67 protein-coding genes and 1 pseudogene (1 of these 68 cut by a window edge) are annotated in these 55423 nt (G+C 51.1%); 21 read left to right on the top strand and 47 right to left on the bottom strand.

Annotated features, from left to right (window positions below; genetic code table 11):
* The 4 genes from UC15_RS02205 to UC15_RS02190 all read right to left on the bottom strand — a co-directional run.
* A protein-coding gene (locus UC15_RS02205) for a hypothetical protein (RefSeq protein WP_232829794.1) crosses the window boundary here: on the bottom strand, window positions 1–600 show its 5' portion. 270 nt of this gene lie to the left of the window's left edge; the window shows 600 of its 870 coding nt (coding positions 1–600); it begins with the start codon at window positions 598–600; its stop codon lies off the left edge, out of view.
* A 436-nt stretch (window positions 601–1036) separates the two neighbouring features.
* Window positions 1037–1831: an adenosylmethionine decarboxylase gene (gene speD / locus UC15_RS02200; protein ID WP_112286906.1), complete on the bottom strand. Its 795-nt coding sequence runs from the start codon at window positions 1829–1831 to the stop codon at window positions 1037–1039.
* A gap of 28 nt (window positions 1832–1859) precedes the next feature.
* The gene (speE, locus tag UC15_RS02195; RefSeq protein ID WP_112286905.1) at window positions 1860–2735 is read right to left on the bottom strand and encodes a polyamine aminopropyltransferase; all 876 of its coding nucleotides are present in this window, start codon (window positions 2733–2735) and stop codon (window positions 1860–1862) included.
* A gap of 199 nt (window positions 2736–2934) precedes the next feature.
* Window positions 2935–3282 carry a YacC family pilotin-like protein gene (locus tag UC15_RS02190; protein ID WP_095924682.1) on the bottom strand — a complete coding sequence of 116 codons (348 nt, stop codon included), beginning with the start codon at window positions 3280–3282 and terminating at the stop codon, window positions 2935–2937.
* A gap of 209 nt (window positions 3283–3491) precedes the next feature.
* Between UC15_RS02190 and cueO the strand changes: the two genes are divergently transcribed.
* The 12 genes from cueO (at window position 3492) to UC15_RS02130 (ending at window position 13012) form a co-directional block, all read left to right on the top strand.
* On the top strand, window positions 3492–5096 hold the full coding sequence (gene cueO / locus UC15_RS02185; RefSeq protein ID WP_112286904.1) for a multicopper oxidase CueO: 1605 nt from the start codon (window positions 3492–3494) through the stop codon (window positions 5094–5096).
* A 261-nt stretch (window positions 5097–5357) separates the two neighbouring features.
* Complete coding sequence (locus UC15_RS02180; RefSeq protein ID WP_112286903.1) at window positions 5358–5906, top strand: PTS glucitol/sorbitol transporter subunit IIC; 549 nt, start codon at window positions 5358–5360, stop codon at window positions 5904–5906.
* Between the two features lie 48 nt (window positions 5907–5954).
* Window positions 5955–6944, top strand: a complete 990-nt coding sequence (locus UC15_RS02175; RefSeq protein WP_112286902.1) for a PTS glucitol/sorbitol transporter subunit IIB — start codon at window positions 5955–5957, stop codon at window positions 6942–6944.
* 9 nt (window positions 6945–6953) lie between these two features.
* Window positions 6954–7316, top strand: coding sequence for a PTS glucitol/sorbitol transporter subunit IIA (gene srlB, locus UC15_RS02170; protein WP_112286901.1), 363 nt, complete (start codon window positions 6954–6956; stop codon window positions 7314–7316).
* Between the two features lie 22 nt (window positions 7317–7338).
* On the top strand, window positions 7339–8118 hold the full coding sequence (gene srlD, locus UC15_RS02165; RefSeq protein WP_112286900.1) for a sorbitol-6-phosphate dehydrogenase: 780 nt from the start codon (window positions 7339–7341) through the stop codon (window positions 8116–8118).
* Window positions 8119–8204: 86 nt separating this feature from the next.
* On the top strand, window positions 8205–8567 hold the full coding sequence (gutM, locus tag UC15_RS02160; protein ID WP_112286899.1) for a transcriptional regulator GutM: 363 nt from the start codon (window positions 8205–8207) through the stop codon (window positions 8565–8567).
* A gap of 79 nt (window positions 8568–8646) precedes the next feature.
* Complete coding sequence (locus UC15_RS02155; RefSeq protein ID WP_112286898.1) at window positions 8647–9420, top strand: DNA-binding transcriptional repressor; 774 nt, start codon at window positions 8647–8649, stop codon at window positions 9418–9420.
* Window positions 9413–10378 (top strand): arabinose-5-phosphate isomerase GutQ, encoded by a 966-nt coding sequence (gene gutQ / locus UC15_RS02150; protein ID WP_112286897.1) that lies wholly within the window; start codon window positions 9413–9415, stop codon window positions 10376–10378. Before UC15_RS02155 ends, gutQ begins: the two co-directional genes overlap by 8 nt.
* Window positions 10379–10487: 109 nt before the next feature.
* A complete protein-coding gene (gene hpt / locus UC15_RS02145; protein ID WP_101075215.1) occupies window positions 10488–11024 on the top strand; it encodes a hypoxanthine phosphoribosyltransferase in 537 nt (178 codons plus the stop codon).
* Window positions 11025–11364: 340 nt separating this feature from the next.
* Complete coding sequence (locus tag UC15_RS02140) at window positions 11365–11862, top strand: hypothetical protein (RefSeq protein WP_232829793.1); 498 nt, start codon at window positions 11365–11367, stop codon at window positions 11860–11862.
* Between the two features lie 169 nt (window positions 11863–12031).
* Window positions 12032–12523: an Hcp family type VI secretion system effector gene (locus UC15_RS02135; protein ID WP_047607110.1), complete on the top strand. Its 492-nt coding sequence runs from the start codon at window positions 12032–12034 to the stop codon at window positions 12521–12523.
* A gap of 21 nt (window positions 12524–12544) precedes the next feature.
* Window positions 12545–13012, top strand: coding sequence for a DUF2778 domain-containing protein (locus UC15_RS02130; RefSeq protein ID WP_369964166.1), 468 nt, complete (start codon window positions 12545–12547; stop codon window positions 13010–13012).
* 303 nt (window positions 13013–13315) lie between these two features.
* Here UC15_RS02130 and UC15_RS25850 read toward each other — a convergent pair whose 3' ends face one another.
* The 32 genes from UC15_RS25850 to UC15_RS01965 form a co-directional block, all read right to left on the bottom strand.
* Complete coding sequence (locus UC15_RS25850; RefSeq protein ID WP_232829792.1) at window positions 13316–13579, bottom strand: hypothetical protein; 264 nt, start codon at window positions 13577–13579, stop codon at window positions 13316–13318.
* Window positions 13580–13587: 8 nt separating this feature from the next.
* On the bottom strand, window positions 13588–13980 hold the full coding sequence (locus UC15_RS25845; protein WP_232829791.1) for a hypothetical protein: 393 nt from the start codon (window positions 13978–13980) through the stop codon (window positions 13588–13590).
* 311 nt (window positions 13981–14291) lie between these two features.
* Window positions 14292–16577 (bottom strand): autotransporter domain-containing protein, encoded by a 2286-nt coding sequence (locus UC15_RS02115; RefSeq protein ID WP_157960953.1) that lies wholly within the window; start codon window positions 16575–16577, stop codon window positions 14292–14294.
* 725 nt (window positions 16578–17302) lie between these two features.
* Window positions 17303–17524 carry a DNA-binding transcriptional regulator gene (locus UC15_RS02110; protein ID WP_112286893.1) on the bottom strand — a complete coding sequence of 74 codons (222 nt, stop codon included), beginning with the start codon at window positions 17522–17524 and terminating at the stop codon, window positions 17303–17305.
* A gap of 97 nt (window positions 17525–17621) precedes the next feature.
* Complete coding sequence (locus tag UC15_RS02105; protein ID WP_112286892.1) at window positions 17622–17978, bottom strand: DUF4440 domain-containing protein; 357 nt, start codon at window positions 17976–17978, stop codon at window positions 17622–17624.
* Between the two features lie 56 nt (window positions 17979–18034).
* A complete protein-coding gene (locus UC15_RS02100; RefSeq protein ID WP_112286891.1) occupies window positions 18035–19195 on the bottom strand; it encodes a phage late control D family protein in 1161 nt (386 codons plus the stop codon).
* Window positions 19192–19662, bottom strand: coding sequence for a phage tail protein (locus UC15_RS02095; protein WP_112286890.1), 471 nt, complete (start codon window positions 19660–19662; stop codon window positions 19192–19194). The genes UC15_RS02100 and UC15_RS02095 overlap by 4 nt, the downstream gene beginning before the upstream one ends.
* Window positions 19663–19674: 12 nt before the next feature.
* The gene (locus UC15_RS02090) at window positions 19675–22149 is read right to left on the bottom strand and encodes a phage tail tape measure protein (RefSeq protein WP_112286889.1); all 2475 of its coding nucleotides are present in this window, start codon (window positions 22147–22149) and stop codon (window positions 19675–19677) included.
* On the bottom strand, window positions 22142–22261 hold the full coding sequence (locus tag UC15_RS02085) for a GpE family phage tail protein (RefSeq protein ID WP_112286888.1): 120 nt from the start codon (window positions 22259–22261) through the stop codon (window positions 22142–22144). The genes UC15_RS02090 and UC15_RS02085 overlap by 8 nt, the downstream gene beginning before the upstream one ends.
* A gap of 32 nt (window positions 22262–22293) precedes the next feature.
* On the bottom strand, window positions 22294–22575 hold the full coding sequence (locus tag UC15_RS02080) for a phage tail assembly protein (protein WP_112286887.1): 282 nt from the start codon (window positions 22573–22575) through the stop codon (window positions 22294–22296).
* 58 nt (window positions 22576–22633) lie between these two features.
* A complete protein-coding gene (locus UC15_RS02075; protein WP_112286886.1) occupies window positions 22634–23143 on the bottom strand; it encodes a phage major tail tube protein in 510 nt (169 codons plus the stop codon).
* Between the two features lie 13 nt (window positions 23144–23156).
* Entirely contained in the window at window positions 23157–24326 is a 1170-nt protein-coding gene (locus UC15_RS02070) for a phage tail sheath protein (protein ID WP_112286885.1), read from the bottom strand.
* 149 nt (window positions 24327–24475) lie between these two features.
* Complete coding sequence (locus tag UC15_RS02065; RefSeq protein WP_112286884.1) at window positions 24476–24802, bottom strand: hypothetical protein; 327 nt, start codon at window positions 24800–24802, stop codon at window positions 24476–24478.
* A 49-nt stretch (window positions 24803–24851) separates the two neighbouring features.
* Window positions 24852–25307, bottom strand: a complete 456-nt coding sequence (locus tag UC15_RS02060) for a tail fiber assembly protein (protein ID WP_112286883.1) — start codon at window positions 25305–25307, stop codon at window positions 24852–24854.
* Window positions 25308–25316: 9 nt separating this feature from the next.
* Window positions 25317–28202, bottom strand: coding sequence for a phage tail protein (locus tag UC15_RS25840; RefSeq protein WP_232829790.1), 2886 nt, complete (start codon window positions 28200–28202; stop codon window positions 25317–25319).
* Window positions 28203–28211: 9 nt separating this feature from the next.
* Window positions 28212–28739: a phage tail protein I gene (locus UC15_RS02040; RefSeq protein WP_112286882.1), complete on the bottom strand. Its 528-nt coding sequence runs from the start codon at window positions 28737–28739 to the stop codon at window positions 28212–28214.
* The gene (locus UC15_RS02035) at window positions 28732–29640 is read right to left on the bottom strand and encodes a baseplate J/gp47 family protein (protein ID WP_112286881.1); all 909 of its coding nucleotides are present in this window, start codon (window positions 29638–29640) and stop codon (window positions 28732–28734) included. Before UC15_RS02035 ends, UC15_RS02040 begins: the two co-directional genes overlap by 8 nt.
* 3 nt (window positions 29641–29643) lie before the next feature.
* A complete protein-coding gene (locus UC15_RS02030) occupies window positions 29644–29994 on the bottom strand; it encodes a GPW/gp25 family protein (RefSeq protein ID WP_112286880.1) in 351 nt (116 codons plus the stop codon).
* Window positions 29987–30118, bottom strand: coding sequence for a hypothetical protein (locus UC15_RS26140; protein WP_255563890.1), 132 nt, complete (start codon window positions 30116–30118; stop codon window positions 29987–29989). The genes UC15_RS02030 and UC15_RS26140 overlap by 8 nt, the downstream gene beginning before the upstream one ends.
* Before the next feature lie 10 nt (window positions 30119–30128).
* A complete protein-coding gene (locus UC15_RS02025; RefSeq protein WP_112286879.1) occupies window positions 30129–30773 on the bottom strand; it encodes a phage baseplate assembly protein V in 645 nt (214 codons plus the stop codon).
* A 72-nt stretch (window positions 30774–30845) separates the two neighbouring features.
* Window positions 30846–31595: a hypothetical protein gene (locus tag UC15_RS02020; protein WP_112286878.1), complete on the bottom strand. Its 750-nt coding sequence runs from the start codon at window positions 31593–31595 to the stop codon at window positions 30846–30848.
* 50 nt (window positions 31596–31645) lie between these two features.
* On the bottom strand, window positions 31646–32095 hold the full coding sequence (locus UC15_RS02015; protein ID WP_112286877.1) for a phage virion morphogenesis protein: 450 nt from the start codon (window positions 32093–32095) through the stop codon (window positions 31646–31648).
* Window positions 32088–32555: a phage tail protein gene (locus tag UC15_RS02010; RefSeq protein WP_112286876.1), complete on the bottom strand. Its 468-nt coding sequence runs from the start codon at window positions 32553–32555 to the stop codon at window positions 32088–32090. Before UC15_RS02010 ends, UC15_RS02015 begins: the two co-directional genes overlap by 8 nt.
* Entirely contained in the window at window positions 32518–32763 is a 246-nt protein-coding gene (gene lysC / locus UC15_RS25835; protein WP_232829789.1) for an Rz1-like lysis system protein LysC, read from the bottom strand. Before lysC ends, UC15_RS02010 begins: the two co-directional genes overlap by 38 nt.
* Entirely contained in the window at window positions 32651–33076 is a 426-nt protein-coding gene (gene lysB / locus UC15_RS02000) for an Rz-like lysis system protein LysB (protein ID WP_112286875.1), read from the bottom strand. Before lysB ends, lysC begins: the two co-directional genes overlap by 113 nt.
* Window positions 33076–33585 (bottom strand): lysozyme, encoded by a 510-nt coding sequence (locus tag UC15_RS01995; RefSeq protein WP_112286874.1) that lies wholly within the window; start codon window positions 33583–33585, stop codon window positions 33076–33078. Before UC15_RS01995 ends, lysB begins: the two co-directional genes overlap by 1 nt.
* The gene (locus UC15_RS01990) at window positions 33566–33775 is read right to left on the bottom strand and encodes a holin (protein WP_112287005.1); all 210 of its coding nucleotides are present in this window, start codon (window positions 33773–33775) and stop codon (window positions 33566–33568) included. The genes UC15_RS01995 and UC15_RS01990 overlap by 20 nt, the downstream gene beginning before the upstream one ends.
* Before the next feature lie 5 nt (window positions 33776–33780).
* A complete protein-coding gene (locus UC15_RS01985; protein ID WP_112286873.1) occupies window positions 33781–33984 on the bottom strand; it encodes a tail protein X in 204 nt (67 codons plus the stop codon).
* A complete protein-coding gene (locus UC15_RS01980; protein WP_112286872.1) occupies window positions 33984–34454 on the bottom strand; it encodes a head completion/stabilization protein in 471 nt (156 codons plus the stop codon). The genes UC15_RS01985 and UC15_RS01980 overlap by 1 nt, the downstream gene beginning before the upstream one ends.
* A 95-nt stretch (window positions 34455–34549) precedes the next feature.
* Window positions 34550–35206, bottom strand: a complete 657-nt coding sequence (gene gpM / locus UC15_RS01975) for a phage terminase small subunit (RefSeq protein WP_112286871.1) — start codon at window positions 35204–35206, stop codon at window positions 34550–34552.
* Between the two features lie 11 nt (window positions 35207–35217).
* Entirely contained in the window at window positions 35218–36282 is a 1065-nt protein-coding gene (locus UC15_RS01970) for a phage major capsid protein, P2 family (protein WP_112286870.1), read from the bottom strand.
* Between the two features lie 46 nt (window positions 36283–36328).
* Window positions 36329–37180 carry a GPO family capsid scaffolding protein gene (locus UC15_RS01965; protein ID WP_112287004.1) on the bottom strand — a complete coding sequence of 284 codons (852 nt, stop codon included), beginning with the start codon at window positions 37178–37180 and terminating at the stop codon, window positions 36329–36331.
* Window positions 37181–37329: 149 nt separating this feature from the next.
* Here UC15_RS01965 and UC15_RS01960 point away from each other — a divergent pair, with 149 nt between their 5' ends.
* The gene (locus UC15_RS01960) at window positions 37330–39096 is read left to right on the top strand and encodes a terminase ATPase subunit family protein (protein WP_112286869.1); all 1767 of its coding nucleotides are present in this window, start codon (window positions 37330–37332) and stop codon (window positions 39094–39096) included.
* A gap of 2 nt (window positions 39097–39098) precedes the next feature.
* Window positions 39099–40136, top strand: a complete 1038-nt coding sequence (locus tag UC15_RS01955; protein ID WP_112286868.1) for a phage portal protein — start codon at window positions 39099–39101, stop codon at window positions 40134–40136.
* A 43-nt stretch (window positions 40137–40179) separates the two neighbouring features.
* On the opposite strand, the gene UC15_RS01950 is transcribed toward UC15_RS01955, so the two are convergent.
* The gene (locus tag UC15_RS01950; RefSeq protein ID WP_112286867.1) at window positions 40180–41973 is read right to left on the bottom strand and encodes an ATP-dependent endonuclease; all 1794 of its coding nucleotides are present in this window, start codon (window positions 41971–41973) and stop codon (window positions 40180–40182) included.
* A gap of 556 nt (window positions 41974–42529) precedes the next feature.
* Here UC15_RS01950 and UC15_RS01945 point away from each other — a divergent pair.
* Together UC15_RS01945 and UC15_RS01940 are read left to right on the top strand one after the other, a co-directional pair.
* Window positions 42530–43177: a hypothetical protein gene (locus UC15_RS01945; protein ID WP_112286866.1), complete on the top strand. Its 648-nt coding sequence runs from the start codon at window positions 42530–42532 to the stop codon at window positions 43175–43177.
* Window positions 43178–43326: 149 nt separating this feature from the next.
* The gene (locus tag UC15_RS01940; protein WP_112286865.1) at window positions 43327–44430 is read left to right on the top strand and encodes a hypothetical protein; all 1104 of its coding nucleotides are present in this window, start codon (window positions 43327–43329) and stop codon (window positions 44428–44430) included.
* Window positions 44431–44872: 442 nt separating this feature from the next.
* Here the strand turns inward: UC15_RS01940 and UC15_RS01935 are convergent, their stop codons facing one another.
* The 7 genes and pseudogenes from UC15_RS01935 to UC15_RS01905 form a co-directional block, all read right to left on the bottom strand.
* Window positions 44873–45826, bottom strand: a complete 954-nt coding sequence (locus tag UC15_RS01935) for an FRG domain-containing protein (protein ID WP_112286864.1) — start codon at window positions 45824–45826, stop codon at window positions 44873–44875.
* Window position 45827: 1 nt separating this feature from the next.
* Window positions 45828–46964 (bottom strand): hypothetical protein, encoded by a 1137-nt coding sequence (locus UC15_RS01930; RefSeq protein ID WP_112286863.1) that lies wholly within the window; start codon window positions 46962–46964, stop codon window positions 45828–45830.
* 84 nt (window positions 46965–47048) lie between these two features.
* Window positions 47049–49262, bottom strand: a pseudogene (locus UC15_RS01925) (replication endonuclease).
* A 79-nt stretch (window positions 49263–49341) separates the two neighbouring features.
* The gene (locus UC15_RS01920; RefSeq protein ID WP_112286862.1) at window positions 49342–49566 is read right to left on the bottom strand and encodes a TraR/DksA family transcriptional regulator; all 225 of its coding nucleotides are present in this window, start codon (window positions 49564–49566) and stop codon (window positions 49342–49344) included.
* Window positions 49566–49748 (bottom strand): DUF2732 family protein, encoded by a 183-nt coding sequence (locus tag UC15_RS01915; protein ID WP_112286861.1) that lies wholly within the window; start codon window positions 49746–49748, stop codon window positions 49566–49568. Before UC15_RS01915 ends, UC15_RS01920 begins: the two co-directional genes overlap by 1 nt.
* Window positions 49749–49814: 66 nt before the next feature.
* Window positions 49815–50141, bottom strand: a complete 327-nt coding sequence (locus UC15_RS01910) for a hypothetical protein (protein ID WP_223509138.1) — start codon at window positions 50139–50141, stop codon at window positions 49815–49817.
* A gap of 7 nt (window positions 50142–50148) precedes the next feature.
* The gene (locus tag UC15_RS01905; RefSeq protein WP_112286860.1) at window positions 50149–50313 is read right to left on the bottom strand and encodes a phage filamentation protein Fil family protein; all 165 of its coding nucleotides are present in this window, start codon (window positions 50311–50313) and stop codon (window positions 50149–50151) included.
* A gap of 140 nt (window positions 50314–50453) precedes the next feature.
* Between UC15_RS01905 and UC15_RS01900 the strand changes: the two genes are divergently transcribed.
* Window positions 50454–50642, top strand: a complete 189-nt coding sequence (locus UC15_RS01900) for a hypothetical protein (RefSeq protein WP_112286859.1) — start codon at window positions 50454–50456, stop codon at window positions 50640–50642.
* Here UC15_RS01900 and UC15_RS01895 read toward each other — a convergent pair.
* Window positions 50626–50961, bottom strand: a complete 336-nt coding sequence (locus UC15_RS01895) for a hypothetical protein (RefSeq protein ID WP_112286858.1) — start codon at window positions 50959–50961, stop codon at window positions 50626–50628. The genes UC15_RS01900 and UC15_RS01895 overlap by 17 nt on opposite strands.
* Window positions 50962–50997: 36 nt before the next feature.
* Complete coding sequence (locus tag UC15_RS01890) at window positions 50998–51270, bottom strand: Cox family DNA-binding protein (protein ID WP_112286857.1); 273 nt, start codon at window positions 51268–51270, stop codon at window positions 50998–51000.
* 108 nt (window positions 51271–51378) lie between these two features.
* Between UC15_RS01890 and UC15_RS01885 the strand changes: the two genes are divergently transcribed.
* Window positions 51379–51678, top strand: a complete 300-nt coding sequence (locus UC15_RS01885) for a helix-turn-helix transcriptional regulator (protein WP_112287003.1) — start codon at window positions 51379–51381, stop codon at window positions 51676–51678.
* Window positions 51679–51753: 75 nt separating this feature from the next.
* Complete coding sequence (locus tag UC15_RS01880) at window positions 51754–52761, top strand: tyrosine-type recombinase/integrase (protein ID WP_112286856.1); 1008 nt, start codon at window positions 51754–51756, stop codon at window positions 52759–52761.
* 148 nt (window positions 52762–52909) lie between these two features.
* Here the strand turns inward: UC15_RS01880 and can are convergent, their stop codons facing one another.
* Window positions 52910–53566 (bottom strand): carbonate dehydratase, encoded by a 657-nt coding sequence (gene can / locus UC15_RS01875; RefSeq protein WP_037033385.1) that lies wholly within the window; start codon window positions 53564–53566, stop codon window positions 52910–52912.
* Between the two features lie 133 nt (window positions 53567–53699).
* Between can and UC15_RS01870 the strand changes: the two genes are divergently transcribed.
* Complete coding sequence (locus UC15_RS01870; protein WP_112286855.1) at window positions 53700–54623, top strand: ABC transporter ATP-binding protein; 924 nt, start codon at window positions 53700–53702, stop codon at window positions 54621–54623.
* The gene (locus UC15_RS01865; RefSeq protein ID WP_095924696.1) at window positions 54623–55393 is read left to right on the top strand and encodes an ABC transporter permease; all 771 of its coding nucleotides are present in this window, start codon (window positions 54623–54625) and stop codon (window positions 55391–55393) included. Before UC15_RS01870 ends, UC15_RS01865 begins: the two co-directional genes overlap by 1 nt.
* Window positions 55394–55423 lie beyond the last annotated feature (30 nt).

Genomic DNA, 55423 nt, shown 5'->3' with positions numbered 1-55423 from the left:
CAGACGTGAATCTGCGGTCATCTGCCAGTTCGCACCCAGGGATGCTTTGGCATAAGGCTGCAGCGTGACTTCCACCGCGTTGTAATTGCGGGTGGTATTTTCCGAGGCAATATACACATCGTCAGAGCGGATGTTTCGCAACCATGCCTGGCCGCCGAGTGCGCCTTTCATATCGAAAGACACACTGTCGGATGCCCGGTAACGGTAGCCGCGCGTCATGTCCGCACTGTAACCGGTGTAGTAGGTTTTGCCTTTCAGTGATCCGTTCGGCACATTGGCCTGATCGTCCAGCGTACTGCCTTTATACCGGACGATCCCGAACATCACGCTCATGTCCCAGGCTTTTAATAATCCGCCGGGGGCATCGAGGTAATTATTGGATCCGAAATTAACACGCAGGCGCGGGCCATGTTCAGCAACATATTTACCGTCCATATTATCAACGGTTTCGTCCCACTTATAATATTCAGCACCATAACTGACATAGTGCCGCATCCCTTCAGTATTGCTGCTTAACAAACTTTCCCCGGCCCGGGAAACCCCGGAAACCAATAAAGAACTCGTGACCAGCAGGCTGGATACGGTCTTTAATTTACTCATTGTCATTTTTTATTTCTGCTTGCAGGTGGATGGAGCTGGTTGCTTAGTAAGCAATGACGCGATGCTAATGGTCAGGAGGGAATATATAAAGGGATTTATCTGTTTTTCAGAAAAAAGCGATCTTTTGATCTGCCATAAGTTAAATTATTGGTTATACGTGAATTATATTTGATTTATAGGATGTATATTATTTTTAAAATTTGGCTTAATCGTTAGATCGATTGGCGATTAATTTGACTTAAATAAGGATTTTATCACATTTAAAATATTAATTTGCCTTAAGGAGTATAGCCGGCTTTTATACAGGCGAAGTTATTTTACTTAAGTAATGCTTATTGAGTTTAGAACGGGGAGAATATTTATTATCAGAATTTGTCTATACAAAAAAAGGCCGGACATTTCACTCATGTCCGGCCTTTTCTTTATTCAGCACTGATCAGACTGACGGCAGATTGCGGCCGTAATAGATTTCCTGCATTTCTTTGTACAGCAAATCGGTGATTTCCTTACGCTCCTGCGCGCTCAGTTCATCCGGTTTGGCATTGAAAAGATAATGTTTGAGATCGAACTCTTTCAGCAACATCTTGGTGTGGAAGATATTTTCCTGATACACGTTGACGTCCATCATGTCGTACAGCGCTTTCATATCCTGCGACATGAAGTTCTGAATCGAGTTAATGGAATGGTCGATGTAGTGTTTCACCCCGTTCACGTCGCGGGTAAAACCACGAACGCGGTAATCGATGGTGACGATGTCGGATTCGAGCTGGTGGATCAGATAGTTCAGCGCTTTCAGCGGTGAAATCACGCCACAGGTCGAGACTTCAATATCAGCGCGGAAGGTACACAGGCCGCCTTCGGGATGGCTTTCCGGATAGGTATGCACGCAGATATGGCTTTTATCCAGGTGTGCGACCACGGAATTCGGCAACGGACCCGGATGTTCTGTGTTATCGACATCACGCGGATCCATCGGCTCTTCGCTCACTAAAATCGTGACGCTGGCGCCCTGTGGTTCGTAATCCTGTCGCGCCACGTTGAGGATATTGGCACCGATGATCGAGCAGGTTTCGGTGAGGATCTCCGTCAAACGGTTAGCGTTATATTCTTTGTCAATGTAGGCAATGTAGCCATCACGATCGTCTGCGGTTTTGGCGTAGCAGATATCGTAGATACAAAAACTCAGGCTTTTGGTCAGGTTGTTGAAGCCATGCAGTTTCAGCTTTTGCAATTTAGTTCACCCCCTTATGGATGCAGTATCAGCGTGCGGCTGACAGGGCATTCAGTAAATATTGTGGCAGGGCAAAGCTGCCGTGATGAATCGCCGGATTGTAATAACGACAGGTGATATCTGCGGCGTCAAAGCGCGCCTGCAAGGTTGCGCTGTCGATCTGGCGATATTCCGGGCTGTTGGTCGCCCAGGCAAAGGTCATGATGCCGCCATAATAGGTCGGGATCGCGGCCTGATAGAAACTGACATCACTGAAATAGTGGCTCAGTTTGGTGTGGCTGTTGACCGCTTCATCCTGCTGGAGGAAGCACACGCCATTTTGTGCCACGAAAATGCCGCCCGGTTTGAGACAACGGGCACAGCCTTCGTAGAACGCCGACGTAAACAGACTTTCACCGGGACCGATCGGATCGGTGCAATCGGAGATGATCACATCATAGGTTTCAGCGGTCTGATTAACGAAGTTCACACCGTCGTCGATCACCAGGTTGAAACGCGGATCGTCATAGGCACCGGCATTGTGGTTCGGCAGATACTGGCGGCAAAACTCCACTACGCCGGCATCAATTTCCACCATCGTCACCGATTCCACACCTTTGTGGCGGCACACTTCGCGCAGCATTGCGCCGTCGCCGCCGCCAATGATCAGCACCTTTTTCGCGTTGCCGTGGGCGAACAACGGCACATGGGTCAGCATTTCGTGATAGATGAATTCATCACGCTCAGTGGTTTGCACCACGCCGTCGAGCGCCATCACGCGACCCAGCGCGGCATTCTCGAAAATCACCAGATCCTGATGCTCGGTTTTGTCTCGGTATAACTCTTTATCGACGCTGAAGTACTGGCCAAAATGGGCGTGCAGCGTCTCATACCATATTTCTTTGGATGACGAGCTCTGGGACATGTTGTGGTTTCTCCTGATCAATCGCAGCCATAAAAATGGGCGCACATGATAGCTAACTCTGCCGGTCCATGCACGGTTTCAGACAAACCCGTTTAGGTTAAGTGTAGCTGAGGCAAACGTGGTACGGGTAACAGAGGGAAGGGGAAGCGGCTCCGGCAAGAAAATGACGGAGCGCAAAGCGCGTAAACAGGCTTAAAAATTAGTTGGTGTAGGCCAGCAGACTCAGGGAATCACGCGCCAGAGATTTGCATTTGGTCGGTTTAGGGACGGCAATCCCGCTCAGATCGCGGTAGCTGTCTTCGCCCATCGACTGCATATTAAAGCTGTTGTAATTGCTCAGATCCCAGCGGTTTTGTTGGGCGAAAAACACGATCGCCCGTTTGATTTGGGTATTCGGCAGCTGTTCGTAACCGCAGTTGTTTTTCAGATAAACGAAAACGGCAGTCAGATCCGCCAGATCTTCCGCTTCTGATTCACTCAGCGCCTGACTGGCGGACGAGAAGCCAAGCAGCGACAGTAATAGTAAACACAATGTTGTTTTTTTCATCGGCGTGTTCTTGTTCTTTTAGATAGAAAGTCAGAAAGACTTGGCTCACAAACAGTGAAAAGGACGTTACCATATTTGCACTGAGCGGCACCAAATTTCTTTTCCCGCTGCGCCGCTTGACCTTCCCCTTAGAGGAAGGGTTAGGCTGTCGTACTATTATGGCACGCTCACGCCATCCGTCTGGCAATTGCCCTCATAAGGACTGAAAAATGAACCGTCGTGATTTCGTAAAATGGACAACCCTGATGGGGGCCGCCAGTACGCTGCCCGGCTGGAGCCGCTTCGCGCTCGCCGCAGACCGCCCTGCATTGCCCATTCCTGCGCTGCTGGAACCGGATATCCGTAACGCCATTATGCTGACGTTGCAGCGCGGTCAGAGCCAGTTTTTGCCCGGTGTTAACACCGAAACCTGGGGCGTTAACGGTAATCTTCTCGGCCCCGCGCTGCGTATCCGTCGCGGCAAACAGGTCGATGTCACCGTTAATAACCGTCTGGATGTTGCCAGCACCGTTCACTGGCACGGGCTGGAAATCCCCGGTGACGTCGATGGTGGCCCTCAGGCACTGATCGCTCCGGGTCAGAAAAGAAAAGTCAGTTTCACACTCGATCAGCCAGCGTCGACCTGCTGGTTCCATCCGCATCCGCATCAGACCAGCGGTTATCAGGTGGCGATGGGTCTGGCCGGTATGGTGCTGATTGAAGATGAAGCCAGCGACCTGTTGCAGATCCCGAAACGCTGGGGCGTGGATGATATTCCGGTCATTTTGCAGGATAAACGCCTGAACGACGCCGGACAGATAGATTATCAGATGGACGTGATGACCGCGGCTGTCGGCTGGTTCGGGCAACATATGCTGACCAACGGCGCAGTCTATCCGCAGCACGGTATTTCCCGCGGCTGGGTGCGTTTTCGTCTGCTCAATGGCTGTAATGCGCGCTCGCTGCACATCGCCACCAGTGACCAGCGTCCAATGTACGTCATCGCCAGCGACGGCGGTTTCCTGCCTGAACCGGTGAAAGTCAGCGATTTATCCTTGCTGATGGGCGAGCGTTTTGAAGTGCTGATTGATTGCAGCGACGGCAAAGCCTTTGATCTGGTTACGCTGCCGGTGAAACAGATGGGGATGACGCTGGCACCGTTCGACAAACCGTTGCCGGTGCTGCGTATTCAGCCGACGCTGACGCAAAGCGGCAGTTCTCTGCCGGACACGCTGGTGCCGCTGCCTGCGCTGGTGTCCGTCGATAATCTGCCAACCCGCTGGCTGCAACTGATGATGGATCCGCAACTGGACCAGCAGGGTATGGCGGCGCTGATGAAACGCTATGGCCACAATGCGATGGCTGGCATGAGCATGGATCATGGCGGCGGCGATATGGCAGCAATGCCGGGCATGTCGGGTTCAGAACATGACGGTCACGGCAGCATGGCGGGCATGGACATGAGCAAATCGTCCGCCGGTTACGACTTCATGCAGGGCAACAAAATTAACGGCAAAGCCTACGATATGAATGTGCCCGCTTTCGATGTGAAACAAGGCCAGTACGAAAAATGGACCATTTCCGGTGAAGGCGACATGATGCTGCATCCTTTCCATATCCACGGCACGCAGTTCCGTATTCTTTCTGAAAATGGTCAGCCCGTGCCGCCGCATCGGCAGGGCTGGAAAGATATCGTGCGTGTTGAGGGTGCCCGCAGTGAAGTTCTGGTGCGCTTCAACCATCTGGCCAATAAACAACATGCTTATATGGCGCACTGTCATCTGCTGGAACATGAAGATACCGGCATGATGCTTGGATTTACGGTGTCGGCGTAACGGGTTTTCCTTTCTGTAGTTTCTTAAAAATTTCTAAAAATAAACTGGCCTGAGACGTTCCTCGGGCCAGTTTCATCCCTCTTTCTTCCTGCTCCCTTCTTCTTCCCGTAATGCCCCTTGATTATCAATCTTTCAAGTTGAAAGGTTAAACTTTCAAAATGTGATCAATATATAATTAATATAAATTCATAATGATTATATTTTCAGCGTGGAGTAACAAAACATGAAAGCGTAAACCCACGTCCCCTACAGGAGAAGATGATGATCGATGTAATAACGCACGGTGCTGAGTGGTTTATCGGCCTGTTTCAAAAAGGCGGAGAGGTGTTTGTCGGGATGGTCACCGGCATCCTGCCTCTCTTAATCAGTTTGCTGGTAGTCATGAACGCGCTGATTGTTTTTGTCGGACAACGGCGAATCGAACGTCTGGCACAGCGCTGTGCTGGCAATCCGATTTCCCGCTACCTGCTGCTGCCGGTGATCGGCACCTTTGTTTTCTGCAACCCGATGACCCTGAGCCTCGGGCGCTTTATGCCTGAAATCTACAAACCCAGCTATTACGCGGCGGGCTCTTACAGCTGCCACTCCATGAACGGTCTCTTCCCGCATATTAACCCCGGCGAACTGTTCGTCTATCTGGGCGTTGCCAGCGGGCTGACCACGCTGGGACTGCCGCTCGGGCCGCTGGCCGTCAGTTATTTCCTGGTCGGCATGGTGACCAACTTCTTCCGCGGCTGGATAACGGATCTCACCACTCGCATCTTCGAACGCAAGATGGGCATTCAGCTAGATCGTCAGGTTCAGCTGTAGGCAGGTTCCAGTCTATTCAAAATCCAATTCTAAAAACCGGAGCAGAAAATGAGCGTTACGATCCGTATTAACCGGGGTGAAGGTGGCTGGGGTGGTCCGCTGTTGATTGACGCGGTGCCCGGCAAAAAAGTGGTGTATATCACGGCGGGCACGCGCCCGGCGATTGTCGACAAGCTGGCGGAACTGACCGGCTGGGAAACGGTGGATGGTTTTAAAGAAGGCGAACCTCCGGCGGAAGAAATCGGTGTGGCGGTCATCGACTGCGGCGGCACGCTGCGCTGCGGCATTTATCCTAAACGGCGCATCCCGACCATAAACATCCATTCGACCGGCAAGTCCGGCCCGCTGGCGCAGTTTATTACCGAAGATATTTATGTTTCCGGTGTGCGTGAGCATGACATTGTTGTTGAAAGCACAGACGCCGCGGAACCGGAAACGACGACGCCGAAACCGGCTGCGTCTGCGGCAGGGCGTGACTACGACACCACCAAAAAAATCACCGAACAGAGCGACGGCCTGCTGGCGAAAGTCGGTATGGGTATGGGCTCCGGCGTTGCCGTGTTGTTCCAGGCCGGGCGCGACACCATCGATACGGTGCTCAAAACCATCCTGCCATTTATGGCGTTCGTGGCGGCGCTGATCGGCATCATTATGGCCTCCGGGTTGGGTGATCTGGTGGCGCACGGATTGACGCCGCTGGCGAAAAGCCCGGTCGGGCTGGTGATGCTGGCGCTGATCTGTTCCTTCCCGCTGCTATCTCCTTTCCTCGGCCCCGGCGCGGTCATTGCGCAGGTTATCGGTGTGCTGGTGGGTGTGCAGATCGGGCTGGGCAATATCCCGCCACATCTGGCGCTGCCTGCACTTTTCGCCATCAACGCTCAGGCGGCGTGTGATTTCATTCCCGTCGGACTGTCGCTGGCCGAAGCCAAACAGGACACCGTGCGCGTGGGCGTGCCCTCGGTGCTGGTCAGCCGTTTTCTGACCGGCGCACCGACGGTACTTATCGCCTGGGCCGCTTCCGCTTTCATCTATCAGTAAGGAGTCATCGTGCAAACCATTTATCAGACCACTATCACGCAAATCGGCGACTTCGCGCGTGAGGCGCTGACCGACCAGATGCTGATCACTTTCCGTGAAGGCGCACCGGCAGACATTCAGGATTATTGCTTCATTCATCAGCACGGTAAAACCGAAGGGGAATTGCACCGCGGCGCTTACATGGAACTGGCCGATGTGCGATATCCGGTGACCGCCGTGGGCGACGTGGCGATGCAAAACCTGCGCGAGCTGGGGCATATCACCCTGCGTTTTGACGGCAGTGCCGAGGCTGAATTCCCCGGCAGCGTCCATGTAAAAGGCACCACGCCCGACGATATTCCGCTGGGCAGCGTATTGAAATTTATCGATTAACTATCAGAATCAGGAGTCAGTTATGGAACAGGTTGCAGTCGTGATCGGCGGGGGGCAGACGCTGGGCGCATTTCTCTGTCAGGGGCTGGCTGAATCCGGCTATCGCGTGGCGGTGGCGGATCTGAATGAGAAAAATGCCGCATCGGTGGCAGAACAGATTAACCAGCAGTTTGGTGAGGATCGCGCATTCGGATTTATGGTCGATGCCACGAATGAGGCCAGCGTAGAACAACTGGCGAAAGCGGTGGATCAGACGTTTGGCAGGGTCAGTTTGCTGGTGTACAGCGCGGGAATGGCGAAAGCATCGCCAATCACGGATTTCGCCCTCAACGACTTTGATCTCTCACTGCAGGTCAATCTGGTGGGGTATTTCCTTTGCGCCCGCGAGTTTTCCCGTCTGATGATCCGCGACCGTATTCCGGGACGGATTATTCAGATCAACTCCAAATCCGGCAAAGTGGGCAGCAAACACAATGCCGGTTACAGCGCGGCAAAATTTGGCGGCGTTGGGCTGACACAGTCTCTGGCGCTGGACCTGGCGGAATATGGCATCACTGTGCATTCACTGATGCTGGGTAACTTGCTCAAATCGCCGATGTTCCAGTCATTATTGCCGCAGTACGCCAAAAAACTTGGCATTAAGGCCGATGAAGTCGAGCAATATTACATTGATAAAGTGCCGCTGAAACGCGGGTGCGACTATCAGGATGTGCTGGATATGCTGTTGTTTTACGCCAGCGATAAAGCTTCATATTGCACTGGTCAGTCGATCAATATCACCGGTGGTCAGGTGATGTTCTGATACCTTCCGCCCCTGTTTTGCAGGGGCGGATGACTATTTTAATGAGCAAATCATGTTACTTAGAAAGTCATGTTAAGGAGAAAATGATGACTCCAACTTCGGCATTAATCCTCTGTGCGGTGCTGGCCTGGGTGGCGCAAATCGCGCTGGGCTGGTGGCAGTTGCAGCGCTTTAACCGGGCATTCGACAAACTGTGTTTGCAGGGAAATGTGGGTGTCGGGCGTTCCGGCGGACGTTTCAGACCGAGAGTGGTGCTGGCGCTGGCTTTCGATCAACAGGAAAAAGTCTGTGACGGATTTTTACTGCGCGGCCTGACGATTTTTGCCAGCCCTCAGCCGGTTTCATCGCTTAATGGCATGAGCCGGGAACAATTGATGACAGGTGTGATCTTCCCGAAAGATCCGAATATTCAAACAGCACTATCATTAGCGATTGAACCGAAATCATGATATTTTCACTTTAAAAGCTATTATCTTTCAAAAAGAATGATGGCAGTGAATTTATCTTAAAATTTGAGCGTAAATCGTGATGAAACCTAAGCAACGGCAGGCGGCGATACTCGAGCACTTACAGCAATTTGGAAAGACGGCGGTGGATGACCTCGCCGCGCATTTCGCCACAACCGGCACCACTATCCGTAAAGATCTGACCCTGCTGGAAGAAGAGGGCGCAGTGATCCGCACTTACGGCGGCGTGGTGCTGAGTCGCGAGGAAGGTGATCAGCCTATTGATCGTAAAACACACATCAATACCGGCAAAAAACTGCGCATCGCCCGCGCGGCCATTCAGGAAATTCAGGACGGCGACTCCCTGATTTTCGATGCGGGCAGTACCGTGATGCAGATGGTGCCTTTCCTGAGTCAGTTCAATAACATCACTGTCATGACCAACAGCCTGCATATCGTCAATGCGCTGGTGGAGCTGGATAACGACCAGACCATCCTGATGCCGGGCGGCACCTACCGCAAAAAATCGTCTTCCTTCCACGGCAGCCTTGCCGAAAGTGCCTTTGATAAATTCAACTTCGATAAACTGTTTATCGGCGCTGATGGCGTTGATCTCGACGGCGGTGTCACCACATTCAACGAAGTTCACGGCGTCAGTCAGGCGATGTGTAAAGCGGCTGAACGTCTATTCCTGCTGGTGGATTCGTCAAAATTTGGCCGTAAAAGCCCGAATGTGGTGTGCCATTTAAGCAAGGTCGATACGCTGATCACGGACAGCGGGTTAAGCCAGCAATATCGTGATGCCATCGAAAAGTTGGGGATCCGCATTATTTTAGTCGGGGAAGACGATGAGTGACGCATTACTGAATTACGCACGTGAAACGCTGGAGATTGAAATAGAAGAAGCCCGCCGTTTGCTGACGCGGCTGGATGATAATTTCCTCTGCGCCTGCCGCTTATTGCTGAACTGCACAGGTAAAACCGTCATTTCCGGTATGGGAAAATCCGGTCATATCGGTAAGAAAATTGCGGCCTCACTGGCCAGCACCGGTACACCGGCGTTCTTTGTGCATCCCGCCGAAGCGCTGCACGGCGATCTGGGCATGATCGGCAGTGAAGACGTGATGATTTTTATTTCCTATTCCGGCCGGGCAAAAGAGCTGGATCTGATCCTGCCATTGTTAAAAGAAAACCAAACCCGTCTGATTGCCATCACCGGCGGTAAAGATTCGCCGCTGGCGCTGGCAGCCGATTGTGTGCTGGATATCAGCGTTGAGCGCGAAGCCTGCCCGATGGGACTGGCACCGACCTCGAGCGCGGTAAATACCCTCATGATGGGCGATGCGCTGGCGATGGCGCTGATGCGACACCGTGGTTTTGGCGCGGAAGATTTTGCCCGTTCACATCCCGGTGGCAGTCTGGGGGCGCGTTTGCTGAACCGTGTGCATCATCTGATGCGTACCGGCGATCGTCTGCCGGTGGTCGACAGTCAGAAAAATGTCATGGACGCGATGCTGGAACTGAGCCGCACCGGCCTGGGGCTGATTGCGGTATGCGACGCCAGCCTGCATGTGGTTGGCGTGTTCACCGATGGCGATTTACGTCGCTGGCTGGTCAAAGGCCACAGCCTGCACGACCCGCTGGCCGATGCCATGAGTCGTCCCGGTTATCAGCTTCCGGCACAATGGCGGGCAGGCGAGGCACTCGAAGCCCTGCATCAGCAAAATATCAGCGCCGCGCCGGTGGTCGACAGCGAAGGCGTGCTGGTCGGTGCGATCAACCTGCATGACCTGCATCAGGCCGGTATTGGCTGACACCGGCGTTACTCCCCGGCGGGTTCTTTGATATAATCCTTTCCACTATATGGTCTGCTTTCCTAAAAAGCAGCGATAAATATTCTTAAATCAGGTGGTTAGTCTTTATATGAAACATCGCGTTGACGTCATGATTTCCGAACAGGAAGTCAAAACCCGAATTGCCGAGTTGGGCCGTGAAATCACCGAACACTACCGCGACAGCGGCAGCGAAATGGTGCTGGTTGGATTGCTGCGCGGTTCGTTCATGTTCATGGCTGACCTGTGTCGTGCCGTGGATGTGCCGCACGAAGTGGACTTCATGACCGCCTCAAGCTACGGCAACGGCATGTCCACCACCCGCGACGTGAAGATCCTTAAAGATCTCGACGAAGACATTCGGGGTAAAGATGTGTTGATCGTCGAAGACATCATCGACTCCGGCAATACGCTGAGCAAAGTGCGTGAAATCCTGCAACTGCGCGGCCCGAAATCCCTAGCCATTTGCACACTGCTGGATAAACCGGAACGCCGCGAAGTTGACGTTAAAGTCGAATACGTCGGCTTCCCGATCCCCGACGAATTCGTTGTCGGTTACGGCATCGACTACGCCCAGCGTTATCGTCATCTGCCGTATGTTGGCAAGGTTGTGATGCTGGACGAGTAGCGAATAGCTACCCGATTTAGCCATTTCCGCCGCGGGCAGTGCTCGAATTCCTCATGGACTTTATGTCCACTGCGGTTGCTCCGCGCTGGCCGCGTCAGAACTGACGTCATCGGCTACGCCCTATACAGCAGTTAATTAAAACGGCCTTCAGATTTGGAGGCGTTTTTTTATTTAGAATATGTGATAAACCTGCATTGTTTGAATGATTTATTGAGGGTATGTTTTTCTGGCTTTATTTAATGGGATTGGCTGGTCCGTTTAGTCAATAATTATCTAACAGACTTATATAAAAATGTCACCATAGCTCATTACACCGTGGTGACACGATCTTGGTAGTCAGATGAAAATTGTACTCTCTCTTTTGCTTTTACTTTCTTTTTCAGCAGCCGCCACGACCCAAATAACATCCGTGGAGTTAACTCAGCAGATCAAAACTCAGGGCGCCAGAGCGGTTATCACCGATTTGTACAAAGATGGCGAATCCGAATGGCTGTATGTGCTGACTAAAATAGGCAGTGGTGAACAAAACTGGCTGGACGTGGCTGCATTATTAGCGCCCGGTAGTGATGCTGATTCAGCGGAGTCGCTTGCTACTGCAGCTGCCACGGCAATTCCACATAATCCCGCAGGTGTGCTCTCCCTTCTTAAAGGTGGGGCTTTACCCTTCAGTACCGATAATGTATGTGCTTTACCCTTTTATAGCATCAAAGAACCGGAATTTAACCAATATGTCGTTGATGCAATTCAGGCTCTTTATAAGGTTCCGAACAGCAAAGCGTGTATCGATACTATTGTGAATGCTATCGGGCAATCAAACGGATTTGCAGAGGACAATTAATATGGGCATTCCTGTTTATATGTTTATGAATGTTATGTGTAGAAATCATCTGCCACCTGAATGCTTCTCCTGCAAATAAGACAATTCCTGCCTTGAGGTAAAAGTCCATATTGTTTAAGTGGTTTTTTGGGCGTATGTTTTCCCTACAAAACATAAGGAGTTGTTAACAATGGCTATACCAGCGTATTTATGGTTGAAGGATGACGGCGGAGCAGATATTAAAGGTTCTGTCGATGTGAATGGACGTGAAGGTTCAATTGAGATTCAAGGTTTCGGGCACTCTCTGCATCTTCCAACTGACGGGGCTACAGGCAAGATCACCGGCACACGTATACATGCGGCATTAGGTTTTGAGAAAGAATTCGACAGCTCTAGCCCTTATCTCTACAAAGCAACCGCCACCGGCCAAACTCTCCAATCTGCCGAATTTAAATGGTACAAAATCAACGATGCAGGCCAGGAAGTTGAGTACTTCAACATGTATCTCGAAGGCGTTAAAATTGTATCAATCTGCCCAACAATGCACCATATCAAAAACCCAGCCTTCGAAAAGCATAACCACAACGAAAGTGTTGAGCTTCGCTATGAAAAAATCACATGGAAATATTGTGACGGCAACGTAATTTTTGCGGACGCCTGGAATGAGAGAGTGACAGCTTAAATGGCTATCAGGTGCAGCTATGTGTTGAATGGAATGGAAACATCAATTCTGAGTTGTGCTGGTGTCGGCAATTTCCCTGCCTTTTCAGGCCAGTTAGTTGGTCGAAATAACCCGACATTAACTAATATCGCTGATCTGGGACCACTTCCTACAGGGCGTTATTTTATTGTCAGCCGCGTTTCGGGGGGGCGCTTAGGCGGCATACGAAATGCTGTCCTTAAATATGGTTACGGCACTGACAGAGAAACATGGTTTGGGCTCTATCGCGATGACGGAAAGATAAACGATGAAACTTTTATTGAAGGAGTTAAACGTGGAAGTTTTCGGCTTCATCCAATCGGACCACAAGGACTCAGTGAGGGCTGTATTACCATGACATCACAATCCGATTTTGATTATCTTCGGACTGCATTGCTGTGTACCTCAATGATCGGTGTACCTGGGTCTTCGCTCAAGGCACACGGTACGATTAGAGTTACACTCGGATGAGGTGGGTTAAGTATTTTTTTGCCGCATTGGGCTACCTTGTGGCGTTCTGCATACTGATGACCTTCTTTACCCAAGTGATTGACAGCTATGCTACAGGTGAACAGATAGAAGGTTTCGCTCAATTTTGGGGAGTACATGACATAGAAGGAACGCTAGACCTTTATGTCGATGCCTCACTAATTATTTCAGGTTTAATATCTATTCTGGTAATCCTGCTGTGTCGCATTTATATCCGACGACATTTAAGATCATCAGACTAAAATACTTAGCAATTAGAATACAACGCCCACCAGGGCGTTTCTTTTAGCTAAACTCCGACCAATGCTCAACCATTCCGAAATGTAATTCTGTATCACCTATTTTCAACGTAGCTCCGCGGCTTAATGCCTCCAGCTCCCAGCGCGCAGCAGTGATGTTGCTTTTCATCAATTCTCGCTCAATTTCAGGCAAGCGTGCCCGTTCTGCTGCCGTCAATCTTGCCGATGGGGCAATATCGCGGCCTTTTGTGGGGTCAAAAATTCGCTGCGCCTTACTGACTCTCGGCGTTTCCTCCCCTATGCGCGCCACAATCGCCCTCACGGCGGCGGTGTCTGTCCAGTCAATAACTCGCAGATTGCCAGAACTAAATGGTGTAGCGGTGCTCTCAACCTGACAACCACGCTAATTTGTAGCCTGTTTGATTCCATCGAACCCACAGTTATTGACAGGACTCCAAGGCGCGCCGGAGGCGTTTTTGCGGTCAAAACCTCAGAATCAACGGCAGAAGCAACGATGCGCCATTGTGTTGAACGCGTTTCATATACATATGATTCGCCGAGGTGGGGCGCGAAAAAGCCCACAACCTTTTTCACTTCTTCATCATATGCATTCAGCTCATTTGCAACGCGACGTGCTACACGGACAGTCTGATCGTCACTAGGAAAATTAGCGCCGATCTGGGCAGTCATGTACGTCAGAACTGACGTCATCGGCTACGCCCTATACAGCAGTTAATTAAAACGGCCTTCAGATTTGGAGGCCGTTTTTTTTCACCAGTCCTGATGACAGGAAACTCGCTCGAAAGAATACCCTGCTAAGCGGGGTATTCTTATGCTGCCGCCCGCTGTTCTTTAGGGGGCTGGAGTTGGTCCCACCTCGCCTGTGCTGTCTGCATAAAAGAAGGCTTAGCGTAGGATATTCTTCGTTTCCCGGGCGGACCCCATCATAGCCCTCTGGAGTAAGGCAAGAAAAAAGCCACCTGCGGATGCGGGTGGCTTAGGTGAGTGAATTCAGATTGTTATCAGAAAGCGTAACGCACCTTAACGGCAACGCTTTGGCTGAAGAAGCTGGAGCGTTGCTCTGAATCGTACTGAACGGTGCCGTCCAGTTGGTCAGTGAACTTGGCGGTCACGCCTACACCTGCCATCCCAATCCACGGGCTCTGCTCCATGCTCTGGTAGGTGATCGGGGTATCAGGGCTGCCGGTAAATGCGATTCGGTTGGCGCTACGGTAATTGATGGTGTCATACCCCACACCAGCCGTCGCATGCACATTCACAATGTCAGACACCTGTAAACCCAGCTTGGCTTTGGTGGAAACAATCATCGCTTCAAGGGTCTGCCCATCCACATCCAGGCTCAGATCGCTGGCATTTTTCTCGGTGTAACCTTTGTCCTTGATACTGTAGTAGTCGCCACGCACTATCGGCGTCAGGGTCAAATTGTCAGTCAGATTAAAGATGCTCTGTAAACCAAGGCCTGCCTGCACGTTATGGCTGTCATAGCTGGAACGCGCCACGCCGCCAAAAGCCAGGTCAGATGAAGACGGGTTAATGATGTTCAGGTAACGATTACCGTCAACGGTGTCGCGGCCGTAGCCCGCTTTCCAGGTCAGGGATGTGGCCGGGGTGAAGTCAAAGCTGCCATAAAGCAAAGTATTCCAGCTTTCAATCTGCGCATCATGGCGGAAATCGTCTGAAGTATCCTTCACATCGGTGCGGCTGGTGCCCACTGCCACGCCCACGCGAACCTGTTCTAATACCGGCACATCGGCACCAATGGCGATACCGCGAGTATCAGATTTATAACCATCCAGACCACCACGTTGTTCCTGGTTATCCCAGCGACCTACCGGTCTGATCCATAAGTACTTTTCGGGATTAAACTCTTCGTATTGACCAAACTCACGCACGGAGTCCTGACGTGAGTCCACGATATCGCCAAAGGCACGCGCATTATTTAACTCGGCATAGGGCAGCATACCGTTCATCAACGGCCCTAACTGCACCACGTTACGGTAAACCTGTTGTGCATTGGATGAGGACGTGATGGCACAGACCGTCGCTCTTAACGCGCCAGAGCAATAGCTGGACTCGTTACCGTTGCCGCTGGTTTCTGGGGTTGTGCCGGGAATAGTATCCGAACCAGTGCCTTCGCCAGCGGAAGTTGTTTTGGCTATAATCTGGTCGATAGCGCCACCGATACGTGAAGCCGTCGGTGAGGCGGTTTGTGTGGTGACCGCTTCTTTTACGCTGGTAAGTCCCGTATCGACGATGCGTAATGAGTAACTCGTGGGTGTCAGCTCCTGCACAAACTGGAAGCGCAGAGAGTCATCAATCACCGATGTCGGTGTGCCCACAATACTCGGGGCGGTAACCACATCACTCAATACATCACCATTGCTAAAGTCCAGGCTACCATTGGTGACCACAATGGTATTACCCGCCAGCGATGCCGTTCCGCCAACCTGCAGTTGCCCATAATTCGTGGCATTCTCAGCCTGCAGAGCTAAGAAGGCATCTGAAGACTGGCTGTAGTTGGCGACTCGTGAAGGGGAATTATTATTGAGCAAATCAAACAGACCACTGTTGCTCATATTCGTTGTGGGAGCATCAACCCTGCCAATAATAATGCCTTCATTATTGATGCCGTTAGTCACGGTGCTGGTTTCACTGACACGGATCGCATCCCCTTCGATTGAACCAATAACGCCGCGGTTAAGCAGTAAATTGGTTCCGCTGGTATCGTCAAGGGTAATCCCTCCGCGCCCGGCAGCAATAATCCCATCGTTGATAATGCGTGAAATTTGCGCGTTATCCTGCAACGCAATGCCGCTATCTGCCGCTTCAATTATCCCGGCGTTATCAATGGTACCGGTTGAATCACGGCTAAAGTTAATACCATCGTCAGTCTCAGAATAGATCACACCTGAGGAGCTGTTTACCACCGCGACGTCGTCAGCCGTCGTTGTGGCCGTATCAACGAAGATACCGGAACCGCTCGGGCCGTTTGCTGTGATGCTTCCGCTATTGTTAATTGTGATGTTCCGGCTCTCTCCTGTTACCCAGATACCATGGGATTGAGCACCGGTAGTGGTAATAACTCCACTGTTATTTAAGGTGCTATTGCCGATGTTTGCATCTAACAGGATCCCTGAACTGACGTTCCCCGTTGTACTTAACTGTCCATTATTGGTAATCGTGCTATCAAAAACACCAGACAGATGGACGGCGTTGGAATTGCTGCCCGAAGTGCCTACAAAGGCGTCGTTGATTAATGTGAACCCACTGAGGGTTTCTAAAGCCACACCATCACTGGTGATAGCGTCTGTTGTAATATTGCCCTGGTTTTGAAGGCTGCTGGATGAGGTAGTGAAATAAAAAGCAGGCGTATCCTGTGCAGTAAGAGTAATTTGCGTACGAGGAATAATCGTCGCTGTGATACCACTTGCATCAGTAAAGGATTGCTGCGTATTGATTATTCCATCACAGATTATGCTTACGTCATTCCCCGCTGCGGGGCTACAGGCTGCCAGAGCATTCACAGGATTAAATAACCCATAGCTGCCAGCGATCCCACTAAAGAGAAATAACTTCATTTTTTTTTTCAAATATTTATCCTTCCCCAGAAAATTAATCATTAAAAATAATGAGCAAAAACGGTGCAGAACCGCCTCATAAGTAATGCTCACAGATAATATTAGGCGGGGAAACGATAATAGCCAGCCAAGGGGACTATTGATTATATTTCGGATGGGGTAACGATATTCCAGGGAGGTAATCGTTGATTTTACCGACGCAGTCATTTACCCGCCCCGACTCAGGCCAGCATCGATTCCAAAGATACACCGCAAATAACTCATTGATTTATAGTGATCGCGTTGTAAGTGCAGGAAAAAAAAATGGTAAAAAAGGCACATTTTTGTGCCTTTGAAATAGATGTTAACTATATGAATTAAATGGATTTATTCATTTCAGTGTCCACGCATTGACCACATCGACAACTAAGCCCCGTTTATTCGGGGCTTTTTCTTTAGTGCATCTGGAATGACTGCTGACTGTTTTTGTCCGGATGCAACTGCACAGCGTGAACTGTTCCTGGCTCAACAATGATGTCTGCAATGGACTCATGAGTTTTAAACGTGCAACTGCAATTGATGTTCTGACACTGGTGATAACGCTCTTTGGTATTGATGCTCAGATAACGACTGGAACGTGCGTGTGCGGCGTGCTGACATTTGGGGCAGTGCATCATAATAATCACCATGTAATCACTTTTAATCAGATACAGTCATTGTATGCATTCTTAATTATCATACATCCGGTATTACAATGATTTACATACGCCAGATTCAATCAGAGCTTTCATCCGGTGTCCCCTGATGAAACACCATCTGCCAATCGTAGTTTTCTGAGTAAACCCAAAGAGATGAACGCAGTGCCCGACGACAGCCCGCTTTTCCCCGGGTACGGTAGGTAAGAATTACATGGGTTCTGTCGATCTCAATAAGGGAATAATTAAAACCGAAAATTTCAGGCGCATCAGTCTCTGAAAGCAGCGATTGAATAACTTTTTCGCGGTTAACGAGGTGCCCGGAATAAGTTATTTCCGTGAAATTAGAATGTAAGACCCTGTCCAGCCACATTGGGTCATGCCTTCGCACTGTATGCAGACTGTCTTCAAGTGTTTTAATTTTATCTAAAAGCATCACAACCCTCCTGATAACGGCACCCATCAAACTCAATGATAGTGATGTATTTTTAATTAATCCCCTTCATTTCCAATCGCCTCATAACTCACATCCGACAGCAATACCTCCAGATTCAACGTCGTCACAAATCCGCTGCCGCCCAGGCTGTGCGTCACCTTACTGATTATCCATGGCTGCGCGTCGATCACGGATTTAAAGCCGGACACGGCAACCGGCGTCTCAGGAAATAAATCCGCACGCCCGCGCGCCAGGGAGATCGAGAATTCCGCGACGCCGCGCTGGAGTTTGTCCCACTTCGCCTGGGCTGCACGCATGGCTGCTTTCTGCGTGGCGTAAATGGTGGTCAGGTTAAACACGTTGTCTTCACTGCCCGCCAGGTAGTCCCCTTCCTTTGCCTCCGGCGTTTTCTGCACTTTCGCGCTGGTCTTTTTGGCCTTCGGATGTTGCAGGGCGCGCAGGTACTGCACTTTCGGTTTCCGCTGTACCTTCACCTTTTTCGGCTTCGGGTCTTTGGTATGCAGCCAGTTTGCCGACACGCCGGTATAAGCCCCACGGTCAGCAATATTAAACGTGTGTCCGTCGCCGTCGCTGCGGATGATCGTCATCTGTGGGATCGGCTTCCCGCTTGCCGTCTTTGCTGCCCCAGGCTTGATAAACAGCAAATTACCGGCCTTGATGGCGACAACCGCGCCGTTCAGCTCCGCCAGGCGGGTAATAAATTTCGCGTCGGTTTCCTGGGTCTGGTCGATATGCGACACCGGCACATTCCTGAACGGCTCAGCAATCGCGGGTTTGAGATTGTTGCGCGCCGCCACTGCCGACACCACCGCCTCCAGCGTCGTGTCGTGATAGGAGTTGTCGCGGCGGGAATTCAGGCTGCCACGATAGTCCGCACTGCGGGCGCGTATGGTCAGCGTGTCCGGCGTGCCGCGATGCTCCACCTCGTCCACCGTGAAATCGCCTTTGTTCGTCAGCGCCTGGCCTTTCCAGCCCAGCGCAATATTAATCACCGCACCGCGTGGCGGCATGTCCAGAAGGCCGTCGGTGTCGCTCAGCTCGATGTCGAGCTGGTCAGCCTCAAAGCCGCGGTTATCAGTGAGCGTCAGCGATATCAGCCGGTTGCCGACGTCCTGGGTGATGTCTTTACCGCCGACGGTCACCGTGAAGTCCGGCGCAAACTGCGCACCGGCGCCGATGGTCATATCTGTAATCATAGCAGACCTCCCAGCTGACCGGTTAAGCCACCGGCCTGATCCAGCAGCCCGTCGGCCTGGGCTTTCATATCGCCGAACATCGCCGCCAGGGATTCATCGACGCGGGTCAGCGTCAGCGTAAATTCAATCCGGCGGGCGGCACCGTTGGAAAAATGCTCCGTATGGGTTTCGCTGACGCTGTTCACCACGAACATCCCGTAAATGGTGCCGCTGCCTTCCAGCAGAGGCCACGCCTTGCCTTCGTCAGCCATCAGGTTCAGTGCCAGCAGCGACAACTTCCCGCCGGTGATTTCCGGCATCAGCACGCCGGACAGGGTAATTTTTTCCTCATTCACGCCGAGGAACTGCGGCAGCGGGCGCAGGCCGACGCGGTTGTTTACCGGCCAGCGGTAATCCACATCGCGCTGCAAGCTTTGGTAAGGGACGGTCTGCAACTGAAAGACAAACAGCCCGAGGGTTAACATCATGCTGGGTTCTCCTTAATCGTTATCCATGCGGGAACGTTGCTGTGTGGCGCGGGCGCGGTCACGGGCTTCCAGCTCGGCGCGGATCTGACGACTGGTGTCCTGGACACCCAGACCGGCACCGGCTGAAATCTGATAGGTGTGCGTGCTGCGGTCGATATAGCTGCGGCCGCCGCCGACGGACACCGGTGCATAACCGCCGCCCAGCAGGCCGCCAGCCGCTGGCGTGACCGGCGCGGGGTTATCCAGCGGGTGTTCTGCCGGTGTCACATCGCTGTTTTGTTTCGTGCGCCGGTCAGCTTTGTCGGCTGCTTTATCAATGTCTGCGGATTCATCCTTGATGATGCCGAGTTTCTCCAGCAGCCAGACCACGCTGCTGCGCAGCTTATTCGCCACCTGCAACGGTGCGGTCAGTGCGTTAGCGACCAGGTGACCAAACGACACCCCTGCATCTTTACAACTGTTCAGCGTTTCCTGCGTGGATTTCACCGGCTGGATCAGGTCTTTGAACCACTGCCACAGGACTTTGAGTTTATCCCCGAGCCAGTCAAACACCGGCTTAAGCGGCGAAAACATCTCTTTTACCGGTTCGAACGCAATCCCTAACCCTTCAATGACGCCCGCAAAGAAGGCGCTGATCGGCTCCCAGTACTTACGGATAAGCAGGGCACCGGCGACAATCGCCACGCCAATCGCGACAATCGGCAGCGTAAGCCCGCCGATCACCGTCGCTATCGCGCCGCCTACCGTGCCGAGAATTGTCCAGAGCGCACCGGCAGCGGCGACGATCAGATTGATGCCGCTAATCACCGGACCCGCCACCAGTCCAAACACGCCGAGCGCGCCAATAATCAGCAGCGCACCGCCTGCCACCTTGCCTAGCGTGGTCGCCAGGGCTTTATTGTTCACAATCCACTTATCCAGTTTCAGCACGTAGCCGGTGGCGGTTTGCACCAGTTTGCGCAGGGATGAATCCTGCTGGTCAAACAGGTCAGTGCCGACGGCTTCATAGGCGGACTGAAATTCCTTAAAGTCGCCGCCCAGGTTGTCCTGCATGGCCGCCACCAGCGCCTCGGTTTTGCCGTCAGATGTTTTGAATGCCTGAGTAAGTTTGTCGAGCTTGCCCGACGTTGCGCCGTCCATCAGCACCATCGCCGCCGAGCTGGCCTCCTCGCCAAAGATGGCCTTCATGTACTGCGCCCGCTGCGTATCACCGAGCTTGTTTTTCTCAAAGCTCTTTTGCATTTCCTTCAGGATGGTAAACAGCGGGCGCATGTTGCCTTTGCCGTCTGCCGTCTTCACCTTCAGCTCACCGAGCGCGGCAGCAGCGGTGCCCGTCGGTGCCTGTAAGCGGGTAATGACAGCGCGGCTGCCTGTGCCCGCCATTGAGCCAGTGATTTTGGCATCGGCCAGCGCGGCGGCCATCGCGGCAGTTTCTTCGACGCTGATACCGGCCTGCTTTGCCACCGGCGCGGCGTAAGTCATGGTGTCTGACAGCCCGTCAAAGGTGGCGGCAGATTTATTCATGGCCGTAGAAAGCACGTCGCCGATGTGCGCCACGGTGTCATTGGTCATGCCGAACGCGGACTTCACGCCCATCAGCAGGGTGGCGTTTTCCTCCATGGTGCGCTTGTTTGCCAGGGACAGATTCAGGATGGTCGGCGTCGCCGCCAGAATCCCGTCCTTGTCCGCGCCGGATTTGGCGACAATGATTTGCGCGGCGGCGGCATCGTCGGCAGACGCGGCGGTGTTGTCGCCGAGCTGCCGCGCCTGGGTGCGCAGCGCGGTCATGTCCGCGGAGTCTTTTTCCAGGCCAAGCGTCGCCTGCAATTCTGAGTTTTTCAGCGCAAAGTCATAGCCGGGCTTGAGCATCCCGGCACCGGCTACCGTCCCCGCCGTCGCAATGCCGACACCCGCAGCCCCTGCGCCGGTCACGCTACCGGCCAGTTGTTTACCGGACTGATACCGGCCTTTGACCGCGTTCAGTTTGGCCTGCTGCGCGCTCACCCGTGCCAGGGATTCACGCTGGCGGTTGAGCTGCGCGGTGGTGTCGCTGATGGAGGTTTTCAGGCGGCGTTCTGATTCAGACAGCGTGCGCGTGCTGATGCCCGCCTGGGTAAGTTCGGTGCGCTGACGCTGTACCGACTGCCGAAGCCCGTTGAACTGGGTCTGCAACTGCGCGGCGGTGCGCTTCGCGGACTCCATCGCCTGCGCCTGGGCGCGGGTCGGGTTGGCGGTGTTTTTGAACCCGATAGCCAGCGCCGCCGCTTCCGCTTTGGCGTCTTTGAGTTTCTGGCTGGTGACGGCAAGCTGCGCGCTGGACTTGCGGAATCCGTCAATCTTTCCGGCCTGAGCGTTCAAGTCTTTGAGCACGGTCTGAGAGTTTTTAATATCTCCGGACAGCGCCTTACTGGCGTTCTCCACCGATTTAAACGGGCGGGTCGCCTGGTCAACCGCCTTTAACAGCACCTCTACTTTTAAATTACTCACTGTCGGCTCCGCTGCGCTGCATGGCCTTATGACGCCAGCCGCAAAGCTCGGTCAGCGTCATCAGGTTCATTTCTGACGGCGGCCAGTGAAAGATCACCGCAATGTCCGCCATCAGGTCATCGACCGTCAGGGTCGGGGGAAGTTTTACTGTTCCGATTTCGGCGATAAAAAACCAATCACCTTACCCGCCAGGGCAATCAGGTCGGGCAGGTTCAGGCTTTTGCAGTCCTGGGCGGTCAGGTTCGGGGCGGTAATGCGCGGCAGGATCACGGTCAACGCGTCAACGTCGGCATTCGCCAGCGCCGCCAGGCCAATGCCGCGCAGGTGTCCGGCATTCGGTTTAATGACTTCAACCTGGTTAATGAGCGTGTCGCCGCGCTTGATCGGTTCTTCCAGGATTACGATGTTTTCATTGTGTTCTGACATAGCGGTGTCTCTTATTTAAAAGTGAGGTTTCGCGCCGAAGTCCGGCGCGGGTAACGGGTTACAGGCCGATGTTTTTGCGGTGCTCCGCCACGCGGTCAACGCCGCCGACGATTTCCACCATGTTCACGGTATCGACTTCAATCACGTCTTTGCCGTCAATCGTGAGTTTGAAATAGGTGCATTGGGTGGTGATTTTGGTTTCGGTGTCCTCACCCTGTTTGTACTCGCCGAAATCCATTTCTTTATGGCGTCCGCGCAGGGTGACCTCCACGGCGGAGGTGTCGCCGGTGTCGTCACGCTGGAAGGAACCGGCAAATCGCAGCGGCACGGCATCCACTGCGCCCCACTGTTTCAGCACCAGTTCATCCAGCCCGCCCACCGTCCACTCAAAGGTCAGCGCGTCGTCGTCCAGGCCGAAATCAATGGCAGCGGAACCGGTCATGCCGCCGCCGCGGTAGTTCTCAAGCTTGCGGGTGAGTTTCGGCAGCGTCAGCGCGCTGACCGTGCCGAGGTAGCTGTTCCCGTCGTTAAACAGGTTCAGGTATTTCAGTTTCTTAGGCAGTGCCATGGTTTAGCGCCTCTTAGCTGTTAACGGAGGTGGCGAACGTCGCCAGGTACTGATCGGTGATGCGCTGACGCAGGGTCAAATCTTCCAGCGGCGGCACCGGCGTATAGTCGTAATCAATGAACAACTTGCCCGCTTTCAGGGTTTCGACGGTGTTGGCTTCGGGGTCGTACCAGCAGGAACCATCAATGATCAGACCGGCAGATTTCATTTCGCGCAGCTTGGCGTTAATGCCCGCAATCATGTCTTTGATAAGCGTCGGGGTCACTGGCCTGTCCATCGCCCACAAGTGCGCTTCTGCCATGGTGTCCGCCAGCACCTGCGCGGTGCGGGTGTAGTTCTCAAACAGGAACAGCGGATCGTCAGAGCAGGTGCGCTGCCCCCAAAACTTAAAGCCGTCTTTGCGGATAAGCGTGGTCACGCACGCCTGGTTCAGGAGATCGGCATCGGTGCCTGGGGTCTGCAAATCCCAGTAGACGCTGGCAGACAGGCCGGTGACGCCGTTGATACCGACGTTTGAAAGCGTTTTATGCCAGCCGGTTTCGGCGTCGATTTTGGCACGCAGGCCGAGCGCGTAAGCCGTCGCGGGCGCGATGTCGCTGGCATTGGTGGTGGTGTTCCAGGACACGAAATCAGGCCAGACAACCATCAGCTCACGCTGGCTGAAATTGTCGCGGTACTTGATGGCATCGGACACGGTTTTACATCCCCAGGCGCTGACGTAGCCAAAGGCGCGCAGCTGCTGACAGACGGCGGCAAGCGCGGTCGCAACCTCCTGGTTATCCAGACCCGGCACGCCGAGAATACGCGGCTTTACGCCGAGTTCAGTTTGCGCAGACAGCAGGGCTTTCATGCCGGTATACATGCCGGTTTCGTCTGACCCACCGATGATGTTGGAGGTGGTTTCCGCTTCGGTTTCGCCCACTGCGACACGCACCACGACAACAACCGGTTTAGCCTGGTTGGCAATCGCCATCAGGGAGGCGCGCAGCGTGCCGGTTTTACCGGCCTTACCGGCGGCGGTCAGTACGTTGGTAATGAGCACCGGCGTATCCAGCGGGAAGGTCGCCGCGTCGGCATCGTCGCCGGTGCAGACCATCCCGATGATGGCGGTGGAAACGGTGGAGATAACGCGGGTGCCGTCATTGATTTCAACAACGCGCACACCGTGATGATAATCAGCCATGGTGTTTTTCCTGTGATTGGGGTGAGGTCAATCATCGCGTGTTGGGGGCAATCAGGCACGGCGGGAGGGATGTGTGGGGAATGGCACAACGTGGCCGTCTCCCCGCCCATAACAGGGAGACGGCTGAGGTAATAAACCTTCAGAACATGTCAGGCGAAGACATCAATCTTTGTCAGTTTTGGGGTCACGGATATTTTTTTATCCGTTTCCCTCGAGCTGGATGTTTTTTTATCACCACCTTCTTCCATTTGTTTTTGCAGTAACTGCGCAAGTTGTTGATAAAGAGCCTCTAATTGCTGTTTCAGCAGTGCTTGCTCTTCTTTTGAAAGGCCTCCCTCTGCAATACGCTCGAGAACAGTTGAAATTTTCTCTTGAATATCATGTATCTGTGCCGAGATGTCCTTTTTAGAATGTGACTTACCAACTTCATTGTCTGTACTTATCGGATTGCCACGCATGCCTGTATCTATAACCATTTAATTCCTCCTTTTATGAGTTAACTCCTCATAATTAATCGGAGCATGATTAAAAAGGATAAGCAGGCCAGGCAATATCCGGCGCTGCTGATAAATCCAGCCGGTTCAGGGCAATGCGGTATTTTTTCCAGGCGGTCAGGCTTGCCCGTTCCGCCTCCGTCGCGTCGTCAATATCGACGGCATCCTGCAAAGGCGCGATAGCAGCGTTTGCCTTTGCCATCAGGGCTGACAGTGTGGCGGTGGCTTCGGCTTTCAGTTCCGCCACGGACGGGGCGGGGATATCTGCCCAGGCTGGCAGCCCGTCGTTGCCCGCAACCCGCACTTTCCCTTCCGGCGGGGGAAGGGTTTGGTATTCACGGTAAACGACATCACTTACCGCAATGCCATCATCAGGCCAGCTTCCCGCATCGTCGTACACTTCCCGCAGTTCACGCGGATAAAAGCCGTTAGTGAGCGGGCTGTATACATAAAGACTTGACGTGATTGCACTGTAATAGTTGCTCATTTTATCCCCTTACCAGCCGGTGGCTTCCCAGTAACTGCCGCCGCTGTCCTGACCGCAGGTGAAACCGATGTTATTAATAATCTGTGCCGTACCAAAGTTGTCGTTGAACGTCCCGCCGCCGCCATTGATCGCCGTTACCTGAACGTTGACGCAGGTATTCGGGAAAGGAATGGGAAAATTCACCGTAGACCAGCCGCGACTCCCTTTATTGACGACGCCCCACTGCTTAATCATGCCGGTGTCACCGCATCGCCACCAGCCGCCGCCGAGGTTGGCGGTATTGGTATTGACCGGCTGCCGGTTGTTGGGGCTGTAAACCCGCTGCCCCCTCTCGAAAACGCCACCGGTATCAGCATTGATGTTGCCCTGGGCATTTAAGTCGCCGACACCATTAAACCTGACGTAACCCGTTTGCTGAGTGTTATTGACGTTGACCGTCCGGAATGTAAATCCACCAGAACCGCCCCCCTTATTATTGATAAAGACGGATTCGCCCTGGCTGCCACTTTCATTCCACCCGATATGCGTTCCCTGACCCGAACCTGGATTCGGGGGATTCGTCGCACGCAGGACTGAACCATACACCGCGCCAGGACAGCTAAAACTCCCGTCCATTGGATCGAACAACCAGGATGCAGAAAGCCCACTATCACCAATTGCATGAATAACGGCGGTCGCAAATTTCTGCCCGCCGCTGGTGAGCGCCCCAAAACTGATGGCTGTGCCATAGCCATAACTCGTGGTTTGAATCACCCCTTTAACAATCGGCGCATATGAGCTGACATCCCGTGGTGCCTTATATCCGTAGGGAACGATGAACGGGGCATTCGGTTGGGCATACTGATTAGCAAACCCTCCCACACCCTCCCACACATCTGGCTTGATGCCGTAGTGAGTCGCGTTGTTCAGATACCCCACGTTGCCACCAGCGGCAGGGACGGCATTTACATCAGCGGCAGCGAGGCTGATATCTTTGGTGCCATCAAACGCCACACCGGAAATCTTGCGTGCGGTGGCGAGTTTCGTCGCCGCGACGGCTGTGCCATTGCTAGGCAGTCCGCCCAGGTTTTTTAATGCGTCTGTGGCAGTTTTCGCACCGGTGCCACCACTGGAAACAGGCAGCGCCGTGTTTAATGTCAGCCCACCCACCACCGTCATGGCACTGGCAAAAGTGGCATCTTTAACGACCTTCATGGTGTCATTGATAGTCAGTGGCGAATCAATGGAAACCGCCGACGTGAAGATGTTGGCAGTGTCCCTGTTATATCCCAGATACAACGTCCCGCCGGTGCCTGAACCTGCATCCTTCAGACTGGCTGACAAGGTGACATTGCCGTTGTTATGGTCACGCAGAATGACGGCATCATTACGCCCGCGGATCACTGAATTCGCATTCGTTGAGGAAAGGGTAATACCTGACTCAGGCCGTAAAACGCCGTTTGCGATTTGTACGCTGTCAGTTTGTCCGTCGCAGACGATACGGGCTTTAATGGTGCCGGTTTCATCCCTGGCATCCATACGCATCACGCCTTCACCAGCGGGATAAATGGCAGCGGACAGGCCACCCAGCGCACGCCCAGCGTGCGGATCTGTATCGGTCAGCGTATTCGGCAAACGGAAATATATATTCCCCATTGAGGTCAGCGCAGAGGGAAGATTTGCGGCGGACACCTTGCCGACGCGGCTGGTGAAAGACATGTAAGCTTCATAGTCATTCGGTCTCATGATGCCGACGCGATAATTAGCCTGGATCGAACTGGCGACCTCCAGGTTAGCCGCCATTTTAACGCTGGACGCAATGTCGGTAAGTTTGCTGAGGCCGGTAATATCCGCGTTCTCACCCGATCGGGCGACGCCCAGCCGCGTTAAATCCGTCAGCGTCATGCTGCCGCTGTCCAGAATCTTCCGCCAGCCGAACGGATAACCGCTGTCGCTGAGGAACCATTTCCAGCCGCCCGCCGCAGTGTATGAACCGATGCGCTCAAAAATCTGCCCGTCGTTATTAATCAGCCGCTGATAGGCTGCCGCACCCGCCGCCCAGTAGCGCCGCCAGTTGTGCAACTGACCGGCAACGACGTAGGTCGCACCCAGAGGATGATCTTCAAACGTGGCAGAAATACTGACGGGATTAGTGACGTCAATAATGGACGGGTCATCCAGACGCTTAACCTTGGTCGTGTCCGTTGCCAGCATCAGATTGCTCATTGCCCCGACGTCCGCCGCCGCCAAAGTGATATCAGCACTCAGCGCCTTATTATTGACCTTGCGGGTGGAAGGTACGCGGGTGTTGGCATTGTCGTTGGCGGTCTTCACCGCCTTTGGCGTCGCCGCCAGCGTTTCGCTGGTACTGCTGACCGAGCTGTTAAGCTGCACAAAACCTTTTGCTGTCAGCGTACCGTCGGGATGGTTACGGGATTTTTCATGCGCCGCCAGCAGGTCATTCACATACTGCTCCGTTGCCATAATCACCGAGTCGTCGATCAGCAGGCTGATCGCTTCGGTGTTGCTGACGGCAATCACCATGCGCAACGTCTGCGTGCGGCCTGAACCTTCCGCCAAAGTTGGCTTGTACGTGTCCGCCATGTTGCAGACGGCAATCAGCGCGCCGTCGTCAGCAAACAGCCCCATTTCACGCATCCAGAAGCCGCCAATGCTGGCAGAAATCACCGCCTCGGCAATCACCCAGTTGCCATGGGTCGTATCCAGCTTTAAGGAATTGAGCGGCGTGCGGTACACCTCTTTAACCAGTTTGGTCTGCGTGGCGACGGGTGTGGTCGCCTTGCCGTTGCCGTCACCGACGGCAAGCTGCGTAATGTTGATGTCAGTTCCCGCCGCAATGGCTGCCGCAATGCGCGACTGCCCGAGCGTGGTGACAACGGATTTAAATGTGCTCATATCGTCCTCTTATGCGGGGTAAACGGTCAGCAGTTCGCCAAGGTATTGCGCCGCGCCGATGTAAACATCGCCTTTGATGTCCTGGGTGATGGTCAGCCCGATCAGGTGGCGGCTTGCGGGTTTGGCATCGGCTATCAGCCGCTCCATCTCTAAATACATTTCTTCAGTGATGCCGGTTTCCAGCACGCCGATGTCCAGGCGAAACGTCCCCGGTTCGTCATTCGTTTCCCACCACTCGGTCACGTTGATCAGGTAGCCGAGCGGCTCCACCACGCGCCGGATGGCACCAATGGTTCCCTTGTGGCAGTGAATGAACCAGGCCGACTGAATGACGCGGCGTTTGGTGGCGACAGGCCAGTTTTCATCCCAGCGGTCAACCGACAGCGCCCACGCCAGGTAAGGCAAAAACTTTGCCGGACAGGTCAGCGGATCCCAGAGCTGCCGCAGCGGCACCGGCACGTTTTCAAGCGCGGCGCAGGCATCGGCGGCGGCGACTTCCAGCGCGGAGGAACCGGCGGGCAGAAGGCGATCACTCATCGTAACCGCCCACTTTCAGGGTGTACGCGGTGCAGAATGACGCCTGCGTTTTATCCAGCTCGATGTCAGCAGCGGGGCTTTTCAACTCCACCCGCTGCACGCCTTCAACGTGGAGCGCGGCATAAATGGCGGACAGCCGGATGTCGCGGCCTAAACGGTGCTGCGCGGTGGTGTAGGCGATAAGCTTGGCTTCGGCGGCCTCGCGAATGGGTTCGGCTTCCGGACCAGCGAACAAATACAGTACGGCGTCAATGGTGTAACTGACCACGGTGGCAGACTGGACGGTCACGCGGTCAGCCACGGGGCGCACGTTTTCTTCATTGAGCGCGGCCTGTACTTTCGCCAGCAGGTCGGCGGGCGCTGTGCCGTTGCCGGTCTGTGCCAGCACGGAAATCGTCACGCAGGCAGGTGACGGACTGATCACCGAAATATCCGCCACCCGCCCGTCAGCCGAGCGCCCGTGATACTCATAAGAACCGACCGGACCGGCTACGCTCAGCCCTTCAAACGCCTGCTGCGCACGGATACGTAAATCCGCATCGCTTTCCATGACTGCCGCCACGGCGGGTACGCTGACCGTATCCGCAGGCGTGATCGTCAGGCGTGCCAAGCTGAACGTGGCGGCGATATTGTCCAGGTCTGCGCCGGTGGCGTAGGCCAGCATCACGGCTTGCGCGGCCTCGTTAACCCGCTGACGAAGGATGACTTCGCGGTAGGCGTTTTCTTCCAGCAGCTTCACCATCGGCTCAGACTCCAGGGTCAGCGTGCGGGCGATAGCGGCCTGCTGGTCTTCGGGGTACAGCGACACCAGCGTGGCTTTACGTTCCGCCAGGAGGATTTCATAATCCAGCACCTCCACCACGTCGGGGGCGGGTAACTGGCTCAGGTCGATAGTTGCCATAATTCAGCTCACGGGTAGGGTTAAGGAAATGGCGGCGGATGTGTCTTTGCGGGTGCCGGTGAGTTCCACCACGCCTTTTCCGTCGAACGTCGTTTCAAAGGTGATGCCGGTCAGGCTGACGCGTGGCTCCCATTTCAGGATCGCGCTGTAACAGGCCGCCATGATTTGCAGGCGCAGCGCCGCATTCTGCGGGCGGTCGGTCAGCTCGGACAGCAGTGAACCATAGTCGCGGCGCATGACGCGGGAACCGACGGGCGTGCGCAGAATGTCGCTTACCGACTGCTGAATATGTGCCAGGTCTTCGACGCTGCGCCCCGTGTCGCGAGCCAGGCCGATGTATTTCGCCTTAGTCATTTTTGAACAATAAATAGAGGCCAATAACACCCACCAACCACCAGCCAGGCGTCCCGTTTGCCAGCATGACGCCCGCTGTCGTTGCAGCGAAAACAGACAGAAAAACTCTTAGATTCTTACTCATACAATCCTCTTTATGTTGTCGGTGCGCCGGTGCTGCCGCCGCCCGTCTGGACGCCGCTATGTTTATGGGTATGAACAACGATGCCGTTTGACGTGATGCTCCCGCCTGAATGGGTGAGGTTGCCAGTCATGGTGCCGCCCTTTTTAATCTCGATGGTTGCGGTAGTGAGTTTGTTAGTGCAGACCACCTCCGGCGTGTCGAGCGTGATGCGCGTTTTCGCCGTGCAGGTAATCAGCGGAGCAGTCACAACCACCTTGTCCGAGGCGTTCACCGTGGCGGACTTGATGCCGGTTGCCAGCAGCCCGCCGGTTTTTGGTTCGTACTCGATCACCGCGCCATCAGGGAAAGTGACGTGCATGGCATCGGCTGACGCCGACGGCGCAGGAAATTCATCAGAAAAAACGGCGGGCATCACAAAGGCGGTGTCGAGTTCGCCACCCAGGCAGAACAGCAAAACCTGTTCACCGATGGACGGCGCCCACCAGGAACGGGAGCGCCCTGCGCGGGAAGTCAGCCAGTGCAGCCAGTCGGTGACGTTGCCGCCGGTGTTCACGCGACAAGTTGCCGCCTCTAAATCCACCTCGGCAACGGTGCCAATGCGGATCAGATTGCGCAGCAGGCGCGGAATGTCGTTGTATGGGATGGATGTATTCATGGATAAAAGAATGCCGCCCTGTCAGGCGGCATACAATTTGAGGCGGGTTGATAGCAGATGGCACAACGAGCGTTAGCGGTTTTGAGCTTCTACTCCTGCATAATTTTCCGCTCTTATTCTTCTTACAGTTCTCAGGACTCTGACCATATGCGGATAATGCCGGTCTAATAAATCAAGTTTTTCATCAGAGAAAAGCTCTCGCTTTAACGGATCAGCATAAGACTCATCCCAATCAATGAACTCATGAATTATAACTAAAGATGCCTCACTAATTGGTGAGCGCACATCAGCCATGTGATGAATCATATGCACCGGTTCTTCTGCATAAAAATCTTCTGAGAAATTCTTTACAATTCCATGGAATTTCATTCTCCAAAATTGCCTGTCCTCAATGTTTATTTCCTTGTGAGAACTCATCATTATTTTCCTGCCAATTCTCTCTGCAATAAGTAATGTCCTGGCAGCTGTTAACCAACGCAGCCTATCATTTGAAAGGCGTCCTTCAGCATCATATACATTAAGTATTTCAAAAGCCTTCTGTAACTGCTCTCTAGCTTCTTTGAAATAATCTTCAGATAAATGCCTTCTAACGTTATAGGTCAAGGTAAGTGCAGCTGCTAAAAAACCAAGTACAATCAAATAATCTCTAGTTCTTGATATATCTGTGAATAAGACAAGTGAAAATATTATAACTATTGATACGCATAAAATAAAAAGAAGAGAGTGAAATAAAATATTTACTAAAGAGAAAGGTGCGAGCCACTTTAAAGCTTTTAGTGAAGAAGTTACTTTGTTACGAATTGCTTTTCGATAAGTCGTCATCTTTAACCCTTATGAACCGAATTTTTCCCTACATTATATCTTCTAAAGGGTCACCGCTCTAATAATCTTAACAATTCATCCTCCACGATTTTCATATCCTCCGCGTCCAGCCCTAACAGCGGGCGCGCCGGATACTGCATTTCTTTTGCACGGACAGACGGACGATCCCGCAGCCCGTACTGATGCACCTTCGCCATGCGCTGAACCTGTCCGGTGAATTCCACCACGGCGTCGTCTGTGGTGCCTTTGGCCTTCATGTATTTTGCCGTGCGCAGTTTGGCGAACATTTCCCGCTTAATGCGGCCTTTCTTTGCCCGCAAAGGCTGCGGACGGCGTGGCGTGAACGGCTGACCGTCAGGTGTAACCTGCTGCTTAATACGCTGCTGCTGATGTTTGCGCAGACGCTTCGCAATGGTTGCCGCCATCGCCTTACGGCTTTGCGGTGACAGCGCCGCAATCAATCCCGCCAGGCGGGTATCAAACGCTGACAGCTCACTCATTCCACTGACTCACTAACTCGCCGTGCAGGTACAGTTCACGCGGCCTTTCCACCGGCTCCGGCAGAGGCGGTTCCGGAAAATGCTCCACGTACAGACCGGCGTCAATCTGTTTGACGATCACGCGCTCGGTGAGCTGCACATCAATGGCAATATCGTAGGAACCATCATCGAGCATATCGGCCTTAAATTTAAAGCCGGTCTGCTGTTTTTCGGCTGTCGCCATGATGTCCGGCTGGTTCTCACGCAACCAGGCCAGAATGGGCACAATGATCAGATCGCAGTCCTGGGCAAAGTTGGTGATCAGCAGCTCGGTCTGATACTGGTATTCAAACGACAGCGAGCTGGCTAACGTGGAAACGATGCGCCCGTTATCCACAAACATCCGTAATGTGTCGGGGCTGGTTTGCAGCACCGGCACGGCGTCAGTTAAGGCTTTTCGCAGTTGAGCGGGTTTTAACACGGTGTTCCTCCTGGCATTGTTTAACCGCTTCCACCTGGAGGCCGCAGGCGGTCAGCTCGGCCTCCAGGTTTCTGACATCACTGCTTAAATCGCCGTTAGTGGCCGGTGCGCTTGCCGGTATCGGGCAACTGGTTACCGCCGGACAGCCAACGTAAATAATCTGCGGCGCTGGCAAAGGCGGGGCGTTGGTGCATCCGGCTAATGCCATCAGGCAGACGAGCTGCATACCAATCACGCATTTCCTGATTTTCATTAAGTAACCTTTGAATATGAACTTCACGATCCCGTGCTAACTGCCCCGCTTGTGAGAGCTGTGCGCGCAGGCTTTGTTCCTGGCGTTCGCGTCTCAGTGCATCATCGCTCAGGCGATTAATGGCAGCATCACGGCTCTCAATACCGGCGGACAGCGTGCCGATAATGCGCTGCGCCTGGTCGGCTTCATCATGCAGGCCACCGATACGCCAGGTTTGCAGCCCCGCCAGCGCGCAGGCTGCCAGCAATAAAACAATCACAATGCGCATCAGACACCCCGCAGGCAGTAGGCCAGCTCATTCGCGCGTCGGCGTTCCAGACCGGTGACGCGCTCGCCCTTCACAAACACCCAGCGCGGCAACTGCTCGCAGGCGTCACGCCATCGACTTTTGTTGATGAAAAACGCTAACGTTGATTTGCAGGCCGCCGTCACGCCGACGTTAAACGCAAAGGACACCACGGCGTCATATACCGGCTGCGGCATGGCAACCGGCATACAGCGCGCAATGCCTTTCTCCACCCGCATCACGTCTTCCACCAGATTCACGGCGGCCTGTCGTTCGCTGATGTGGGTCTGCGGTCTCACGCCTGCGGTGTGCCCGATGCCGTTTGTCCAGACGCCCGCGCTGCACTGGTAGGCCGACAGGCGGCAGCCTTCAAAATCGGCAATCAGTGCCAGACCGGCGGCGGAGGTTTTCAACGTCGGCGTTTGCGGCAGCAGCGCGGCAATTGCCAGGACGGCAGCGACGGCGCAGCGTCTAACGATTGATGGCTGCATTAATGTCCCCTCTGATGCCCATTGCTTTCAGCAGGCGGTAGGTTTTGCGCCGGTAGTACCAGTTCACCAGGAAGGTCGCCACGCCGACGGCGGCACCGACCAGAAAGGCGATATCCTGCGGTGACATTGCGCCGAGCCAGGCAAGAAAGGCCGCGACGCAGTAACAGATAAACGAGGTGATGCGCTCCATGGTCATCAGTCCCAAAGTGAGACGGTTTCACTGACTGCGGCCTGGGTAATATCCGGCAGCTCCACCGCGTAGCCATGGGGCAGAATTGCCCCCTGTGCGGCTAAGCCAACGTTAGCCGCGTAAACGTGTTCAACGACCGATTCCGTGCGCCCGTAGTACCGCCAGCAGAGCGAATCTACGGTGTCGCCCTGTTCGGCATAGACTTTCATCAGAGCAGCCCAATGATGCAGTGAGAGACACCGGCGACGTCGCTGATCGCGTTGCGCCCGTCACGCCATAAATCATCAACGGTGCTTTCCACGATCTCGGCCTTTTGGCTGCCCTTGTCCGTGGTGTCGTTATTCGGATAACGCTCCGCCAGGAAGGCCGCCGCAATAGACGCCACGGCGCGCTGATAGGCGCAGACCTTCACGCTTTCGTCATCAATCTGATCGGCGGGGACATCAGCCAGGCGTTTAAAGCCCTGGGCTGTCTGCGCATCGCGAAAGCTGTACAGCTCGGCGTTCACTTCGGTCATGGCAAACTTTGCGGCGGTGCGCAGGCGTTTTGCCGTGACGGTGCCCTCCAGTCGCAGCGTGTCGCGCAGCTCAACCGGATCCACATCAGGCCAGAAATGGGTGTTTTTAATCGCGGGTTCCGTCGCGGCGTCCGGTTTCGGTGCAGGTACAACAAGGGACATAGTGACCTCTGAATGGGGGGCGGTGGACGCCAGCGTTGAACAAGGTCAAAGACCGGTCGCGGCTGGCGTGCCGCCCTGCGCGGGGCGCATTCTTTTTAGCTGCCGGATGCCTTTTTAATGGCAGACTCCAGGCGCTCAATGTCTTTTTTCACGCCTGATTTGCCATCGAGAATTAAGGCACTTTTCAGACGCTCCAGGGCTAACGTGTCCTTGCCGCCGTCGCGGTAGAGATAGCCGATAATCTTGTGCAACTGCGCACGCACTTTATCGGGCATATCCTCACTGTCAGTCAGTTCCAGCACCTCCAGCATCAGCTCAATGCTGACCGGTTCACCGGCGTCACGAGCGCGCGTGGCCTGATCAATCACTTCCTCGGTGAAGGCACAGCCCGCCGTGCGGGCGCCGAACGGCATCGCCAGCCGGTGCTTAAAGGCGTAGCGGGCAATGTTCAGCGCACCGGCAATATCACCGGCGTCAATACGCCAGATCATGACGGTCATCAGGATGGCATCCTGTGCGCCGTTCCCTTCGGCCAGCGCGCCCGACACCCACGGGGCATATTCAGGGAGCAGCTTGCGTTTCAATTCCGCTTTTGCCTGGAAGGACTGGAGCTTGTGCAGCGCCTGCTTATCCGCATTGAGCTTTTGCATTTGCAGTTCGTAGCCGGTGGCATGGGTCAACTGACCGGCGGCCTGCTGTGCGGCAATGATGGCTGACTGTCGCAACATGTGACGACGGCAAGGGCTAATCATGGCGTCCCCCTTTATTCCGCTGGTTTATCTGCGGTGGTTTTGAAGGTGCCGAGCTGGATGTTTTCGACCAGGCAGCCGCCGCGGTAATCTTCAACCACGAAATCCTCATTAATGGATTCGTAGTTTTCGATACGGTCACGCTTTGGCACTTCTTCAATGTGACGGCGGTGCGTGCCGTCCTGCCAGTAGATGGACAGGTTATCCAGGCGGGTGATCATGAAGGCATTGGCAGGGAAGCCAGGCACGCGCACCGCCGGTAAGTTACCGATGCGTTTCTGGCTGATAATCATATCTGCCGCCAGGCTTTCGGAATTCTCCTGCGCCTTGTTCACCAGCGGGAAATACTTGTCCGCCAGCAGCTGACGACCGCAGATAACCACCAGGCCGGTATCGTCCTGGTAAATCGGGTCAACCATGTTGTTGGTGGCGTCCATCACCAGCGCGTCCAGGTTCTCAAAGTCACCCCCGGCACCGACGCGGACGGTCGCAGAAATCACTGCGTCGTCCTCGCCGAGAATTTTGCTCATTACGCGCTCCGGCGCATTGTTGCGGTACTTTTGCAGCCAGCCCACGTTCACGTCCTGCAACAGCGGGTTTTTGGTGCGGTTCGATGTCGCCGCACGCTCAACGCCGTTAAAGCCGATGGTGATGCGATCCAGCGCCTGGCGTTTCACGATGGCGTCACGTAAACGCGCCTGGAAATCCTGGTAACGCGCCCAGAGATCGAGCGTGGCGTAGCGGAAATGGAAATCGTAGTTCGTCTGGCGGCACTCGTAGCCCTCAGCGGTCAGGGTGTTAAAGTCAGTCGTCTGACGTTCACCGGTGCCGCTGGTGTCCGCCGTGCTGGCAATGGAGCCGGACACGCCGACGCCGACCTTTTCACCCTTCATTTCATCCACCGGAATGATGTTAATCATCTGGAGGAAGGCGGAAGATTCCTGCACGCGGGTCATCAGCGTCTGCGTCACCGACGGCTCCACGCTGAATTTTTTATCCAGGTCGCCGGTGTCCACTGAGTTAAGCTCAGCAATGCGGGACAGGTAGGCGTTAAATTGAAAACGGGTTGCTTGTTTCATGCGTTTTTTTCCAAATTTGTTAACGGGTTAATTACGAGTGTTGTACTTAGCAGTCGGTGAAATTGGCTGCATCACCCTTGCCGCCGCCGCTTGAAACAGGGCGCTGCGTGTAGTTCTGCGGCGCGGATTTCTCCAGCTTGTCTTTCAGTGTGCTGAACTGTTCGCGGTCATCTTTCGCGGTTTGCTCCAGCGCGTTCAGGCGTTGTGTCACGGTGTTTTCCAGCGCGGACAGCTTTTCATCCGTGTCTTTCATGCCGGTTTCAACGTGCGCAACCACCACTTCCACCGCGTCATGGACGTCTTTGAAGCGGAGATCATCCGAGGCTGACTTACTGGACAGCAGCAGCTTCACGCGGGAGAACAACGACGGCGCGGCCGGTTTCTCTTCCTCAAACTCGAACGCCGTTTCTTCGGCAGCGGTAAAGAGGTTTCCGGCATCCTGTTTGCGGCTCGCCAGCGGGTTTTGCTGTGCCTTCGCGCTGAATTGCAGGTATTCGGTGCCGAGGCTGGCGGGGCTGTCGGTCACGGCCAGGCCGATCAGATAGGCTTTGCCGGTATCGGAAAACGAGGGATTCACTTCGATGGAGGTGTAAACCTTCTGGCGGGCTTTCACCATTGAGACTAAATCCGGCGTCGGATCGATATCGGCATACAGTGCCAGCTTGCCTTTCAGCGCGCCGTCTGCCACTTCCTCGGCGTAAACGCCGATGACATCACCGTACATACGAAAAGCACTGTCAGGGAAATACCCTTTGATGTGCTCCATGTTGATGCGTGCGCCGTAGACTTTCGGGTCATAGGTCGCCGCCATCTGTTCAATCCAGTCGCGGGTAATTTCGCGGCCGTCGGTGGTTGCCCCTTCGGTACAGATACGAAAGCGCTTTGCTTTTGTTGCCATTGCCATTTTCTGACTCCAGTCGGTGTGTGCTTCTGAGAAATCCAAGTTTCCAGACACACGCCCGACACCGCCAGCCGATGCGGGTTGATGCTCGATGGCACAACGTGGACAGCAGGAAAATCAGCAGGCCGCTCGTTAACGTGGCAGTCATGAAAATGACAAACTCAACCATCATCAGCGACCCACGGCGACAGGCGGCACTGCTTTACTGGCAGGGGTTTTCAGTGCGTCAGATTGCGGAACTGCTGACCCAAAAAATACCGACAGTGCAGAGCTGGAAAACCCGCGACGCCTGGGAGAACGTCGCACCCATTTCCCGCGTGGAATCCAGCCTGGAAGCACGCCTGATCCAGCTCACGGCCAAAGACGTGAAAGGGAATGCCGATTACAAGGAAATGGAGGCGTTAGGCCGGTTAATGGAGCGCCTGGCAAGGGTGAACCGCTACGGCCAGAGCGGGAATGAGGTGGATTTAAATCCGAAGATTGCCAACCGGAACAAGGGCGAACGCAAGAAGCCAACAAAGAACTTTTTCAGCGAGGAGTCACTGGCGGAGCTGGAGCAAATTTTCTTTGAGAAGTGTTTCCCTTATCAACGTATCTGGTATGACGCTGGACTTAAACACCGCATCCGCGACATCCTCAAATCGCGCCAGATTGGTGCGACGTTCTTCTTTGCCCGCGAGGCGTTATTGCGCGCTCTGGCAACCGGCCATAACCAGATTTTTCTCTCCGCCAGTAAAACTCAGGCGTACGTGTTCCGTGAGTACATCATTCAGTTTGCGCGCCTGGTTGATGTCGAGCTGACCGGCGACCCTATTGTGCTCGGCAACAACGGCGCAAAGCTGATTTTCTTGGGCACTAACTCCAACACCGCCCAGAGCCATAACGGCGACCTGTACGTGGACGAAATCTTTTGGATCCCCAACTTCCAGAAGCTGCGCAAGGTCGCCAGCGGCATGGCCTCGCAGGAACATCTGCGCACCACCTATTTTTCCACGCCGTCAGCACTGACGCACGGCGCGTACCCGTTCTGGTCAGGCGAGCTATTCAACAAAGGGCGGGAAGACCGTAACGACAGGATTGAGCTGGATATCAGCCATCACGCCCTGGTGAAAGGCCAGCTTTGCGGTGACGGGCAGTGGCGGCAAATCGTCACCATTGAGGATGCGTTAGCCGGTGGCTGCAACCTGTTCAACATCGACACGCTGAAACAGGAGAACAGCGCCGAGGATTTCCGCAACCTGTTTATGTGTGAGTTTGTTGACGACCAGGCGTCCGTGTTCCCGTTTGCCGAGCTGCAACGCTGCATGGTGGAAAGTGCGGAGGAGTGGGAGGATTTCAGCCCGTTCGCAACGCGCCCGTTTGGTTATCGCGCCGTCTGGATTGGTTACGACCCGTCGCACACCGGCGACAGCGCAGGCTGCGCGGTGGTGGCTCCGCCGCTGGTAGACGGCGGCAAATTCCGCGTACTGGAACGTCACCAGTGGAAAGGCATGGATTTTGCCTCCCAGGCGAAAAGCATTGAAGAACTGACAAAGCGCTACTGCGTGGAATACATCGGTGTAGATGCCACCGGCATCGGTCAGGGCGTTTTCCAGCTTGTCCGGCAATTCTTCCCCGCCGCAATGGAAATCCGCTATAGCCCGGAAACCAAAACGAAAATGGTACTGAAAGCGAAAGACACCATCACGTCCGGACGCCTGGAATACGACACCAACCATAAAGACATTACGTCGTCATTCATGGCGATCCGCAAAACCATGACCGCCAGCGGCAGCCGCTCAACCTATGAGGCCAGCCGGAGCGAGGAAGCCAGCCACGCAGATGTTGCCTGGGCAATCATGCACGCACTGCTCAACGAACCTCTGACCGCCGCCAACGGTGGACAAAGCCCTAACATCCTGGAGTTTTATTAATTATGAGTAAGCGCAAATTTCGCAAGGCAGCACAGACCACCGTCACAGCAGTCGCCCAGCAGACAGGCAGGGCGGAGGCGTTCAGCTTTGGCGACCCGACGCCGGTGCTAGACCGCCGTGAAATCCTGGATTACATCGAATGCACGGGGAACGGCCAGTGGTATGAGCCGCCGGTCAGCTTTGATGGCCTGGCTCGCACGCTGCGGGCAGCGGTGCACCACAGTTCGTCGCTGTATGTGAAACGTAATATTCTGGCCTCGACCTTTGTACCGCATCCGCTGCTATCACAGCAGGAGTTCAGCCGGTTTGCCCTGGATTACCTGGTATTTGGGAATGCGTTTTTAGAAGTGATCCGCAACCAGCTCGGCGACGCGGTGGTGATGAAAACGGTGCCCGCCAAATATGCGCGGCGTGGTGTTGAGCAGGATACTTACTGGTTTGTGCAGCAGTGGAAGGATGCGCATCAGTTTGAAGCCGGCAGCGTGTTTCATCTGATTGAGCCGGACATTAACCAGGAGCTGTATGGCCTGCCGGAATATCTCAGCGCCCTGAATTCCGCCTGGTTGAATGAAGCCGCCACGCTGTTTCGCCGCAAGTACTATCAGAACGGCGCGCACGCCGGATATATCCTGTACATGACCGACGCAGCACAAAGCAGCTCGGACATCGATCAGATGCGTAAAGCGATGCGGGACACGAAAGGTCTGGGCAATTTCCGTAACCTGTTTATGTACGCGCCGAACGGCAAACCGGACGGGATCAAGATTTTGCCACTGAGTGAAGTCGCGACGAAAGACGATTTCTTTAACATCAAGAAAGCCAGCCAGAACGATTTGCTCTGCGCGCACCGCGTACCGCCGCAGATGATGGGGATTATTCCGGAGAACAGCGGCGGATTTGGTGATTCGGTTAAGGCGTCACAGGTATTTGTCCGTAACGAACTGACGCCGTTGCAGGAACGGTTTAAGGAGTTGAATGCGTGGTTTGGGGAGGAGGTGATTAGGTTTACCTTTTATGAGCTTACATCTCAATATATATAGTCAAATTGATAGGTCAGTGTAACCCACTGACCTAAATTTTCTTCTAAGAGTTGAATAGAAACTTTTCAATCTCTTTGAGAGTTTTCTCTAAGAAACCTAAGCAAACCCTAGCTTCAGCGTCCTCTAATGAGGCAATCTTATTCGCCAAAGGTAATTTTCTATCTTTATGGACAAAATTCTCAACTTTAATTCGATACGGCTTTCCCTCTAAATGCTTATATAATGAAACATCAGATTTTAGTAATTCATTATTTTTGCTTTCAGTGAGAATATCACCAAGTTTCTCCCTCTGCTCAAGCTTTCCGTTTTCTAGTTCTTCTTCCCATATATGGATAGGATAGTTGCACTCTAGTACTCCAGGGATTAAGAACCCATCTTTTTTTGCATCAATAATATCCTGCGTAGGTTGTAAAAGGTAACACTTCACTGATTCTCCCACATCCTGAATATTCCCGAGCTCTTGTTTAACTTTCCTACCATCATCATCGGCATCAACTATTCCTACACACTTGAATTTATCTTTATGATGCTTGTGCATATGAAAATATGCTTTCAACATATCACTGACGTAGTTGGTACCAGCGCCATAGTCCTTGGTAACAATCTCAATGGTCTCTATTCGATCAGGAATATAAAGAGATATCGCTTTCTCTATAATTATTTTATCACTCATTCCTTCGACATAAATAACAGCTTTCACGTCACCAAGTTGACTAACGGACTCTATGTTTTCTATGCGTGACCTAACTTCTTCAATATAAGGTGAAAGTAACTCCATTACTCCCATCTTGTCATCAAGCAGTGCATAGTCGCTATCACAGTACGTTAAATCAGTCTTGTCTTTTTCTATGAATAAACACTTAACGTTTTCATCATGCTTAGATAGATTATAAAAAGCTGGAGAGTGGGTGGTAATGAGCAATTGAGAAACAGGTTCAGGTACAAAATTTTTAAATTGAAGTGCTAACTTTATAGCTGAAGTCAGTTCAAGATTATTTTCAGGCTCTTCATAACCCCAAATAAATGTATAAGGCGGGTTACCTCTAGCTTGTAAAGTTTTAGTTTTCTCAGCAATAAATTTCAATATTAGAGGTATGTGACGTGCTTTAACGCCATCGCCTCGCTCATTGAGTGATATTTTCATATCATTCAGGAAATCTAAGTTTCCAAATAAACTACTAAGGTCTCGTGGTAATGAAAGAGCTGAATTAAATCCAAGTGACTCGCTAATTTCTTTGGTCAACTCGTGAAGGTTTTCAGCAATGCTTTTTTCGAATGCTTTGCTAGAATCGTTAAAGTTTTCGTTAAAGACTTCATTGACAACAAAGTAAATCTCACTTCTAAGCTTTGCTATATATTCTTTGTCCTTTACCGCAGGGATATATACATACTTAACATTGCTGAGGAGTTGTTTCATGTTGGATCTAGGAGGTATTTCTATTTTTTCAGATCGTCTTCCTCCCCTTGGGCCATTTGACGATTTGATACCCAGAATTTTTTCATCATATAAACCGCCTGATCGCCATGATTTAGTCCACTCTATCAGGTCCCCATTTGTGGCATGGTAACTTGAAGGAATCTCAAGAATCAACTTTACTTTTATTTCGCGTGCTTTTTTTGATTCTTTGTTAGCGGAGTAAATATTATAGTCAGTCGTAAAGTTGAAACTCTCTCCCGGATTAGTTTCATGATTGAAAAATAGATTTAGGGCTCTTAGTATATTTGATTTACCCGCATCGTTATTCCCAACAATTATCTGTAACCTTGCGCTATCAATAACCATTTTTTGTATTGATCTGAAATTCGATATTTCAATCCTAGAAATACTAACAGGCATGGGATCCTCGAAATTTTATGTGAGATTTGTTCATAACATAAAATATCATAATTTTTAATAAAGTCAGTAATTTTCCTAACGCCGGTTTTTCGCTTCACAAGCCCAAGCGTCTTATCACACCACAAGAAACTTTCAGGGCTGCCCTCGGCGCGCGCAATGTTACCCGCCTGCCCGCTTATGACTTAGCTCACCGTTTTTAATGCATGACCCAGATCGTCGCAAAGCAGTACCTGAATGGCGATGAGATGTTTTTGATCCTTTAGGGATCATGCAAAACCATGCGCATAATGCATGCATGGCTCATCCATATGATTGCGCTTGATACGAATCCTTTTTATCAGCTCAGGCTTGACCTTAAACAACTACGGCACAGAGCCAAACCGAATCTGACAGGCCGCTCTTGCCCAGGAGTGGACATAGATCAGGTAATGGTTCCTTAAAATGTAGCTGCTGGTTCTTCAATCATCTTCAAATGCCATTTCGCTGAAACAACACATTTCATTCTTCTTCATATAAGTTAGAATCCATTTACTCTCAATTTTTAATGGGTGCTTATATGCTCGTTCTTAGTCCTGCTATGCAGGGGTTTCTTGGTGGTGCTGCCGCTGTGGGAGTTCCTCTTTTTTTTAATTTGGCAAAGGAGGTGATTTTTGACCGCCGAAAGATTCGAGCAGAACGCGCTTACATCAGCGTCCAACTTATATTTCTACTGGATAAATTTGTCAGTGAATGTGCAGAAGTTTCATGGGATAGAGGATTCGATGAAATCTATCAGGAGCCAGATTCACCTGAATATTTAAAGATACAAGTAGAGCCTCCTGTTTTTGATATGAGCACTGTGAAAGGTGAGTATAAGTATCTTGAACCTACTCTCATTTACAGGCTGCAATCCATCGACATTGAATTATTAAAAATAAAACAAAAAATACGAGAAATGACCGATGATCCAAATTTTGGCCCAGAGTTTATGGATAGATATATTCTGCTAAGGCGTGAACTTTATGCAGATATAGGATTGAACGTTGCACTATTATCTGAGAGTTTACGCGATAAGTTGAAAATAGATGCTGATCACGGATGGAAACCCAAAGAGAGGCTACTGAGAAGTAAAGGGCACATTGCTCGAATAAAATCTAAAGCGGCTTTCAGCAAAATGTTAAGGAAAGCTGAACGCAAGATGAAATCTAAACAACAGCCGTTTTGATTTTTTGCTAGTTTACGCCAAAGTGTTTCAGAAAATGGGGAGCAGGTCACTGGTGTTAAATTGCGGTACCCGGACTATTGGCAATACCATCACTTTTATGCTAGTGCATCTTAGTTAATACAAGATACGTTAAATGATTAGGGTATATAATGACGCTCAACGAAATTTTTGAAAAATATATCGCATTCATACATTGCTCCGCGTATGAAAAATCAAAAAAAATCAATAAAATCATTGATGAGCCTAGCTTTATAAGCTCATTTATTGAGAATCACAAATTACTTGAAGAGTACTTAAACAAACACTCTCCTGGAACATACTATATAGTCGATGCAGTGTATGCTCATCAAACACCAAAGGTAATACCTGATGGAAGTACTAAATCTGTAGAAATTGCGGACTTGTTAATTATCAACATCAACCATTCATCACTTCAGAATCCTACCACCGGGAATGCAATATTGTTTCAAGCCAAACGGAATTCCTTACCTTGCACTGGTTCTCTCGCGGCAGAAAATGAAAACATTCAATTCCAATTATATAAAAAATGGCCTGAATTTACTTTCAAGAATCGTATAGAGCATTCTAATGGCTCAGCTTATAAATGGAACTTTAATTTAAATAAAAACCTAGGAGAAGAGCAGTCTAAGTATATTGTAATATATAAAGGAGAAATATTTACCGCACGGACAAGTAATTTATGTCCACAATTTATGAGAGCAAATTTTATTAGTAATTCACCTTGGAACAGTTCAGTATGTGAAGACACAACAAACACATCCAACCTAGGATTGACTTGCAGTGAAAGTTTTGCGGCAACACTCGCAGGTATAATATCAGGAAGGCATGGCAGACCTTTTGATACCAGTGACAATATTACAAAAGATGATTGGTCGGATTTCATACAGAAAATGCTACAATTAGCGGTCAATCAGTCTTACACCTATAATTTATCTAGACAAAACATAAAAAATAATAGGAGAGGCGTTTCAATATCATCTTCTTTTTTAAAAAGTATTGCTATGTTAACGTTCAAGCATGAAATTATGAATCTTGATGTATACAATAATTATTTAAAATTTAATTACAGACCGTTCTTTCTTACTAATATCTTACTCCATAAATCTGTCACCGACAACAATAGTATGCCACCTCCAATGAATGATGATATTGTCGATCGCATGCCACCATCGCATCCATCAATGCTGATTATCAACGCCTTCAATAAACAAGAATTTAACCCTAATTATTAGATTGAAAATTAGCAGTTACGCGAACAGATAAATGATGAAACGCGTCGGAAATAACCCACAAAGGAATATTTATAAACAGATTTCCTTTCCGAACCAAGAATATTGAAGTCGGTCAGAGTAGGAAAGGATGTGGCAGGTATCATTGAACACTATTAATTTGTCACCATGGAGAATTTTTGACTGATGTGGTGATACGGTGATGGCCATCGCTTGATGTCAGTGGTAAATGAAAAAAATTTTATACAGTTTCATCATTATTTTCAGTCTTTTGCCTCATTATGTTGCTAACAACCTATGCCAACAATTACGAAGCAGCAACTTCCGCTCCTCGCTCAAAGCGGATCATTCACTCCCGTATGTCTGCTTCGTGCCAAAAGCGGACATTGTGAAAGTAATTATGTGTCAGATAGCTAAAAAATCATGGTTCGTCTGGATGGAACACTTACAAAGTCCACTCATCTTCAGCAGGCTTCATTTTCGCATAATTACGTGTTATAAAATTCGCCGCCTTCTCGATCTCTGGAAAAAGTATACTTTCGTAAATACCTAAACGCTCAAGTTGCCTTCGTATTTCTTCTTTGTGCTCAGCAGCTATAAATACACTTCGAGTGGGGAGAACTTCCTCTGTAGATTTTAACGAATTTTCTTTTGAACCATAGAGCATAAAAGCTCCTGATTGTGCAATTATTCTCTTATTACTTAACTTTGGCTTGACGTATATTGGCCTGAGTAGATCTTGAGGTTTCATTAGTTGCCGGAAGTGTGGTTTTTCCATTCCTATATGATAATAAAGCTCATCTAGAACATCCTTATTAAAATTATCATCATGTTTTACATTTTTGCTGTTTTCAATGAAACTCTGGTGATCACTGCTTTCTCGGGCTAAATTAAAGAGAACCTCTTTGCTTTTTCCGCTCAGATTTGCCACATTTGCCATGCAACTTACTCGATCGCTGTCATAATATCGTTGCCGAGAGTCCGGCACAAAATAGGCTGTAACCGTTCCGCCTTGCGATCCCCTAGCAATGTTTTTATTATACTCTGTAAAAACAAAATCTTCGGTAGCGAACCATAAAGCTACTAGTGGGTTCAGTGTAACGTCCATTAATCTTGTTGGCAGACCAAAGTGTTGCATCCGCACAAGACGATCAAACATTGTTTTATCAGTTTCAAACTCGGATGGATGAATTGAAACTATATCCCTGATGGCTCGATTCTCATTCTCATAAATTCTTCCTTCACCCCGGAATAACTTTGGTTTAGCTATCCAGCCGTAAAACGCCTGTCCTCTGAAAGCAGTAGGAAAATTCCCTTTAAGTTTCCATTTGTTTACATACTCGACAAAATGCATAACAGATTCTATAGTATTTTGAGGTTTTGCTTTCCTTAAGCGCATTCTATACTCCAGCCTTATTTAGTCCATAAAGTTCAGATAATCGCTTCTTTTCTGCCTGAAACTCTTCATCAAGATTGGAGAAATCAGGCAATGAATCAATTAAATCTTGAGTGCGGTGAATTATCTTCCAGGCTTCGTAATGAATGAATGGGTTCATACCGATAACATTCCCAGCATCGGGAATAATCGAAATGCCAGCATGAGCGAGCATATTAAATTTCTCTCTGGCAATTTCCTCACTCCATTCAGATACAAATAAAAGTAGCGCGGAGATAGCAAGTAGCTGATTGTTTTTCGTTATTGAGAGCGTTGTGGTAAATTTTCTTTTGAGAGAATCATAATGTTGAGTTATTGCTTTTGATAGATGCATTGCTGCCAAATACTTATCATTTAACTCCCGCCTATCAAATACCTTAATTCCTTTATCTTTTATGATAAGACGATGTGCCTTATTTGCCATAGTATTACTGTACAACCTCATAAATGGTTTGTTTTCTTTGGTTTGCAATTCAATTTCGAGGAACGGAGGATATTTGTATTTTAGCGATTTATATACTTCATCATTTATATTGAACCATGACTCGTGCTGTATGCCATTTCGAATTTTATATTTATCAGCATCACCCTGACTATAAAATGATGCCCTGATGAGATTGATAACGTGAGGGCTATAACTGATAATGGTTTTTCCCGATTCACGCAAATCAGTAAACCATTTTCTCATATTTCTGATATCAGTTTGGTCAAAAATTTTGTGTTCAATACCACGGCAAACTAGCTCTCTGACTAATAACGTAACTTCTGATCCATCTTTTCCGAACTTAATGAAGGCATCACCTGCTGAATCTCTAACTCTGTCCGGGCCAGTATAATGGTCACAAAAAATTTTGTGTGCATCCGTATTGTCAGGTTTTCGAAATGCAAAGTGAGCTTGTTTTACCTTTTTACTTGTTAGCCTCGAATATCCTTCCGATACATAGTGTGCTCCCGAAGTGTTACACATCGGACATTCTGCGTCTTCATATATGAAGCTTCGAAAACCAGCTAAGTCATCTGATATATTTTTGAGATATAACCTTTCTAATTGCTCTTTGTCCAGTTCGCTTTTAAATCTCTTTGAATAAACTGTGATTGCCATGAGTAATATCCTTTGTTAATGATTAAAAGATACAGAAAGCTTTTGAAAAAGAGGTAAGCAGCAATTCTCACTCGGTGGAGGTTCTTACTTTAGAGAGTATTTCATGATATTAACGCCATATGGGATAAAATTGAAGCCTGCACGATCATAAATTGAGCGCGTTATGTGCCCTCCGCCTCCCGGCTGCGGCGTCAAGTGTGCCCGTTCTTCAGCTATCAGTCTTGCTGATAGAGCAACATCGCGCCCTTTTGTCGGGTCAAAACGTCGCTATGATTTACTCACCTTCGGCGTTTCTTCACGTATACGCGCCACAATCGCCCTCACGGCGGCAGTGCCTGTCCAGTTAATAATGCTCAGGTTGTCAGAATTTGACGCTGTAGGGGTGCTTCCTGCCAGGCTATCGCGCCTTTTTTCGTCTTGTTTCTTTCCACCTAATCCACAGTTATTGACAGGACTCCGAGGCGCGCCGGAGGCGCTTTTTACGGTCAAAACCTCAGAATCAACGGCAGAAGCAACGATGCGCCATTGAGTGGTGCGCGTTTCATATACATGTGATTCGCCGAGGTGGGGCGCGAAAATGCCCACAACTTTTTTCACTTCTTCATCGTAAGCGTTCAGCTTATTGGCAACGCGACGTGCTACGCGCACCGTCTGATCGTCACGAGGTACATTAGCGCCGCCCTGGGCAGTCATGTACGCCATAAAGTCACCGGCATCAGCAGCAGCGCGAACGGCTTCGACTTCTTCGTCAAAGGTTTCAGTCAGACTGATGGAACGTATCCGACGACACTCACGGTAGGAACCCATCGTAGGTAAACCGATGGGATGAAACTGCGGTATACGCCATGTTGCAGCCCAGGCAGTAACAGCAGCAGCGGAGTCCGTCAGAAGCTCGCCAGTCTCGTGGTCGCGTTCGCCTTCTAATGCATAACCGTCGATATTCTTCGCGATGTACTTAGCGATGTAGCCAGCGGCACCGCCTCGGTTCAGGTGCTTACAGTCAAAGCGGTTCTTTGCAGCGCCGCGCTCGTCACCGTCTTCTTTCATGGCGTATTTACGCATGATATCGATCACGGGCTTACGCATGGCAGGCTTGGTGAATAGCATCATGTGCCAGTGCGGGGTCGCGTCGTGGTGAGGTTCTACTACACGCATACCATAAACGGATAGGCCACTGTCTTTGAACGCGGTGCGCATTTTGCTCCAGATCCCGCAAAGATAACGCTGTGCATCTTTAGGCGTATATGCCTCTTTGTCCCAGGAGTGATTTCGCTGAACACGCTTGTTATCACCTTTACCAACCATGCGGGTCGGGTGAAATTTAGAAGGGGTGGTGATGGTCAGAAACATCCCGACGTCACCATTCGCGGCAGCATATTTTTCGGTGCCAGCGATAGTGCTCATCAGCTCCATGCGGCGGATTTCAGGATTTGAAATACTCGCCATGACCTTATCGATCAAACTGATACGCTCGCCGGTTTCGACATTCTCCAAGTCACGGCTTTTTAGATAGTCCAGATTCGACAGTCGGCGGGAACGAACTTCACGGATAGCCTGCTTACTGGCATAGGGAGATGCGTCACGGTTAACCTTGCCTATTGCGATCAGCAATGACTCACGCCAGCGGGTACGCTGGCCTTTCAACTGACTTAACCACCAATCGGGATTTACCAGCCGAGACATGCCAGCGATGGCAGACGTTGCATCAAGCTTGCCTTTAGTGAATTTTGTCCAATACATAGGGCTGACGTTGAAGGCACGAGACATTCCTGCAATATCACGATACAGAGCGCATTGCGTATCAGAGTGAAGAAGTACCGCGTAATCTCCACCATGTTCAGCCAACAGCTGATCGCAACGGTCTTCATAAATGGCCTTCAATTGTCCTGCAATATTCTGTGTGAAACGACGTAGCGGTTTGTCGCTCATGCCTGGTAACTGGTGATAAACATCGGCCTCTGAGATGAATTTCATGGTGGCATTGATATTCATTGCATGGGCTTTATTAACTGCATCGATACGCGGAAGGATGCTGCGGCCAAGTGTATAAACCAGATATTTATTTGCTGCGTGAATGCCCTGAGTTTTGAGCAGGTACTTATGGCGGCCAGTGAATATTTCTTGCAGGTCTTTAGAGAGGTTTTTTACTTTGATTAAAACAGCTTGCCCCTGATCGTATTCATCACGGGTAAGCGGTCTCGGCCTTTCTTGGGGGCTGATTGGGGCTAGAGGTTTATTCCAGGGGAACGCCCAAACATCGGGCGTTTCAGTCTGAGAAGTAAAGCGATTGTTCTGCATTACAAACCGTCTTTGATATCAATGAGCAGATAGCCAGCATTAATGCCAGCCAGAATGAGCAATGCCATCGAGAACAAAATCATTTACTGTCTCGGTAATGCTTAGCGTTTAGCTCACTGATTTCCTTGCAATAGACACACAGCTCAACGCCAGGCAGAGCTGCGCGGCGTTCTTCAGGAATAGGGCGGTCACAGTCGAGGCAATACATGGAGGAAGCGCCCGTAGTGCTTATGCGGGCAGCTTGAATTTGTGACTCTAAGATCAGGTCCGCTCGTTCTTGGGCAGCGTCAATAACATCAGCCATTAATGAAATTCTCCCGCTTCGTTTTGGATGCGGGTAGCCTCAACGCGTAAAGCTTCGGCGGCTTCAGTGCCGGTCATTGCCTGCTTGATGATGAAACATGCGATAGCCTCAAGACGTGCAGCGAATACGGCTGCACGATTTAAACGTTCGTCAGAACGAGCTTCATTTATGATTTCTTCCATTATCCAATCCTGTTTTTAGGCAAAAGAATGCCCGGCGGGTTGAACGCCAATTAAATTTCAGATGTATTAATGTTCTATGTTGAGAACTGAGTCGGTTTCACTAATAAAGGCCGGAAGCGCGTTACCAAACTCAATGAGTGAGTTAAGTGCTTCAATGACCTTTATTCTTTCACTGTGCGCCAATTCAAAGAAACGCATATTGATATGACGACTTTTCAATCCAGCATGGAAGCAGATCAATTTGCGCATGGTCGGCGTACTTTCATCAAACGTTTCCTGCGCAATATTTTTCTGGCTGGTCAGCATTTTTCGGATCCCGATAATATGCTGAAAACATGCCTCTCTTTTTTCCTTCGGGATACTTTCCGAATAGCTCAATGTTTGCGATTGCATAGACACCTCAACCAAAGAAGCGTTTGTAGAAGGGCTTCCGGATCGAACCGGTTGAATACATTTGCGGTTTAGCTGGATTCCAGCGTTTGCCACCTGGTAGCTCAATCCAGCCATGTCCAAAACTGCGGGAAGGGCTTTGTCTTTTCAGCAGTGGTGCAACTGAGATACTCATCTTCACCTGTCCTATGTTGGCTCGAGTGCCTGAAATGGAAACATGCACTCTTTCACCATGATTCATATGGTAAAGTTGTTTAGCCTGATTACCTTTCGCGAGATGACTCAGGTTTAAACACATTACAAAAGGAGACATTTATGAGTAGAGAAGCCAAGGTTCACGCTCAACTGACAGATTTAGTAAAACTGTTAAAATCCATCGAAACCCCTGATGGGGCGAGTGCTTTAGGATCTGAACTCAAAGGTCTTGTGAATGAAATTGATCATCTAATTGATCAAAAATTCCCAATAGAACCGCATTTAAAAAGCTTTATCGAGCGTATCTAATAGCTTCCATAGGCCGGTCTAGACTGGCCTTATCTTCCTCAGATAAGGCAAAAATAAACATTGCAGGAATCGTGTCTGCTACTTCGGGGTGAGATCTGCGGCAATTCTTAACGGCATATGCAATTGTGCTCATTACTGCTGTGACACTTAAATGAACTGAAATCTCCAGTCCCGAATCTAAGGTGATAAGAGCACCTTCGCCATTTCGTTGAATAGATATAATTGAAGTTAAAAGGACGAATGTCCTTCCTTTATTTACATCTTGAAAATCTAAAAAAAGTAAACTGTCCTGAATTGTGGAACCAATATTTTTAGCCATGCTTTCCTCCAACTTAAATATCAATCTAACGAAGTATTACTTCGGCTCGCCCAAACCCAGCCACATTAGCCAGCCGTCGCGAATCTCTTTTGGACGCTTTTCAAACGCCAACTTCATACCTGCGTTCCAGGCTGGGAGATAGACCCAGTTTTCCGCACGTGCTGTAGGATTTTCAGGGTTACGCATTTCGACAATTGGGAGCTTGCCAGCTTCAATCATCCCTTTCACTGCTGCGGGCGTTTTGCCAATTGCCTTAGCAAATTCCGAATACGGCAGGACATCCGACACACTTACGATTTGTTTGCCCATCTGCTAATCTCTCCGATAGTGTAATTAATTGCCTATAACTGCTTTTAATTGCCAATGGTGGCAAATTTCTGCCTTACAATGGTCACATTATTTGACGATGGTATAATTATGTCAATAGAGGTATCGGAGAAAATCAAGCTCATCCGTGAGTCGGAGAGGCTTACTCGTAAGGATTTCAGTGAGTTAACTGGAATTAAATATGCAACACTTTCGAGCTATGAAAATGGAACGAAAGGCATGAGCTTAGAAATGACGATGAAACTTCTGAATCAACCTAAGTTCACAAAATACACAATGTGGTTCATGACTGATCAAATTTCCCCTGAAGCCGGACAGATCGCGCCGGTTCTCGCACACTTTGGGCAGGACGAAACAACGTCGTCCCACTCCGACAAAAAGACTGGTTAACGCTACATTTCGACTTTTTACGTTTTATAGAATCACAGAGTCTTTGCAGTACCCACGATTCCGGAGGGCTTCAATATGTCGATTAAGAAGCTCGATGATGGTCGTTATGAAGTGGACATCAGACCGCAGGGGCGCAACGGAAAGCGCTTCCGGCGTATGTTCGACAAGAAACATGAAGCAGTCGCATACGAAAAATATGTAACGGTGAATTATCACGACAAAGAATGGCTATCTAAACCGGCAGACAAACGGCCTTTATCCGAGTTGATAGAACTGTGGTGGCTTTATCACGGGCAGAACGTGAAGCACGGCAAGCTCGACAAAGCCAAACTGGAGTTCATCTGTAACCTTATGGATGACCCGTGTTCTTTCCAAATTGATAGCCTGGCTATTACAAAATTTAAGTCTTTGAGATTGGCGAAGGGCGTTAAGGCAACGACGGTAAACCGCAATTTGATGTTGCTGAGTGGTCTGTTTACTTACCTGAACGAAGCGGGTTTGTTCCACGCTGAAAATCCGTTGCATGGGGTAACGTTGTTAAAAGGGCAGCTATCATCCATGACTTTTATGTCTGCTGATGAAATTGAAAAGTTACTGTCAGTTTTGGAAGGGGACAATAAGAGGATTGCGATCCTGAGCCTGAGTACAGGAGGCCGCTGGGGAGAAATAAGCAGTTTGAAGGTTGAGAACGTCATTAATAACAGAGTGACTTTTCTCAACACCAAAAACGGCAAACCCAGAACAGTCCCGATCTCAGATGAGGTATGTAAGGTAGTCAAAAATCAGAAGTCTGGATTACTTTTTCCTGATGCCGATTATTTGACCTTCCGGCTGCTATTGAAATCGGTGAAGCCAGACTTACCGAAAGGGCAATCATTGCATGTGCTGCGACATACGTTTGCGACACATTTCATGATGAACGGCGGGAACATAATCACCCTGCAAAGAATTCTCGGACACGCGAATATCAACCAGACAATGGTCTATGCTCACTTCGCTCCGGACTTCCTGCAGGACGCAATTTCCTTTAATCCATTGAGGGGGAAAGCGGGGCTGGAGTGTCCACATAGTGTCCACACCTAAGCATCTTTATAGGGCTTATAGCTGCTTACAGCATTTATAACTCATTGATTTATAGTGATCGCGTTGTAAGCGCAGGAAAAATAAATGATAAAAAAGGCACATTTTTGTGCCTTTTGTTTTTTGAAATTCGGTAGAGTAGTGCGGCTTGTTATTGCGGGTCGCCGTTCAGCAAGGCGGAGACGCCCTGACGGTAGCGCTGTTCCAGCGTTTCGCGGCTGGTAGCGTCAACTTCCAGGTTGCGCAGTCGTCCGTCCAGAATGCCGTAAACCCAGCCGTGCAGTGTGACTTTCTGGCCGCGTTTCCAGGCCGATTGCATCACCGTGGAGTGACCGAGGTTGTAGACTTGCTCGACCACATTCAGTTCGCACAATTTATCGAGACGTTTTTCTGGCGACAGTTCGCCCAGCAGGGAACTGTGTTTGTACCAGATGTCCCGGATATGCAACAACCAGTTATTGATCAAACCCAGTTCAGGGTTTTCAACCGCCGCCTGCACACCGCCACAGCCGTAGTGACCGCAGATAATCACGTGTTCGACTTCCAGCACGTCGATAGCATATTGCACAACGGACAGGCAGTTAAGGTCGGTGTGGATGACCAGATTGGCGACGTTACGGTGAACGAAAAGTTCGCCTGGCTCCAGGCCAGTCAGTCGCTCGGCGGGGACACGGCTATCGGAACAGCCAATCCACAAGAAACGGGGTTTTTGAGACTGGGAAAGGCGTTCAAAGAAACCAGGATCTTCGTCAATCATGGTTTTAGACCAGGCTGCGTTGTTACTGATGAGTCTTTCTATGTCATTCATGGAGGTCAATAGCCTGTAACGAGCTCACTGCGATGGGGTAATATAGGGCAATGCCCCGACTTTTCAAACAGATTCGGCATCTCCACTTACTCATTCCTACAACAGGGTTTTCACAAGAAGGTACGCTCCCTTTATGAATTATGCATTGGAACTGGAAAAGTTAACCAAAACTTACGCCGGTGGTGTACAGGCTTTGCGTGGAATCGATCTGCGCGTCGAAGCTGGCGATTTTTATGCCCTGCTTGGGCCGAACGGTGCGGGTAAATCCACCACCATTGGTATCATCAGTTCACTGGTCAACAAAACTGCCGGCAAAGTGCAGGTGTTTGGCTATGACATTGATAAAGATATTGTGAATGCTAAACGCCAGTTAGGTCTGGTGCCGCAGGAATTCAACTTCAACCCGTTTGAAACCGTCATGCAAGTGGTGGTTAATCAGGCTGGTTATTACGGCGTGCCACGTCCGCTGGCACTGCAACGTGCGGAAAAATATCTGACGCAGCTGGATTTATGGGGCAAGCGCAACGAGCGTTCGCGCATGCTCTCCGGCGGGATGAAACGTCGTCTGATGATCGCCCGTGCGCTGATGCACGAGCCGAAACTGCTGATCCTTGATGAACCGACGGCGGGCGTGGATATCGAACTGCGCCGCTCCATGTGGGGCTTCCTGAAAGAGCTGAACGCGCAGGGCACCACTATCATTCTGACCACGCACTATCTGGAAGAAGCGGAAATGCTGTGCCGTAATATTGGCATTATTCAGGGTGGCCAGCTGGTGGAAAACACCAGTATGAAAGAGCTGTTGTCGAAGCTGAAATCCGAAACGTTCATTCTGGATTTAGGCGCGAAAAGCCCGCTGCCGGTGCTCGAAGGCTACCGCAGTCAGCTGACGGACACGTCAACGCTGGAAGTGGAAGTCATGCGCGAGCAGGGACTGAATTCCCTGTTCAGCCAGCTGAGCAAGCAGGGTGTGCAGGTATTAAGTATGCGTAACAAGGCGAACCGTCTGGAAGAGCTGTTTGTCACGCTGGTGAACGGCAGTGAGGAAAAGAAATAATGTCGCAATTGTACTGGGTGGCACTCAAAAGTATCTGGATGAAAGAGATCAACCGTTTTGGCCGGATCTGGATCCAAACACTGGTTCCGCCGGTCATCACCATGACCTTGTATTTCATCATCTTTGGTAACCTGATCGGTTCACAGATCGGCAGCATGCACGGCTTCACCTATATGCAGTTTATCGTGCCGGGGCTGATCATGATGGCGGTGATCACTAACTCCTACGCCAACGTGGCGTCGTCGTTCTTCAGCGCTAAATTCCAGCGCAACATTGAAGAACTGCTGGTCGCGCCGGTGCCAACGCACGTGGTGATCGCCGGTTATGTCGGCGGCGGCGTGGCGCGCGGGATCTGCGTGGGGATCCTGGTCACGGCGATCTCGTTGTTCTTCGTCCCGCTGGTCATCCACTCCTGGTGGATCATCGCGCTGACCTTACTGCTGACTGCGATCCTGTTCTCGCTGGGCGGTTTACTGAACGCGGTGTTTGCGACAACGTTTGACGATATCAGTCTGATCCCGACGTTCGTGCTGACGCCGCTGACCTATCTTGGCGGCGTGTTCTACTCGCTGTCGTTGTTGCCGCCAATCTGGCAGGCGGTTTCCAAGCTGAACCCGATCGTCTACATGATCAGCGGTTTCCGCTACGGTTTCCTGGGGATTTCAGACGTGCCGCTGGTGTTTACCATGAGCGTGCTGGTGGCGTTTATTGCAGTGTTTTATTTGCTGGCGTGGTACTTGATCGAGCGCGGGCGTGGTCTTAGAAGTTGATTTTTCTGTGTTCCCTCCCCTGCGAAGGGG

It is taken from the genome of Rahnella sp. AN3-3W3 (assembly GCF_003263545.1).
GTDB classification, from domain to species: domain Bacteria; phylum Pseudomonadota; class Gammaproteobacteria; order Enterobacterales; family Enterobacteriaceae; genus Rahnella; species Rahnella variigena.
This window is presented reverse-complemented; position numbering and strand designations above follow the sequence as displayed.

Excerpts from the sequence above, each read along its gene's own strand:
- UC15_RS01905 (WP_112286860.1), bottom strand. The coding sequence starts at position 50,313 with ATGAGTATCTCAGTTGCACCACTGCTGAAAAGACAAAGCCCTTCCCGC.
- UC15_RS01980 (WP_112286872.1), bottom strand. The coding sequence starts at position 34,454 with ATGTCCCTTGTTGTACCTGCACCGAAACCGGACGCCGCGACGGAACCC.
- UC15_RS02035 (WP_112286881.1), bottom strand. The coding sequence starts at position 29,640 with ATGGCAACTATCGACCTGAGCCAGTTACCCGCCCCCGACGTGGTGGAG.
- hpt (WP_101075215.1), top strand. The coding sequence starts at position 10,488 with ATGAAACATCGCGTTGACGTCATGATTTCCGAACAGGAAGTCAAAACC.
- UC15_RS02075 (WP_112286886.1), bottom strand. The coding sequence starts at position 23,143 with ATGGCACTGCCTAAGAAACTGAAATACCTGAACCTGTTTAACGACGGG.
- UC15_RS02190 (WP_095924682.1), bottom strand. The coding sequence starts at position 3,282 with ATGAAAAAAACAACATTGTGTTTACTATTACTGTCGCTGCTTGGCTTC.
- cueO (WP_112286904.1), top strand. The coding sequence starts at position 3,492 with ATGAACCGTCGTGATTTCGTAAAATGGACAACCCTGATGGGGGCCGCC.
- UC15_RS01950 (WP_112286867.1), bottom strand. The coding sequence starts at position 41,973 with ATGCCTGTTAGTATTTCTAGGATTGAAATATCGAATTTCAGATCAATA.
- UC15_RS02060 (WP_112286883.1), bottom strand. The coding sequence starts at position 25,307 with ATGAGCAACTATTACAGTGCAATCACGTCAAGTCTTTATGTATACAGC.
- UC15_RS01865 (WP_095924696.1), top strand. The coding sequence starts at position 54,623 with ATGTCGCAATTGTACTGGGTGGCACTCAAAAGTATCTGGATGAAAGAG.
- UC15_RS02140 (WP_232829793.1), top strand. The coding sequence starts at position 11,365 with ATGAAAATTGTACTCTCTCTTTTGCTTTTACTTTCTTTTTCAGCAGCC.
- UC15_RS01895 (WP_112286858.1), bottom strand. The coding sequence starts at position 50,961 with ATGGCTAAAAATATTGGTTCCACAATTCAGGACAGTTTACTTTTTTTA.
- UC15_RS01935 (WP_112286864.1), bottom strand. The coding sequence starts at position 45,826 with ATGCGCTTAAGGAAAGCAAAACCTCAAAATACTATAGAATCTGTTATG.
- UC15_RS01885 (WP_112287003.1), top strand. The coding sequence starts at position 51,379 with ATGTCAATAGAGGTATCGGAGAAAATCAAGCTCATCCGTGAGTCGGAG.
- srlD (WP_112286900.1), top strand. The coding sequence starts at position 7,339 with ATGGAACAGGTTGCAGTCGTGATCGGCGGGGGGCAGACGCTGGGCGCA.
- UC15_RS01940 (WP_112286865.1), top strand. The coding sequence starts at position 43,327 with ATGACGCTCAACGAAATTTTTGAAAAATATATCGCATTCATACATTGC.
- UC15_RS01930 (WP_112286863.1), bottom strand. The coding sequence starts at position 46,964 with ATGGCAATCACAGTTTATTCAAAGAGATTTAAAAGCGAACTGGACAAA.
- UC15_RS02100 (WP_112286891.1), bottom strand. The coding sequence starts at position 19,195 with ATGATTACAGATATGACCATCGGCGCCGGTGCGCAGTTTGCGCCGGAC.
- UC15_RS01985 (WP_112286873.1), bottom strand. The coding sequence starts at position 33,984 with ATGAAAGTCTATGCCGAACAGGGCGACACCGTAGATTCGCTCTGCTGG.
- UC15_RS25845 (WP_232829791.1), bottom strand. The coding sequence starts at position 13,980 with ATGACGTCAGTTCTGACGTACATGACTGCCCAGATCGGCGCTAATTTT.
- UC15_RS01990 (WP_112287005.1), bottom strand. The coding sequence starts at position 33,775 with ATGGAGCGCATCACCTCGTTTATCTGTTACTGCGTCGCGGCCTTTCTT.
- UC15_RS01995 (WP_112286874.1), bottom strand. The coding sequence starts at position 33,585 with ATGCAGCCATCAATCGTTAGACGCTGCGCCGTCGCTGCCGTCCTGGCA.
- UC15_RS02070 (WP_112286885.1), bottom strand. The coding sequence starts at position 24,326 with ATGGCTGATTATCATCACGGTGTGCGCGTTGTTGAAATCAATGACGGC.
- UC15_RS02080 (WP_112286887.1), bottom strand. The coding sequence starts at position 22,575 with ATGTCAGAACACAATGAAAACATCGTAATCCTGGAAGAACCGATCAAG.
- UC15_RS02025 (WP_112286879.1), bottom strand. The coding sequence starts at position 30,773 with ATGAATACATCCATCCCATACAACGACATTCCGCGCCTGCTGCGCAAT.
- UC15_RS26140 (WP_255563890.1), bottom strand. The coding sequence starts at position 30,118 with ATGAGTAAGAATCTAAGAGTTTTTCTGTCTGTTTTCGCTGCAACGACA.
- UC15_RS01965 (WP_112287004.1), bottom strand. The coding sequence starts at position 37,180 with ATGGCAACAAAAGCAAAGCGCTTTCGTATCTGTACCGAAGGGGCAACC.
- UC15_RS01920 (WP_112286862.1), bottom strand. The coding sequence starts at position 49,566 with ATGGCTGATGTTATTGACGCTGCCCAAGAACGAGCGGACCTGATCTTA.
- lysB (WP_112286875.1), bottom strand. The coding sequence starts at position 33,076 with ATGCGCATTGTGATTGTTTTATTGCTGGCAGCCTGCGCGCTGGCGGGG.
- UC15_RS25840 (WP_232829790.1), bottom strand. The coding sequence starts at position 28,202 with ATGAGCACATTTAAATCCGTTGTCACCACGCTCGGGCAGTCGCGCATT.
- gpM (WP_112286871.1), bottom strand. The coding sequence starts at position 35,206 with ATGATTAGCCCTTGCCGTCGTCACATGTTGCGACAGTCAGCCATCATT.
- UC15_RS01870 (WP_112286855.1), top strand. The coding sequence starts at position 53,700 with ATGAATTATGCATTGGAACTGGAAAAGTTAACCAAAACTTACGCCGGT.
- UC15_RS02015 (WP_112286877.1), bottom strand. The coding sequence starts at position 32,095 with ATGAGTGAGCTGTCAGCGTTTGATACCCGCCTGGCGGGATTGATTGCG.
- UC15_RS02095 (WP_112286890.1), bottom strand. The coding sequence starts at position 19,662 with ATGATGTTAACCCTCGGGCTGTTTGTCTTTCAGTTGCAGACCGTCCCT.
- UC15_RS02040 (WP_112286882.1), bottom strand. The coding sequence starts at position 28,739 with ATGAGTGATCGCCTTCTGCCCGCCGGTTCCTCCGCGCTGGAAGTCGCC.
- UC15_RS01900 (WP_112286859.1), top strand. The coding sequence starts at position 50,454 with ATGAGTAGAGAAGCCAAGGTTCACGCTCAACTGACAGATTTAGTAAAA.
- UC15_RS01945 (WP_112286866.1), top strand. The coding sequence starts at position 42,530 with ATGCTCGTTCTTAGTCCTGCTATGCAGGGGTTTCTTGGTGGTGCTGCC.
- UC15_RS02110 (WP_112286893.1), bottom strand. The coding sequence starts at position 17,524 with ATGATGCACTGCCCCAAATGTCAGCACGCCGCACACGCACGTTCCAGT.
- UC15_RS02065 (WP_112286884.1), bottom strand. The coding sequence starts at position 24,802 with ATGGTTATAGATACAGGCATGCGTGGCAATCCGATAAGTACAGACAAT.
- UC15_RS01880 (WP_112286856.1), top strand. The coding sequence starts at position 51,754 with ATGTCGATTAAGAAGCTCGATGATGGTCGTTATGAAGTGGACATCAGA.
- UC15_RS02020 (WP_112286878.1), bottom strand. The coding sequence starts at position 31,595 with ATGACGACTTATCGAAAAGCAATTCGTAACAAAGTAACTTCTTCACTA.
- UC15_RS02180 (WP_112286903.1), top strand. The coding sequence starts at position 5,358 with ATGATCGATGTAATAACGCACGGTGCTGAGTGGTTTATCGGCCTGTTT.
- UC15_RS02030 (WP_112286880.1), bottom strand. The coding sequence starts at position 29,994 with ATGACTAAGGCGAAATACATCGGCCTGGCTCGCGACACGGGGCGCAGC.
- UC15_RS02085 (WP_112286888.1), bottom strand. The coding sequence starts at position 22,261 with ATGGCGGACATTGCGGTGATCTTTCACTGGCCGCCGTCAGAAATGAAC.
- UC15_RS01960 (WP_112286869.1), top strand. The coding sequence starts at position 37,330 with ATGAAAATGACAAACTCAACCATCATCAGCGACCCACGGCGACAGGCG.
- UC15_RS02135 (WP_047607110.1), top strand. The coding sequence starts at position 12,032 with ATGGCTATACCAGCGTATTTATGGTTGAAGGATGACGGCGGAGCAGAT.
- speE (WP_112286905.1), bottom strand. The coding sequence starts at position 2,735 with ATGTCCCAGAGCTCGTCATCCAAAGAAATATGGTATGAGACGCTGCAC.
- UC15_RS01970 (WP_112286870.1), bottom strand. The coding sequence starts at position 36,282 with ATGAAACAAGCAACCCGTTTTCAATTTAACGCCTACCTGTCCCGCATT.
- UC15_RS02155 (WP_112286898.1), top strand. The coding sequence starts at position 8,647 with ATGAAACCTAAGCAACGGCAGGCGGCGATACTCGAGCACTTACAGCAA.
- lysC (WP_232829789.1), bottom strand. The coding sequence starts at position 32,763 with ATGGCATTAGCCGGATGCACCAACGCCCCGCCTTTGCCAGCGCCGCAG.
- UC15_RS01955 (WP_112286868.1), top strand. The coding sequence starts at position 39,099 with ATGAGTAAGCGCAAATTTCGCAAGGCAGCACAGACCACCGTCACAGCA.
- UC15_RS01890 (WP_112286857.1), bottom strand. The coding sequence starts at position 51,270 with ATGGGCAAACAAATCGTAAGTGTGTCGGATGTCCTGCCGTATTCGGAA.
- gutQ (WP_112286897.1), top strand. The coding sequence starts at position 9,413 with ATGAGTGACGCATTACTGAATTACGCACGTGAAACGCTGGAGATTGAA.
- UC15_RS02105 (WP_112286892.1), bottom strand. The coding sequence starts at position 17,978 with ATGCTTTTAGATAAAATTAAAACACTTGAAGACAGTCTGCATACAGTG.
- UC15_RS02175 (WP_112286902.1), top strand. The coding sequence starts at position 5,955 with ATGAGCGTTACGATCCGTATTAACCGGGGTGAAGGTGGCTGGGGTGGT.
- gutM (WP_112286899.1), top strand. The coding sequence starts at position 8,205 with ATGACTCCAACTTCGGCATTAATCCTCTGTGCGGTGCTGGCCTGGGTG.
- UC15_RS01910 (WP_223509138.1), bottom strand. The coding sequence starts at position 50,141 with ATGCAATCGCAAACATTGAGCTATTCGGAAAGTATCCCGAAGGAAAAA.
- UC15_RS01915 (WP_112286861.1), bottom strand. The coding sequence starts at position 49,748 with ATGGAAGAAATCATAAATGAAGCTCGTTCTGACGAACGTTTAAATCGT.
- can (WP_037033385.1), bottom strand. The coding sequence starts at position 53,566 with ATGAATGACATAGAAAGACTCATCAGTAACAACGCAGCCTGGTCTAAA.